Below are 57,671 nucleotides of genomic sequence, written 5' to 3' on the forward strand. Positions count from 1 at the left end.
AGAACAAACGTAAGGCAGGCCTTAAAGCCGGCTTGAATTATAGACTCTTGCGGCCTGGTCCCGCCAAAATAGGAATGTGCTAAGGAGTTGTGAAGACATCCCCAGGATACATAGGGTTCTCCTGTTGTTTTAACATCCCCTTCTTCCCAGCGGTTAACATAATCAATCCATGAAGTTGGAACGGTATGCGGATCTACTCCACATAAGCGAAAATAAAACAAAATCAAGGAGAAACAGGTATCTGGAGAGAGATCCTCCAAGATATATGTCCAGCTTTCAGGAGAATCTCCCATTGTTTCTCGCCATTCTGCCGCCAATCGCTCATCAACATGGTAAACCAATTCACTGACGGAACGATACTTCGTTTTTTTCTGATTCAAACTAATTCTGCTAGCAGCAGACAAAGAATCACCTAGCCCAATCATGACAACTTGCTCATCACTCTGCACAAAATTAGCGTCATACTTTATTTTAAAATGTTCGTCCTGTATATGTTTCAATAACTGTTCTACAGCTATAGACAATTGCATTCGTATACCCTCCGCGCATAGTAAACTAGACTTTTTCCTTATTGTCCAGTGACCGCCAGATAGACCGTTTCCTGATAATAAAAAGAGTCGTTCAGGAACTGCATTTCCAGCTCTTCAAGCGCTTCCTTCATCCAGCTGTACTCTTCCTGAAACTGTACGTTATCAGGTTGTTGACGCAATCTTTTCTCGAAGTTGTTTATCCGATAGGAGAAACTGCTTTGGTAAAGCGACATCCGTTCATCCATCGACTTATTTACGGTATCTTTGACATCGTAGAGAAGATTGATCTGACGGAATCCAGCTTTCCAAAGCTGATTATATAGTTTTCGCCCATTTGACCGATCGGATGCACCCTCTACTTCCTGCGTCATAATCAATATATTTTCCACCAAATCTTGTTCGTCCGGATAGGCCAGCTTTGAGCCGTCGTCCGATCCCCTAAGAACGATATAACCCCCTGGCCGAAGCAGCTTCCGAAGTTTGAATAGCGCTTTAACGGGATTGGACAAGTGATGCAGGGTAAGCGCGGAAAATATAAAATCAAACTGTTTTTGGCCATAGCTGTTCAATTGCTCAATCAGACATTTTTCAAAATCATCGCTTTCGACATCCGCCTGCATGAACGTATAGTTGTCACCATAACCCGCCTCATTCGCTTGTCGGACCTTGTCGCCGTTGCGGTCGACACCGAAGACATGGCTGAATACAGGATAGGCGCTAAACCGGTCAAACGTTATTTCTCCTCCAGCACAACCCAGATCTAGAGCCACAAGAGACTCCTTCCGTTCTAGGCGTTCCAACGCCTGCGTAAATCCCTTCTGATCGATCTCTCTATAATTTCCGCCTTGAACGATTAAACGCTCACTTTCTTTGCCATCACTAGGGCAATATTGAGATTGCCCATGCAAGGACTTCTTGATTTTTGGAAGCTTTAGAAGCGGACTCTCTTTCTCTTGTGTATGCAGGCCAGATTTATTCATATCAGAGTTATGTATTTGGTTCTCTTTTTTGAAGGACTGATTAATCGAATAACCTAAATCCGCAAAACCAAGAATGGCCAACAAATTTCTCAAATATTCATAAACAAGATTGGCTTCGCCGCGGCTGCACGCTGCTCCATGGTGTGTAATCCGATTCCGAAGGTTTACAATTTCCGAAAAATTAAGTGATTGAATAAGTCCCAAATCCATAGAGGTGTGTCTAGCCCACTTCTCCATGAGTTTGCTCTCCCGAAACAAACCAACCAACTCGCCAAGCCCGAAATCTTCTACTCCCTTCGTTCCCTTCCCTATCTTCTTTTCAACGTCTTGGAGCAATTCACGATCTTTATATGGCAGGGAAACAACAGCTTGCTGAAAAATTTTGCGAAATACGATCTCAAATACAGTGCAGCATTCTTTTACAGCTACGTCATAATCCCCTGATTGTAAAACACGTTGTATTAGGCCCAATTTGTCCTCTACCGCTATGGTTGATCGTGAGTCCGTTTTCATAGCTTCCTTTTTCCCCCTGATGACTAAATTAATCTTTTCTATTATAGCAATCATCTATTGCGATCGTCATCAATGGTATATAAGGGAGTCAACAGGAAAACTAGATCTTCGTAAGTTTTGTAATATTCTGTTGCATCGTATTCAAAAAGACTGGATATCATTAAATCCAGCTTCACTTAATTCAGAGATATATTTTTTTTAACGTTCCGTCTTCAACAGTCCCCTGTCTTCTTCCAAATCCTGTATGATATTGGATTTATCCTTTTCACTTACTTGCTGCGTCAGGAATATGCCGTTATTCACCAAGACTTTGGCTACTTCTTTTGCATAAAAAGGCGCTTGCCGACAAAGCTATTCCGTAATTGTCTTTACGGCAGCATCTAATACACGGATAACTTTATCGCACCAGATATCAAAATCCTTATCCTCGGTTTGATGCTCCGGGTGGGCTAATATGTATTCAATCGTTTGCTTGATACCTTGATCAAATCGAGTGGTTGCAACAAATTCGGGAACAAGTCTTTTCAGCTTTGAATTATCAAATACAACGGAATTAGCCTTATCTCCCAGCAATCCACCCCTGTAGTCCTCTTTGCTGCATGCATCCAAAAATGCGGATGAAACATGGACAGCATTGAGCTTCACGCCTAAAGCATCGGCAATTGCTTCATAGATTTGGTTCCAGGTAACGGTCTCATCTGAAGTAATATGAACGGACTCGCCAATCGCATGAATATTGCCCATTAAACCGATAAAGCCTTTAGCAAAATCACTATTGTGCGTCATAGTCCACAGGGAAGTACCGTCTCCATGAATGATCACGGGTTTGTTCTCCAGCATACGCTTAGCAACCTGCCAGGTTCCTTTGCTTCCATGTACGCCAAGCGGAATGGAACGTTCATCATAGGTATGGCTCGGTCTTATGATCGTAATTGGAAAACCACTGTCACGATACTGCTTCATTAAATAATCTTCACAGGCAATCTTGTTTCTGGAATATTCCCAATATGGATTTGATAAAGGAGTTCCCTCTGTAATTCTGTAATCTGACAAAGGCGTTTGGTAAGCAGAAGCAGAGCTGATGAAGATGAACTGTTTCGTTTTTCCCTTAAATAAGCGATAATCTCTTTCCAATTGGGCAGGTTCAAATGCAATAAAATCAGCAACGACATCAAACTCCAGGTTTTCAATAAGCTGAGACACTAGGTCTTCATCATGAATATCCGCTTTAATGATGTTTACGCCAGATGGCAAAGCCTCGTTTCTAGAGCCCCTATTAAGAAGATAAAGCTCCCATCCTTCCTCTGCCAGCTGCTTTGTGATTGCAGAGCTAATTGTTCCCGTTCCTCCAATAAATAGCGCTTTCATAAATCCACCTCCTGATTTTCTAAAAACCTTTAATAACCAAAAACGCAGATGCCGTTCTCAGACTCCGCGTTTTGCTATTACTATCCCATGCAGATTACTAATTTAATATACCATATAACGCATAAAACGGGCCAAAAAAAGAGCGTTTTCTCTTTCCATCCCCGTTTCGATTCCTACCATTTACTCTCCCCGCCATTTTACGATCGAACCCGCTTCTCAACCTTTTCACTTCATCTTTTAAAGAAATCTCTTGATTATACGCTCCGAAAACTAAATAATATGAAACAGGCGTTATGAACCGGTACTATATAGGATAATGTTTGGAGCTTTATCCTACGCAGCAGAAAGGTTGACATGAATATTATGGAATTATCTCAACGTATTACGAGGAAACAAGCAATTAAAGAACCGTTCCCCATCTCTATACTTTCTCTTACAGTTGGAGCCTTTGCGATTGGAATGACTGAATTTGTCATCATGGGCCTTCTGCCTAATGTCGCTGAGGACTTGCAGGTCAGCATCTCATCCGCAGGACAACTCATTACCATGTATGCCCTCGGTGTAGCGATCGGGGCTCCGATACTGACGGTCCTTACCCATCGAATCCCGCAAAAGAAACTGTTATGTCTGCTTATGATTTTATTTATTCTCGGTAACGTCATCTCGGTTTTCGCTCCAAGCTATGCCATTCTGATGGGAGCTCGCGTGATAACCGCATTGACTCACGGGACATTCTTTGGCGTTGGGGCTGTTATCGCCTCCAATCTTGTACCGCCGAACAAACGTGCCGGGGCCGTATCCATTATGATGGCTGGTCTAACCATTGCGAATATTATTGGTGTTCCTCTGGGGACATTTATCGGTCAAAACATGGGGTGGCGATCCTCGTTTGGCGCAATTGCGATCATGGGAATCGTGGCATTGATCGGCATACTTATCTTCATACCGCAAATCCGGCAAGACAAACCAGCGAGTATTGTTCAGCAGATTACCGCGCTTATCAAACCCAAGCTCCTTCTATACCTGCTCATCGGAGCGCTGGGCAACGCCGGTCTATTCGCCGTATTTACTTATATCACCCCACTGCTTGTGCAAGTCAGCGGTTTTGCCGAGCATAGCGTAACTTGGATTCTAGTTCTATTCGGCTGTGGGGTGACCCTCGGCAATATCGTCGGCGGAAAGCTTGCGGACTGGAAGCTGATGCCCTCTATACTGGGACTTTACTTCACAATATCTTTAATTCTTACTATCTTCACTTTTACTATTCATAGTCCAATTGCGGCGGTATTGACCATTTTCCTATGGGGAGCTGCCTCCTTCGCCGTCATGCCGGGACTGCAAGTACGAGTTATGAGCCTGGCACAGGCAGCGCCAGCGCTTGCCTCAACCTCCAGTCATTCCGCCGGTAATCTGGGAAATGCGGCTGGCGCTTTCATTGGGGGATGGGTCATCACTCACCTGGCCTTAACAGCCCTCCCTTGGGTCGGTGCCGTGCTAGTAGGACTAGCTCTAATTTTAGGAATGGCTTGCTATATCACAGAACGCAAGTCCGCTGTGGCGTAATCAACCCGCTTTCGTTGCTATATAACTAATTGTACTGGAGTTGTGAAATGACAATGACAATGAAAATCGAGATGATGAACAGATTCATCTCTTATGCGCAAGTTGAAACACAGTCCGATGAGAGCAGTGAAACCTGCCCCTCAACACCAGGACAGCTGGTGCTGGCCCGTATGCTCGCAGACGAGCTGAAAGCCATTGGCATGCAAGAAATTACCTTGGACTCGAACGGCTATGTTATGGCTACTCTTCCGGCCAATACGGACAAAGAGATCCCGACAATCGGCTTCCTAGCCCATATGGATACGGCCACCGATTTTACAGGCACTGGCGTGAAGCCTCAAATCATAGAAAAATATAACGGGCAAGACATCGTCTTGAATGAAGCGCAAAATATTATCCTGTCGCCGCGGGATTTTCCTGAACTAGCAAATTATAATGGCCATACATTGATCACGACAGACGGCACCACCTTGCTTGGTGCAGACGATAAAGCCGGCATTGCCGAGATCATGACGGCCATGAATTATCTAATTCGTCATCCAGAGCTGAAGCGCGGCAAAGTGCGGGTAGCCTTTACCCCGGATGAAGAAATCGGCAGAGGTCCGCATAGGTTTAACGTGACTGCCTTCGACGCTGTTTATGCCTATACCATGGATGGCGGCCCCCTTGGCGAGCTTCAGTACGAAAGCTTTAACGCAGCCGCTGCCCTCATTACGTGCAGGGGCAAAAACGTTCACCCCGGTACAGCCAAAGGCAAAATGGTCAACGCCGCTAAAATAGCCATGGAGCTGCACGGGAGGCTGCCTGCTGATGAAACGCCTGAGCGGAGCGAAGGCTACGAAGGCTTTTACCACCTGAACTCCATTCAAGGTGACGTCGAGCAAACACAGCTTCGTTATTTGATCCGCGATCACGACCGTAATCGGTTTAATGAAAGAAAATCCGAACTGGCTGCTATCGTAGAGGATTTGCAGTCGAAATACGGGGTTGGGCGAATTCAGCTTGAAATCAAAGACCAATACTTCAACATGAAAGAAAAAATCGAGCCTGTCAAAGAAGTGGTGGACATCGCCAGACAAGCAATGGAAAATCTCGGTATTCAACCCATCATCGAACCGATTCGCGGCGGTACAGACGGCTCTCAACTATCCTATATGGGATTGCCGACACCGAATATATTCACAGGCGGGGAAAATTATCACGGCCGGTTCGAGTATGTTTCGGCAGACAATATGGTGCAGGCTGTCAATACCATTATCGAAATCGTCAAGCTGTATGAGCAACGAGTATAAAGGACATACGTTATTTTACAAAACGAAAGACGCCAAGCTTCTGGCGTCTTTTTTTGCGTGCTTCCTTCTGCGAGCAGTGTCTAAGAAAAAAGCTGTGCCATTTGATAATAGAAAGGAATACCTAGCGTCAAATTGAAAGGGAAAGTGATTCCTAAGGAAAGACCCAGATAGATGGATGGATTTGCCTCCGGGACGGAAGAGCGAAGAGCCGCCGGAGCAGCAATATAAGAAGCGCTCCCGGCAAGGACTCCCATCAAGGTCATCCCTCCAAGTGACAAATCAGCAACGTGCCCTACCCATACGCCTAACATTCCAAATAACACAGGCATGAACAACCCTGCAAGAATTAGTTTCATGCCGTATTGACGAACAGTTCCAAGGCGTTGACCAGCAATTAGTCCCATATTCAAAAGGAAAAGTACTAAGATGCTGCTGTATAAATCAACAAACAACGGCTTTATCGTTGGCAGTGCCTCATGCCCGACAGACCAGCCAATGAGGAGGCTTCCCAATAAAAGTAATATGCTTTTGCCAAATAGGCTCTCTTTTATGACAGAAGGGTCAATCCCATTTGTTAATAAACGCCCTCCATTGATCCCGAAACTTCGGGAATAGGCAGGTGAAGTTCCTTTTCTCTGTTCTATCGTCTTAAGAAGAAGAAGGGATACAAGAATAGCCGGACTCTCCATGATCACCACCATCGCACCCATATAGCTCTCATAATCCGTCTGGACATGGTTCAAAAACGCAACCGCCGCCCCATAGGTCACAATACTGACAGAGCCGTAGCTCGCGGCTAGGCCGATGGAGTTTTTCAGGTCCAATCCTATCCACCGGCATATCACTAGCGTTATTATGGGAATGACCATGCCAAGAACTATAGCGCCGAGCAACGGTTTCACCATATGGGAAATCGGGTGCTCAGATAGCTCTATTCCTCCTTTAATTCCGATTGCAATCAATAAATAGATACTTAAAGCCTCGCTTAAGCCTGCTGGAAACTTCAAATCAGATTTGACAAACGAAGCGATAAGTCCCAAGACGAAAAATAATACAACTGGAGTAAACAAATTATAGATCATGATATCAAGCATGGAAAAAAACCCCTCTCTTCAAATAAAAAACCGGAAATATTCAGGGCCATCGCCTGATTATTCCCGGTTTATTTTCAACTGACCATCATGGTTTTTGAAAATCTGCCTAGTATGTTATGACTATCTTTTCTCTAGTGAGTCAGACAAAATAAAAACCATAATTCGTTCTCCCGTTTGAGTACTAATGTCCGTGTAAAAACTAACAACGGATTCTCCGGTTATCTGCTGAATGATCTCCCCAAGCTGTTCTCTTCCAGACTCGATAAGATCGGAGCGGATTTTTTTAATAGACAACAGCCCTTCTCGCGTCTTAGCCAGCGCTTGTTCAGCCGGGGTCAAAATCCCCTTCAGCAAAACAATAACCATATTCCGTATAATATCCGATTTAACCAATACGGATCCCCGACCGAAATAATCCTTCTCCCACTGGGTTAATGCCCTGCTCAACTGATTTTCCATTTCTCCCTTGGACATGCTTCCAGCCATCACTTCATTACCTCCCAAATAAAAAAATCGGCAATTTCCTCCTGGTAGTTAAGCCAAAAAGGAAATACCGATTTACTGTAATCTTAATCTTGAGCTATCTCACTTTTTCATCCTGCCCCATTCATGGCTCAGTATGCTAAAGTGGATTCGTTTCAGGAGATTATTTTTACGAATCGTACGATGTTATTATTTTATAATTATTATATTGGACTTTGGCATTTTGTCAACTGTTCGCTTTATTTTACCACGTTTACTCCATGCAGTCACTGTTGCGTTCTTTTATATACTCTCTCCGGCCTTCCAACGGTCCCATAGGAGATATCGGCAGCCATTTCTCCCTTTGCCACGAAATACTCCAAGTAGCGCCTTGCGGTCGTACGGCTAAAACCGGCCTTCTTCCCAAGCTCCTCCGCCGTCAGCACCTCCGGTGAGCCCTCAATGAAGGCAAGGATCTTTTCACTCGTTATTTTATCAATTCCTTTAGGAAGATATCTATCCTTGTCTCCACTGTCGCCCGATCCCCAAAGCAGCTGATCAATTCCTTCCTGATCCAACTGTTTATTCTCCCCTCCCAGCAGCAGCATCTTGTGATGATACTTTTGGTACGACCTCAACTTTTCTTGAAACCGTTCGAATACAACCGGCTTTATCATAAAGTCATACACGCCGCCGCGAATCGCTTCCCGTACCGTATCAAATTCCTTCGCCGCTGTAATAATAATGACGTCCGTTAACGGGTTTTTTTTCTGAATATGCTGCAGCAGGACAAGGCCATTCATATCAGGAAAATATAAATCGAGCAGCACGAGATCTGGCGCCAGGATGTCCAGGTGCTCATGCGCCTGCTGCTCGTCCGTTGCAATGCCTACCACTTCGAAGCCCTCGATCTTTTCTACAAAACGGCGGTTAATCTGTGCAATTCGAAAATCATCCTCTATAATGAGCACTCGTATCATGGCAATCTCCCTTTACCTTTGGAATCACGACCGTGAATACAGATCCACCCTCAGAACGGTTATGGAAGCTGATCGTTCCCCTTAGCTGTTGTACTACCTGTTTCACATTGGATAGACCAAAACCTCGATTCGACTCCTGCTTCGTAGAGAACCCAACATCAAAGAGGCGGCCCGCTGCCTCCTCTGGTATGCCGACGCCGTTATCATTGATTTCGATGGTTAAGTCATCCCCCGCATCGCTCAGCAGCACGGTAACCAGCTTCGATTGGACGTTTGAAGCAAGCACAGCCTCCAACGCATTATCAATTAAATTGCCGATGACGGTGACGAGTTGGTTGCGGCCCATATGATTCGGAATCGCTTGAAATGTACTCCTCTTATCGATTTCCAGATTTACCTTCAGTTCATTGGCGCGATTAAATTTACCGATTAAAATCCCTCCAATAATAGGATCCGGTATTTCGTGCAGCAGAAACTGAATCAGATTTTGATGTACGTCGGTTTCGTGAGTGATGAGGTCCATGGCCTCCTGATACGATTCCAGCTGGATGAGACCGTAAATCGTATAGAGCTTATTGGAGTACTCATGCGACTGCGCACGAAGCGCTTCGGTATAGCGTTTCACTTGCGTAAGCTCCTCCGTTAAGCGAAGCAGTTCGGATTTATTGCGAAAGCTGGATACCGCCCCGACAACCTGCTGCTGATGATCGAAAATCGGCAGACGGTTCACCACGACCATGCTGTCGTTAATGACCATTTCTTGATCCCTTTCAGCCTTTCCGGATTTGATTACATCAAGCAGCCGGGATTCCGGAATGACATCCCACACATGCTTTCCGGTAATCTCGATCCTCTCCAGCGGATCAATGAGCTTTAATGCCGTATGATTAGCAAGTGTAATGATTCCATCTGTATTAACAGCGATAATGCCTTCGTGAATGGTTTCCAGAATGGCTCTCTTCTCCTGGTACAGCAAGCCGATTTCCTTGGGCTCCAGGCCATGGATGGATCGTTTCACGCCATTGGCAATCGCGATCGCCCCGACGCAGCCAACCAAGAGCGCAATACCCGCAAAGAAGATCATCGCATTGCGATAGGCTTGTGCCGACTCTTGTATATCCTTGACTAAAATGCCCACAGATACAATGCCTATGATTTGATTTTGATCATCATAGATCGGCGTCTTCCCCCGCAGAGAGGGCCCCATAGAGCCCACAGCTTTCGAAACAATCGATTGACCGTTCAGAACAGGACCATTATCTCCCCCTACCATTTCCTTTCCGATTCGATCAGGTAATGGATGCGCATAACGAATGCCCTCCCGGTTGCCAATGACAATGTACTCGGCATCCGTCTCCATACGGATCTTTTCCACAATCGGTTGAATAGTCATTGAAGGGTCTTCATCGTCGAAGGCATCCTTTATCACATCCATTAAAGCTACCGTCTTCGCTATTTTAAGGGCAGAGGCACCCACATTTTTCTCCAAGGTGATCACCAGCATCCGCTCAAAGCTAAAGGTTAACGCGATAATAATGACAAATAACAGAGTGCCAATCAATAAAATAAGTCTCGTTTGTAATCGCATACAAATTCCTCCTTGCAACGAGTAGCTCGCCCGAATGCGGCATTTCCTTATTGTATGATACATATCTCCCTGAGCCTAGCCCCTTGTGTCGATAGTGGCCGTAAATTTTATGAACAAAATTAACATTATGATTGTATTTTGACTTATTTCGTTATTCTGTTCAACTCGTATCAGCGATGCTAGTATGAAGCATATAAATTAAGTAAGCGCTTTCAATATTACTGCAGGCTTACTTGATTGATTCCAAAGGAGGAATACTCAAATGGGGCAGATAACAAATCATTGGAAAACAATAGTAGCGGCAGCTTTTGTTGCGGTTAGTCTTACAGCATGCGGTACGGCATCGGATGGCGGGAGCTCGAAAGCGGATAATTATCCAGAGAAGCCCCTTATTATTACAGCCCCTTCCGGAGCCGGCGGCGGGTGGGATAAAACAGCAAGGTCCGTGACCAAGATATTGGGTGAAACAAAGCTCGTCGAACAAACGATGACGGTGGAAAATAAGCCGGGCGGCGGCGGCACCGTATTTCTGGCGGAATATGTGGCGAAAGACAACGATGACCCTTATAAGCTGTTTGTAAGCTCGCCTCCCATTCTCATTAACAATCTCAAAAAAGAAGGAAACAGTCCTTACGGATACAAGGATGTTACCCCTTTAGCGCAAATCACGAAGGATTTTGGCGCAATTGCAGTTTCCGCCGATTCCAAATACAACGATCTTCAGGCGCTAATCGACGATATTAAGGCTGATCCTACAAAGGTTACACTCGCGGGCGGCTCTGCACCGGGGTCCATGGACCATTTGATCAGCGTTCTGCCAGCCTTTAAATCAGGCATTGATCCGAAAACAATCAAATACTTGTCCTATGATGGCGGCGGAGAGGCCATTGCCGCTCTGCTCGGCAACAATGCCGATGCGATCGGCACCGACATTTCCTCGCTCGGCAGCTATTTGAAGGCCGGCAAGATCAAAATTCTCGCCGTTACGTCCAGCGAGAGAATGGACGGCGACTTTAAGGACGTTCCTACTTTAATGGAGCTTGGCCTCGATACTGAATTTACGATATGGCGCGGCGTATTTGGCCCGAAAGGCATGACGGAGGAGCAAATCTTATTTTGGGATGAAACGTTTAAGACTCTATCCGAGAATGAAACTTGGAAAAAAGAACTGACAGCGAATGATTGGGCAAGTGAATACAAAAACTCCGCCGATTTCAAAAAGTTTCTGGATGAGCAAGAAGCAGATGTTCAGGAGCTGTTAACGGCGCTCAGCATGCAAAAATAATCGAGTGGCCAAGGGAGGGAGAAGATCTTTCTCTCTTCCCTTTACTTTTTTACAGGAGGTGTACGACATTGAACAAGGTCTTCGACCGCTATGCCAGCATTGTTTTTTTGCTGTTAGGAATCGGATTCATGTGGCAGAGCACGAAAATCAGCTCCTCCGCCTATGGCAGCTCGGTAGGCCCTAATATTTTCCCCTTCGCCCTTGGCGCGCTGCTCGTTATTTTAAGCATACGATTGTTCTACGAGGTATTAAAGACAAAGGGTCAGAGCACGAGGGAAGAAAAGCTCGACTATAGAAGGTTTCTGATCATCTTTGCTGCGGCATTCTTATATGCGTTTTTCCTGGAAACGATCGGATATATCATTGGAACATTCCTATTCCTTTTCGTCAGCTTTCAAGTGCTGGAACGAGGAAAGTGGCTCAAATCGATTTTGATCTCCGCGCTTTTTGCCGCAGGCGTTTACGTCATCTTTGTCGTCATACTAGAAGGCTCCATGCCGGGCTTTCCAACCTGGTTATCGTGAGTATCGGAGGTGCTTGAATGGACACATTACAATTTCTAGCGAACGGCTTTGCTACAGCCTTTCAATGGCATAATCTGCTGTTCGCTTTCGTAGGCGTGCTAATCGGTACCGCTGTCGGGGTGCTTCCCGGCATCGGTCCTATGAGCGGTGTCGCTCTGCTTATCCCGATAACGGCATCGATGACCGGCGGGCTGCCGCCTGAAGCGGCGGCCACAAGCTCCATCATCTTGCTGGCCGGCGTTTATTACGGGGCGATGTATGGCGGATCAACGACCTCCATTCTTCTTAACACACCGGGAGAATCCTCATCGGTCGTGACTACCTTGGACGGCTATCAGATGGCCACGCAAGGTCGGGCCGGCGCCGCCTTATCGATCTCCGCGATCGGTTCCTTTGTGGCAGGTATATTCGCCGTTATCGCACTCATCGTTCTGGCTGAGCCCTTATCGAACGTTGCGATTAAATTTGGTCCTGCGGATTACTTTTCGTTAATGCTTCTTGGATTATGCGCCGTCAGCGGCCTGGCGGGCAAATCGATTACGAAGGCTTTGATTATGACAATAATGGGCTTGCTGCTTGCTACGATCGGCATGGATACCGTTTCGGGCGTCGCAAGGTTTACGTTCGGCGTTCCGCTGCTTTATTCCGGACTTGAGTTTTTGACCATTGCGGTCGGATTGTTTGCTTTGGGCGAGGTGTTCAAGACGATCCTGGAGAAGGACTACTCTGCGAGTGCAACCGCAAAGATTGGACGTATACTGCCGACCAAAAAGGACTTAAAGGACAGTGCCGGCCCAATAGCTCGCGGCTCGGTATTAGGCTTTTTTATCGGCATTCTGCCTGGCGCCGGTGCCACCTTGGCCTCGTTCTTCAGCTACATTTTGGAGAAAAAAATAAGTAAAAAACCCGAAACGTTCGGCAAAGGCAATATCGCCGGCGTAGCAGCTCCCGAGTCGGCGAATAACGGCGCGTCCGGCGGTGCTATGATCCCATTGCTTACATTAGGCATACCGGGTTCAGGTACAACCGCTATATTGATGGGCGCTTTGATCATGTATAACATTCAGCCGGGCCCTTTGTTATTCGAGGAGCATCCCCAAGTGGTTTGGGGGCTGATTGCCAGCATGCTGATCGGAAATCTCATTTTGCTCATTCTCAATATGCCGCTTGTGAAGGTATTCGCCAAAATCATTCAAACGCCGCCGAAGTACTTGATACCGATCATTATCGCGATTTCTATCTTTGGCGTCTATGCCGTACAGGCACAGGTTTTCGATCTGCTGCTGCTGCTTGGCTGCGGGGTTGCCGGGTTCCTTCTTGTACGGAATGATTACCCTTTAGCGCCCCTCGTGCTCGGTTTAGTTCTGGGGCCGATGATCGAAAATAATATGCGTAGAGCGTTAACGACTTCCAATGGTGATTTCATGATCTTCCTGCAAAAACCGCTGTCACTCGTTTTCTTAATTATTGCGGTGCTCTGGATTATGGTTCCCATCTTACTGAAAAAGAGAGGAAAACAGGTTGTAGTCAACGAGGAAGGTTAGCGAAGGAGCATGATGAATACAACTGCGGGAGGTAGCCATGGATAACAACAGACTCGGCGGAAAAAGCATTATTCTCAGACTCGAGATCAATACGCAGGAGGTTCATTTCGGTAAAGTCGCATCCTCCATATTCGAAGCCGGCGGCGATATCGTGGCCATCGACGTCATTCAGACCAGCCAGAATATGTCGGTCCGCGACATTACAATAACCGTAACCGACACGGTCGATATCGGTATTATTACCGAAATGATTAAGGGGCTGCACGGGGTTCGACTGGTCAATATTTCCGATAGAACCTTTCTCCTGCATCTAGGGGGGAAAATCGAAACCAAGCTTAAAACACCGATTCAGAACCGAGATGATCTGTCTCGTGTGTATACGCCTGATGTAGCGCGCGTATGCATGGCCATTCACGAAGAGCCAAGAAAAGCATTTACATTAACCATTAAGCGAAACACCGTTGCTGTCATCTCGGACGGAAGCGCCGTCTTAGGACTTGGCAATATAGGTCCCTATGCGGCAATGCCCGTTATGGAAGGGAAATCGATGTTATTCAAGCAGCTGGCAGACGTCGATTCCTTTCCGATCTGCCTGAATACACAGGATACCGAACAAATCATAACTGCGATCAAAGCGATTGCACCCGGCTTCGGAGGCATTAACCTGGAGGATATTTCTTCTCCCAGATGCTTTGAAATCGAGCAAAGGCTCCGCGAGGAATTAGATATTCCTGTATTCCATGATGATCAGCATGGCACGGCGGTTGTCTTGTATGCAGCTTTAATCAATGCCTTGAAAATCGTAAACAAATCCATTCATGAGATAAAAGTCGTTGTGTGCGGGATCGGGGCAGCCGGCATCGCCTGCAGTAAAATTTTATTATCGGCGGGGGTCAAAGACATCATAGGCGTGGATCGGCAAGGCGCCCTGGCTGCCGGAACCACATATGGCAATAGCATGTGGCAGTGGTATGCGGAGCATACGAATCCCAATCGCATTCAGGGTTCTTTACAAGAAGTGATTCAGGGTGCTGACGTATTCATCGGTCTTTCTTCGGGTGGACTGCTTAGCCGTGAAGATGTTATGGCGATGGCGGACAACCCCATCGTTTTTGCAATGGCTAATCCAACGCCGGAAATCAAGCCCGAGGAAGTCGAGGATATCGTCGCGGTCATCGCCACCGGCCGTTCAGATTATCCTAACCAGATTAATAATGTGTTGTGTTTCCCGGGCATATTCCGCGGCGCTTTGGATTGCAGAGCTACGACCATTAATGAGGAAATGAAGCTTGCGGCTGCCGAGGCGATTGCCTCTGCCATATCAGATGAAGAAAGAAGCCCGCATTATATTATTCCGAGCGTCTTCAATCAAAATGTCGTGAAAGCGATACGCGATCTCGTCATCAAAGCAGCCATAAAGACTGGTGTCGCTCGAAGAATACCTCGAGAATATAGATGACAGAATGAAATAACTAGACATGAACGGAGGTCATGGCATGGGTGCTGGAATTCGGGCAATCGTGGATATTAATCAAGTGGCAGCCAGTTATCAATCAAGCATCGTACTCCGCATCAGCGATACGAAATTCATCGACGTCAAAAGCATCCTTGGACTAAGCGTTACACTGTACCAAAACCATGAGTATAGACTTGAAATTCATGGTCCAGATGAGGAAGAAGCCAAAGCCGCCATGGCAGATGTTTTCAATAAACATCATCTCCATGTAAATGTGAATCGTTAAAGCTAACTTTTAAAACATATCCTCGTTGATGTCTGTATCAAATTGTTGATTCTATTCGAGTTTTCTCTACGAAGAGGCGAGTGGCTTCCCACTCGCCTCTTTATCTTATTTAAATGAGCCAAATAGTTCCCGAAGGTAATCTCTACGCCCATGCAATATGCGATGGATAATCACAGTTCCTTGAATTACCCGATAGAAAACTAGATATGGATTTATCACAATAAAACGGTAACCTCGTTGTACTAGTGAATATTCATCTTCTGACAAAACAGAACCCATTTCAGGGAAGTCCGCCAAACCCGAAATGTGAAGATCTAACTTTTGCAACAAGTTATCTGCAGCGGAAAAATCATCCTTAGATATATATGAGAATATTTCATCCATATCATCGACTGCTGCCGGAGAATATTTGACCTTACTCTTTGGCGGCATTTATTTTCCTTCGCATCCTTACCATTACTTGTTCATGTTCAAGTAATTGTTCTCCCTTAGCTACCTGCTTTTCTGCTACCAAAAGCTTAGATTGAAGCTTGATGCGAGCCTCCATCCGTCGATATGCCTCATGACTCATAACAACTAAATCAGCTTCCCCGTTCCTAGTTAGCACCACTGGCTCATCAAGTTCGTGGCAATATTTAGAAAATCCATTGTAGTCCTGTCGAATTGTAGTGGAGGGCTTAATATTCATTCATCTCAACCCTTTCTAAATGACATTATTCTGACTATATTATATCATTAAAATAACCGTTATCGCTACTCGCCGCTTTACCACTATTGTGATAAGGTTCATCTCTCCTCACTCACTGATAAAGCAGTTTGATCCAATCCATCGTTTTCTGCAAACCAGAAAACGATGTTTTTAATGCTCTTGAAGTCAGCTTCCATATGGGTTTCCTTAATCAATGAGCTCATTAATTAAAAAAATGGTTGGACCGGATGCAATTTGCACCCAGCCCAACCATTTTCGCTTTTTGTTTATTACGCTTTATTAGAAGAACCAAACTCACGCATTTTACCCGCAACTGTTGCTTTAATAGCGTCACGGCCTGGTGCCAAAAATTTACGTGGGTCGTATACTTCTGAATCAGAAGTCAAGATTTCACGAGCGATTTTTGTAAAAGCGATTTGGTTTTCTGTGTTTACGTTGATTTTTGCAGTTCCCAGCGAAATCGATTTCTTAATATCTGCAGTTGGGATTCCTGTACCACCATGCAATACCAATGGAAGTTTAATTGTTTGGCAAATTTCTTCCATCTCTTTGAAGCCTAGGTTTGGTTCGCCTTTGTAAGGACCGTGAACAGAGCCTAGTGCCGGAGCAAGGCAGTCAATACCTGTAAGTTCAACAAGCTGCTTACACTCTTGCGGATCTGCATAGATAACCCCATCAGCAATTACGTCATCCTCTTGTCCGCCAACTGTTCCGAGTTCAGCTTCAACGGAAACGCCGCGCTCGTGTGCGTATGCAACAACTTGTTGAGTTGTTTTCACGTTTTCTTCAAACGGCGAATGAGAAGCATCTATCATAACGGAAGTAAATCCAGCATCAATGGCTGCTTTACATTTTTCAAAGCTTGAACCATGGTCTAGGTGAATAGCAACCGGAACCGTGATTTTCATTTCTTCAATAAGAGATTTCACGATCGCAGTTACAACTGTGAAGCCTCCCATGTAACGAGCGGCACCTTCAGAAACGCCAAGAATAACAGGTGACTGTTCTTCTTGAGCAGCGCCCAGAATCGCTTGTGTCCACTCTAGGTTATTGATGTTGAATTGACCAACAGCGTAACCTTCTTTTAATCCTTTGTTCAACATTTCTTTCATTGAAACTAATGCCATGTTAATCCTCCTTCAAAATAATTGCATTTTAATGACTCGATCTTTCAATCATACCCAATTCATCTGCAGTTTAAAATGATGTTCATAAGCTGCAGTTATACTGGTACGAACGGAATAGGATTTTCCTCGTTCACGTTCATCTTATAAGTCTATATGTTATCACAAATTTCATTATAAGACACCTATTGTGGGGCTGATTACTTTATGTCACTTCTTAGATTATATCATATTCACAACCATTTTATGGCCTCTGCTTTTTTTGCTATTCTATTAGGAGCAAACTTGTCCATTCTTATTTCATAAGAATACAAAAGTACAAAACAAATATCCTCAAAATTATATTTTCGACGTGTGCATTCAATGTATCTATTCTCTTTCAACTATTAACTCAGAAAATCCGATCAATTTCTTGAATCTCTCCGCATTTTAGCTGATATCACTGTCTCAGAAGTCTTCAGAACTGCTCCCTGTTCGCTATTTGCTCTTGCGCTAGACGGATCATTTCCCGAACCATGGAACCGCCAATTTTGCCGCCGACATGGCCCACCGATTCCGTTGTCAGACTGCCATTGTCACCTGGCTGCAGAGGTACACCAAGCTCCTTAGCCACTTCGTATTTCACGTCGTCCGGCTGGTTCGGATCAACGGCATATCCTTCGCGCTTCATTACTCCTGCTTTGAAAGCCTGCATCCCCTCTTCCACCCCTGGCAACGCATACCTTCTCCTTCTTCTTGCCATTATGATGCACTCCCTTCGAAGTCTTTTTCCATAACATGCCCGGAAGCACAAAATTTCATCCCGCTTCCACTTCGCGCGGGTTACCCTTCAATTCGAATAAAAAGATACCGAGCGCAAAAACAGTGACCCATTATTTGTTTTGTGGAGCAGTTAATGTTTTTTCTTTTTCCATTATTGTCTGCTCATATCTTGCGATTTTGTCATTCATCCGTTCAAACACTTTCTTCATCTCTTCCATTTTATTGGAAAGTTGATTGCGCTGCTCAACTAGGAGCTTTTTTCGAGCATCCATCGTCTCATCACCCTGCTGAAACAACTCGACATACTTGATTAAAGTCTCGACTGGAAGGCCGACACCACGCATACATTTAATGTACTCTACCCACCTGCAGTCCTCTTCCGTATAATCCCTGATTCCGCTTTTATTGCGGTTCACGCGTGGGATAAGTCCAACTCGTTCATAATAGCGAAGTGTGTCCTGTGACAAATCATATTTTTCACTTACTTCTGCGATCAACACGCAAGCTTCACTTCCTAATTTCAGATCAAGAACGCCCAATAAAAGGGACAGGGCGTTCTTGTCGTATTTTATATCAAATCGCACCTATTACCCTATGAGGAACATAAGGCTCCTCCAGCAACGCCATTTCTTCAGGTGTTAACGTAATCGAAAGAGCAGCTACCGCATCTTCGAGATGAGACATTTTTGTAGCACCGATGATGGGAGCTGTTACTGGTTCTTTCTGCAGCAACCAGGCCATTGCGATATGAGCGCGGGGAACGCCACGCTTTTCTGCGACCGCTGCAGCGCGTACGCCGTACATGGACCGACTAAACAAGCTTCTTCATGCCTCCGATCGAGTTAGAACGCTTCCCCGTGAAAACGTGGGATGTGGCAGGTTATGGTAAGGTTCTCCGTATCACTCGATCAGCGAAATAAGAAGGGCACCCACATGGTGCCCTTTGTATCAGCTTATTCTGCAGGCTGGCAGCCATCGATTAAATGCTCTGCTCCCAGAAATAACAATTCGTTTTGCCCTCAATCTGGCCAGCCAATTCCTTTCATACACAGCAATCGCGTCCTCGCCCATTTAACTGCCTGATCCTAGTCGACATGCAGCTGCTTCGGTACTTTTTCCACGGCCTGTCTATACTCCTCCGTTACATACAATATTTTTGATTTTTTCATTAATTTATCATTGTTTGATTTCCATGTATGCTGTTTTTCGTCCCTTCGTACGCATACATAATTATATCGGTCTGTCACAAAAATTTTAAACTGTTCTTCCAGGCACTGTTTTATAAACAAAGAGTCTTCGCCGACATTGATCGGATGAAACTTCACATGTTTCCACAGCTTTTTCTTAAATACCAATGTTGATCCCTTTACTCCATTGTTTCTTTGAATAAACCTTTTTACTTTCCTATGAGCTAAATGAATGGCGAGAGTCTTTTTTTCTTCAAAGTACATGAAGACCGTTCTCTTGCAGGCCATATCCGCACCTTTGCGCTGCAAGGATCTTACTTGTTGTGCGAGATAATTGGGGGCATAGTAATCATCATCGTCATACTTTGCGATAATATTATACCGGCTTTTTTTAATTCCAAAATTTAAGCATTCCCCTAGAGTAAGGTGGGGCATTTTATAAACCGATACATCTTTAGAACGAGCGGCTCTTGCACGCCAATTGGCGATATCCATCTCTTCCTCGTTCAAGATAATGATGAGTTCCTTTTTCTTAATTGTTTGTTTATCATAATTTTCAAAAACATTCTCCATAAACTGTTCCCTAATCGAACAACATATAACAGAGACCATTCGAACCCTCCTTCCGGGAATCACTCATGCTGAACCGTTAAAATAAGGCGCGATCCCCAACAATTCCGAAACCGTCAAGAAACGAAAACCTTGCTTGCATAGAATTTCAATGCAATAAGGAAGGGCATCCACCGTTCCGGATAACGGACTCCAACCGTTATGTTGTAAAATGATAGAGCCCGTTTTAACACCTAAAAGAATATTAGCGGCGACTTGGGGGCCCAAAATGCCTGTCCAGTCACGGCTATCTATATCCCATAGAATGACTTTGTAGCCAAGGGCTTTGCATTGCTTCATCACTTGCTTATTCGTCTTACCGTAGGGGGGACGAAATAAGCGCGGCTTTTGGCCAATGATCTGATAAATGATATTTGAAGTATCCTCGATTTGTCTGTGAACTTCGGAAGGGGCGATTTCTGTTAAGTTGGGATGATTCCAGGTATGATTCGCTATTTCATGGCCTTCACGGACCATACGCTTTAACATTTCTTGATTACTATTGATGTGTTCACCGCAGCACATGAAAGTTGCCTTCACTTGATAATGGTGTAAAATATCTAATATACGTGGTGTGTATATCGTGTCCGGGCCATCGTCAAACGTGAAAGCCACAACCTTGTCCTTTCGCTTAGTGACTTTGGGTACTGCCTTTTTCCAGTTAGTTTCAGTCATGAACGCCTTCCTCCTCAAAGATACTGCATTATATTCCGCCAAATCGACGGATGCTATAAGAAACGCACCTTCGGTCCGCACAGGCAAGTTCCTTTATTACTGCATCTCGTCCCCCCAACCAGACAGGTCATCAAACGTTTGAATGAGTCCCGGGCAAAGACCGCTGTGCCGCAGCTCGTTTCGCTGCTGACGAGCAAGGGAGAGGGACGCCGCAGACGATGTGCCTCTTAGCTTCATCAGAATCTGATCCCGGTAATGCCCGTCTTTGAGCCACGCCGCCGTGTTCCTCAACATCTCGCACATCGCATCTAGGAGCGGGCGATAAGATTGCCCCTTCAGTTCAGTTAATAGGTAATATTCCTTTACCAGAACATGTTCCTGCAGCCGGCTTATCATCCCAAGTAAAAATACGGCATGCACACAGGTTTCGAAATTAGGATGTTTCTGTGTATAAAAGAAGTAATTTGAAAACATTTCGAGATAGTCATACAACACCGGATGCTCCTGGTGATAACAACCAACGCTAGAATCGGCGCGAAAAGACACGCCGAATCGATATAACCGGTAACCCAATTCCCAGTCCTCAAACCCCCACCCTTGAAAGCCCTCGTCAAATCCCCCAACTTCTTCTAAAAGTTCTCTCCGTACAGAAACATTACAGCTGATAAATGAGGTCCAAGGCAATTTGTATTCGTTTAGATCGGGTCCAAAATTGTGCAAGATTTCCGGAAAATACGGACGAGGAAAACAAAATTTTCGGTAAACGCCCTTCTTGATATCATTCCTCGTCAACAAACTCGCGGCGGCCTTGTTGGAGTATGACTTCTTTATCTCAGGTCCGAGGCGCTTGTAAAGCTTGCCGTCTTGTTTCAGCAATAAGCGAAGATTATGATGCACGTCGCTTGAAAAGTTCGGGTAATACACCGTATAGACGCCTTTCAAATGCATGGCGCCCGTCAAAACCAAGTCCTGGCGAGCTTTGTGATGTTCAACATGATTTTGGACAAAGTCCTGCTCTACAAGCATTTCAGCATCCAAAAAAATGATTACCTTTCCGCTCGCAACAGTCAGTCCCCTATTCCGGGTAAACGAACGGCCTTTCTGTGTTTCATTGCGCAAATAATGAAAAGGGAACGGGGGCTCATAGCGACCTAACGACTTCGAAGTGTGGTCTGTGGAAGCATCATCCACCACAATAACTTCCATCCGGGATCGATCGAAAGTTTGATTGTTTAAGGAGTAAAGCAGAAGCTTTATTTCCAAACATTTATTATAGGAGGGTATGACGATGCTAACTTCATAGCTCATAACGATTCACCGCTTTCGCGTACAGTTCTTCTACGAACGCAACGAATGAGGCATATTCGGGCTTGCTTCTCACTTGATCTACTTCTGCCCAGAAGCGTTCTTCATCCAACTTATCGAATTGCCCCGCCTCCTCTCCGATCCCGGGGAAGTTCACCTGTGAACATCTCCAAATTAACCCATTTAATTGACTGATAAACTTTGCGGTTACGATCCTCTCGGTAAGCAAGCGGTCCCGGTCAAACATAAAAGCGCTCTTCCTGTGCGTGTCTCCGATGTCAGGGAGGCACTCATATAGTGCCATTTCAGCGGCTTGGTGTTTTTTGACCATGCGCTGCATATTTGAAATCCTTTCAGCCTCCTGATTATGATTCCGATGGTGCTCCTGGTGATAATTTTTCAGAGTGGGATCGACGATAAATGAAAGACCTTCTTTCCACAAACGATAGCCAACATCTGTGTCCTCGCATCCGTAACCGATGAAGCGCTCGTCAAACCCATCGATTCGTAAAAGGTGCTCTTTCCTTACGGAAACGTTCATCACGACAAAGAATATCCAAACGAAGTAAAAGTCCCCTGTAGCGTAATGAGCGAAAAAATTTGAAATAAAAGTATCGTGATGGATCAGCGGGGATTTCCGGATGTTCTTAACTTCCTTTTTCAAGAGAAGATGAGAATAGCACTGCTCATCCAGTTTATCTTTTAAGGAGGCATACCTTTTCTTCAATTTAGCATCCCGTTGCACAAGTTTCTTTATCAAACTAAACGTTTGAGGGTCAAAGGTTGGATACAGGTGGGAATAAACGGACTGCCAGAAAGATCCGCAAACCACCGCGTGATCAGAGTTCTGGTGAAAACTCGCATGTCTTTCGATAAAATCCGATTCTGCAATCATGTCGCAGTCACTGAAGAGGATAACATCGCCCGAAGCCGCATGAATTCCTGTATTGCGGGCCCCAGCCCGGCCCTTATTGGGACGGTTATATATATATTTCACGGGAAAATTCCAGTCGTTGTTCTCGAACCATGCTTGAGTTCCGTCCCCGGATCCGTCATCGACAACGACAACTTCAAACAAATCCTTAGGATACGTTTGGTAACGGTACGATTCGAGTGCATTACGAAGTCTCTCTCTAGAATTGTAAGATGTCAGAATTACGCTTATTGTTGGTTTCATACGGTCTTCACCTCCAAATTTAATTTTTATTTTCCTCTCCTTTGCTCATCTCCCCAACGAAACGCATCAAATCATCCACCGTTCCCAAATCTTCATACTCCTCCCCAATGATGCAATGGACTTTCATTCCGTCCATCTTTGCACGCATAAATACGTCGCCGAGGACAAGCTCACCTTCCCCTTTGTATTCGGCTTGACACCGGGTTAAATATTTTTGAAAAGGGAGTCTCCAAATCGCCGCGCCCCAAGCGTACTCCGTCTCCGGCTTTACCTTTGGTTTATCTTGAATATCGATGACCTCTCCCACACCGTTTTCCTGTTGCTGAAAGTGAACCATACCCAGCTTCCACCAGGAGGCCACTGGAAATACGGCAAGGACCACCTGCAAATCACGATGCTTCAGCATCGCCTCTTTCATTTTGTTGAACAGGCTCACGGGCTGAAAATAGGTATCCGGCATCCCGAAAAAAATAAAGGTTTCTTCATCTCCCCACAGCCAGGGCGTAGCTTGGGCTAGAGCATCAACCATGCCTTTTGGCTCCGACTGATAAAGATAAGAAAATTGCATGTCAAACTGACTCCCGTTCTTGTAGTAGCGCGGAATATCCGTTTTTTGCGGGCTGACGATAAAATAAAGCTGATACACCCCAGCTTTTTTAAGAGCTTCAACTAAATAAAGAGAGATTGTACTCACCTTCCATGTATCGTTTATCTTTTGAAAGCCTGCGGGGTAAAGTTCTTTGGATAACGGCAAAGGTTGTAGCCGACTCCCGAGTCCAGCTGCGGGAATAATGCCTACGAATCTCATAATGCTCACCCCCTCCTTCTTATATCTAAAAATCTACTAAATTATAATATGTACACGAGACATATTGAGAACGGCTCTATTCCTATGCGGAAGAGCTAATTTGCAAAATGGATAAGCACCTATTACATAATTAATAAAATGGCATAGCTTACTATAGAAAAGTTTTTTTATTTGTGAATGATGGAGGGTGTACGATTGGACATACATTTTAGCATTATCATTCCAGCCTATAACAGAGCGCATCAATTGCTTCTAACGCTTGCTTCGTTTAATAATCAAATCAATTCCAAAGGGAGCTATGAGATCATCGTTGTGGATGACGGATCAACAGATGATACAAGAGAGATCGTACAGAGCTTTCCGGCAATCTACCCTTTGACATATACCCATACAGAAAGAAATACAGGCAGATCTTGTGCGAGGAATCGGGGAATTGCACTTGCGAAAGGCCAATACGTTATTTTTTGCGATTCGGATTTTTTTGTTATCCCCAAGTTCATCCAAATACTCCGTGAATATCATCTACGATATTCGAAATCTGTCATCTCAGGAATTCCCTATTCTTGGAATTCGGTATACACACATTATTACCCTGATTTCCCGCAAGGACAAAAAGTGGAAATGTATCAAACATTAAAACCTTACGGTTTATGGAACGACTCATTCTGGGGAGAAGAAAAGCACATTGTTTCTATTGTTCAGCCAGAGGATATCTACAATAATAATTTTGAGAAAATTAAACACATCCTTGCTCCATGGGCATTAAATCTGGATGCAAAAAAGGAAAAGCAACAAACTAAAGTAGCACCTTGGTTATTATTTGTTACACGATGTGTCTCTGTAGAAAAACAATATTTAGAGCGTGTAGGCGGGTATGATGAAAGCTTTTTGACATACGGCTTGGAGGATTGGGAATTAGGTTATCGTTTGCATCGGCTGGGGTTATCCTTTGTCAGTATCGATCAAACGGTAGGTTATCATCAAGAGCATCCAAGGGGTCGGTCGCAACTAGATGCAAATTGGGGCAATCTTCGTATTATCTATAACAAATTTGGGTTTTCGGAGCCAGAGCTCAATTTGTTTGCATTGGTTCCGCCATGGGTAAATCAGGGGGAATACACGAAAAATTTAAGAAAATGGAGGAAATATAAAAAGGACAATCGAGTCGATGAAGTGAAGAGATTGGAAAATAAATGGAAGAGGAAAGCCATCGATTTTTATGAAAATAAATAAAGCTTCAACCTCAGTTTTATTTGGCAGCTCATCGCGGGCAACACCACACTAACTACAGCAATTCGCTCTCTATCATTACAACGGCGAATTTAGAGAGCTGCCGTTAGTGAGAGAGAATAAGAACAAAGGAGGCCATCCTTAGCTGGACAGCCTCCTTTTACATTCCGACCCGATACTGGTCTTCTACATAAGATATTTCTTATTTTATTCGGATAATCGCGAATTTTTCTTGTTACTTATATATTCGCAAATATCAATGGTTCGTACTACCGCTTTATCAACTAACTCTTTGACCAGCCTACTGTTCGATATTAAATCCTTAACGCTATGGCTGTCGGAAGAAATTAGGAATGGGGTGCTTTTATCCGCGGAGAGCCGAATGACAGGCTGGTCAGGGGTATTGTAACGAACGTTCAATTCGAGAATCTTACCGGAAGCTGCAATGCGATCCGTAATTTCCTCCATGGGCAGTTCACTTTCTCGCACTCCAAACTCATTGAGCTCCGATAGAGGGTGGGCGATAATATCGACACGCGGATTTGCAAGCAATTCATAGAACGCTTTGAGCCAGTTCTCAACAATTATTCCTTTCGGATAACGCTCTACATCCGATTTGGAAAAATATCCGTCTGACTTTGGGATTCGGTGAATTGAACCAAGAATAAGATCTACCAAAGAGTCAAAAGATGGATGGGCATCTATATCGCCACCCAGCGAAACGACCTTCGACTCGATGCCGGTAAAAAGCTGAATTCGGTGCTGATACTTCAGTTTTAATGATCGAAGATGTTCTGAGTATGCAGGAACCCAAGGGCTTGTTTTCCAAACATGGTCGGTAATAGCTATTGCTTCATATCCGATAGTGATTGCGGCTTCGATCATCTCATCAGGTGTATTCTTGCCGTCAGAGTAATTAGAGTGCATATGAAGATCCATGAACATCGTAGAAAATCTCCTCCCAATAACGCGTCATTCGAGTTCCCCATTTGATTTCAAGCTCGTCTTTACCTAGTGTCATACCAAGTGCGTGTTTGACGGCAAGTACCGGAAGGTTGATACCGGCTGCAGTACAATGGACAATCGTTCCCTGAATTCTCGGGTTGATCTCTACGATTTTAGGTTTACGATGCCGATCTCGGCGGACCTGCACGCCGATATTGCCATTCAATTGCAATTGCTCAACAACTGTAACGGCGTAATCGATAACATCCTGCTCCTTCACAATCATGCCTCTAGTTGTAATACCTCCTACGGTAGCTTCACGAAGCCTTGGAACTGCCACAACGACCTTTCCATTAGCTGCGAGAAGATCCACGCTATATTCTTCATAGGGCAAATATTCCATCACTAAAGTCTCAGGTATTTCATTATGACCCTGAAGGATTCGTACCAGTTCTTCCTCGCTGATATAAGCGGAATTGGGCTTTTCTCGAAAAAGACTATGAAATCTGTCTGTACCTTTATCGAGGATATGAAACCCACGGCTACCATCCGACACGACCGGTTTGAAGCATACAGGTTGAGAGGGGTAGTCAAGATCATAGATAACATGAACAAGATCTTCAGATGTGTTCACAATACGGAATTCAGGTACGTCAATTCCCATGCTCTGAAGCGTTTGATACAAGCGTCCTTTATGAATTACATTTTTTAGCGAATCTGGTGAGGATATTAAGATCCGAGTTCCAACTTTCGACAATGCCCTGTCAGCCTCCGACAGCTTGATTAATTCGTCTGTAACTAAAGAGAGTAACAGATCCACTTTTTCCTTGGCGCAAAGATGAAGTACAGACGGAATGAAAGATGCGTCCGATGCACGGGGGCCGATGACATGTTTATCAGTCATATGAAATCCTATAGCGAGCGGATTGCAATCCATGCCTATCAATTCAAAATCAATATCGGGACTTGAGCGGAGTGAACGAATAACACCGGAAGCAGCAGGAGACCCAGCCCCTGTTAGAAGAATGCGAAGAAACTGCTTTGCCATAGTATTATCACCAACCTCTATTTTCTCCTTTACAATACGATACTGTTGACGTTAACGCGCTGGACATGCGACTAAATTTATAAAGAATAGAGCGGTGCACAGGAATTTCTCTCTATCTTCTCATAACTTAAGTTAGCTCACTCTATAACTTTCTGAGGAGGTGTCAGTCATGGATGTATTTCTCTACTCTGGACAGCGTGCACTGGTATTGGCCCCTCATGCCGACGATGAGACACTTGGCTGTGCAGGCGTCATACAGAAATATATAAGTCACGGCAGTTCGGTACGAATCGTCATCGCTTCCTTAACGCTAAAAGATTCCAAACGTTATCGTAAGGAAGAAAGCAGCTACGGTACTTATAGTGGAATGAAAAGAATATCAGAGTTAAAGGAAGCAATGCAGCTGCTCGGAGTTTCGGATTTTCATATCCTTTACAAGGATCGTACTGGCAAGCAGCTTTATGATAGCCAGCTTGACCGTATCCCGCGGGCAGAGCTTGTTGCGAACCTTGAACGCCATATTGAGGATTTTCGTCCAACTGTACTATATATTCCTTCTATTACGAAACATCAAGACCACGAAGCTCTTCATCAAGCTGCAATAGCATCGACGCGACCATATTTCTGGAACGGTACTATCTTGGTTTATGAAACTGATGGGGAGCTTTCATTTCAGCCCAACCTCTATGTTTCGCTTTCGGAAGAGGAAATGAATCGCAAAATGAAAGTATTAGAAGCTTACCAAACCCAGATCGGTTCCATTCGTCACCCTGTTCATCCTGAAAGTCTATTGCATAAAGCGAAATTTCGCGGCAATCAAATTTTTAAAGAATTTGCTGAAGCATTTCAGATCATTCGAATGTACGGGTGAGTTTCATGCCCGATTATGAGGAGTGAAAATCATGACGATAGGGCAAAAGAGGACTCAAGCTCATACACCAGGGATTAGTGTGGTTACTTGCACGAGCAAGCCAAGTTTCTTGCGAGTAATGTTGAATAACTACGAACGACAACGATGGGGGAATAAGGAATGGATTGTTGTAGTGAACAACGACAAGGCCGATCTCAGTCGATATCAACAATTGGCAGCCCGACTTAAACATGTCCGGGTTTATCGGCTTCCCTCCAGATACACATTGGGGTCTTGTTTGAACTTTGCATCCGCACTTGCGAAACATTCCTATATCGCCAAAATGGACGACGATGAGTATTATGCGCCTAATTATCTTACAGATATGATGCGGGCGTTTAGAAAATCGGGGGCGGACGTTGTAGGTAAACGGGCTTATTTTATTCATTTAAGCGGGAAAAGCTTGCTCATTCAACGCTTTTTCACGCAGAACCGATTTGTTTCTATACTTGCAGGCGGCACTTTGGTTTACAAGAAGAGCGTCTGGAAACGAGTAAAGTTCTCCAACCACTCATTGGGGGAGGACGTGACTTTTTGCCGTGCCTGCCGAAGGAAAGGTTATAAGTTATACGCCGGGAATTTTTACAATTTTTGTGCTCTGAGGCGGAAGCAGTCAAACAGTCATACGTGGAAAAAGACTGATCAAGAGTTTCTATCCCATCCCCAAACCCGTATTATCGCTCGTGGCAACAATTACAAGAAATACGTCGTGCGATCATAGGAAGGAGCCCGTTATGAATATGCATGATAGCCAGCCTGCCGGGATCTCGATCATTACTTGTACGAATCGTCCAATGTTCTTCAAGACATTATTGAACAACTTCAAAAGGCAACGCTATAAAATCAAGGAGCTTATCGTCATATTAAACAAAAGCAGCATGAATCTAGCGGAGTATCGCCGGAAGGTTGCTTCGTTTCACAATATAAAGGTTTTTAAGGTGCCGGAAAAGCATACTTTGGGCAGCTGCTTAAATTATGCAATTGCTAGAGCCAAGTACCCGATTATAGCTAAGTTTGATGACGATGATTATTACTCGCCAAATTATTTAATGGAGCAGATAGGTGCAATGCAGCGAACAGGCGCCGGAATCGTAGGGAAAGCAGCCCATTTGAAATATTTTGAAGGAAAACGCCTTCTTGTTATTGTATCACCCTCTTATAAAAATAAATTTGTGAAATATGTGGCTGGGGGAACCCTCCTATTCAAGAAAAAAATACACAAACATGTGCGTTTTTCCTTACTGACTCTGGGGGAAGATATCGACTTTATGCGAAGAAGCAGAACAAAGGGATATAAAATATTCGCCACTTCGCCTTACAATTTCGTGGGCATTCGAAGGCAAGATAAAAAGAGTCATACATGGAAAATAAGCGACAATAACTTAATGAAAGGAAGCGTGTTTGTTGCAAGAACGACTCACTACCGCAAATCGGCGGATCGACCGGTCAAAAGAACCGTGAGTTGATGATCTTGGTGTACCATACCAAAATTGTTTCAAGTGAAACTTATTCAAATTGTTAAAACACCATTGAGTCAAAAACATTTTATAATAATCATTCAGGAATAAAAAAGTAGTAGACCGGGATTCCTTTTGTAAAAGAAGGCCGGTCTACTACTTTTTTAACTGAACAATTGTCTTTTCTAGTATTACACAAGAGTGTTGATATTTGTGATCTTTTAGCAGAAATTTAAATGCTTATAGCCCCAAGATTAAATGTTTAGAGGCAGTGAATTTATCTTCAGTAAATAATTCAGAACCTGGAGAGTCTGAGATTATCAACTTTATACCTACAGAAACTAAAGGTTATATTTTTTTCTCAAAAACCCGTCAAAGAATAATATTGCCTCTTATCAGCTCAGCATTAAGACCAACGAAATGTTTCGTCCGTTCTATTTTCCGTTCTTACCGGTATTCATGACTTCAAATTCGCTGCTCTTGAGCTTGTCAAGGTTAGGGGGATTGGAACTACCTTCAGAATTTACTTTCCCGTGAATCGTTCTGTCTTCCGTCTCCTTCCTTGTTCTTAAGTGCTCCGCGGCTGTCGAAAATACCATACATCGAATGTATGATTCTCACTCTCCAATTCCATAATAGAAGCATACATGCAAATTCAAGGCATGTCATAACAGGAGGGCGATTATGAAGGCTGTAACTTTCAATGGCATGAAGAACATGCAAGTGACGCAGGTCGCGGATCCGACGATTCAGAAAAAAGACGGGATTATCGTCAGGATCACCTCGACCGCCATATGCGGTTCCGATCTCCATATATACCAGGGGGCGATTCAAGCCCAAACCGGATACGTGGTCGGACATGAACCGATGGGCATCGTCGAAGACGTGGGCCCTGAGGTCACAAAAGTCAAAAAAGGAGACCGGGTCGTGCTCCCGTTCAATATCTCATGTGGCAGCTGTCATTACTGCCAGCATGAAATGGAGAGCCAATGCGACAACTCCAACTCCAATCCCCAAGTGGATACGGGAGCTTACTTTGGGTTTACCGAACGTTACGGCAATTATTGGGGCGGACAAGCCGAATTGCTTTACGTGCCGTACGGCAATTTCATGCCGTTCGTTATTCCGGAGTCATGCGAATTGGAAGATGAGAAGCTCCTGTTCCTGTCCGACGTGCTGCCGACGGCCTATTGGAGCGTGGACAACGGCGGCGTGAAGCAAGGGGATACGGTGGTGGTGCTCGGCTGCGGCCCCGTCGGCTTGATGGCGCAAAAATTCGCCTGGATGAAAGGGGCCAAACGGGTCATCGCGATCGACAATCTCCCGTACCGGCTGAATCATGCCAAAAAAATGAATAACGTTGAAATCTTCAACTTTGAAGATTTCAACGACATGGGGCTGCATATAAAAGAAATAACGAGCGGGGGTGCGGATGTCGTCATCGATTGCGTCGGAATGGACGGCAAGAAAACGCCATTGGAGGAGGAAGAGCAGAAGGCCAAGCTGGTTGGCGGAACGCTCAGCCCGATCAACATCGCGATGAATGCGGTGCGGAAATTCGGCACGATTCAGATTACGGGGGTATACGGTTCTAAATACAACCAGTTCATGTTCGGAAACATTTGGGAACGAAACGTGAAGCTGACCATGGGACAGGCGCCCGTGATTCATTACATGCCGATGCTGTATCAAAAAATTATGGCAGGCGAGTTCGATCCTACTGAGATCATCACGCATAAAGTGCCGCTCGATCAGGCGCATAACGCGTACAACACCTTTTACAACCATGCGGACGAATGCATTAAATTCGTCCTGAAGCCTTAAATGATGGCATGAGAAGAGGGGCTGTTCCATGGGGTATTGTACCCTGAGGGACAGCCCCATGTGTTTAGCCGATTTTCCGTCAATATTGGCGGGACCCCGTTTCGTTATAGGGCTAAAACCGCCAGGTTTACAGCAAGCTCCCGAAAGACCCGATCCGCGCCTTCGGATAGGTTTCGAAAGCCCGCACCGCCGCTTTCGCAACCTCAATGTCATTTGCGACCGTACTGCCGCTTGCGCCGACCGCCCCGACGATTCTCCCTTCGAACGACAACGGAATCCCCCCTCCGAACACAACCACGCGTCCGTGGTTGGTCGTATTGATCCCGTACAGCTCCCCGCTCGGGACCGCCAACGGAGCAAGGCTCTCCGTGGGCATTTTTAGCGCGACCGCCGTCCATGCCTTATTATAGGCGATGTCGACACTGGCCAGCCAGGCATGGTCCATCCGATGGGAAGCAACGAAATTCCCGCCATCGTCTACGATGGCGATCACTTCCGCGATCCCGAGCTCCCTTGCCCGGAGTTCCGCTGCGTGAATCAACACTTTGGCGACTTCCAGAGTGATTTTCAACATCTGCATCCTCTCCCTCTCGACTGATTCGATACATGATATGTACGAATCATACGCTTTAGGTATGCATTCGATCCCGACATCATAGGCATTCGTACATCCATGTTTGATTAACCATTTGTTGAGAATATTTTCTTGTGCCTGTTTTGGGCTTGCTCATCCCTTATTCTTCACAAAAGTTTCTTTTTGGTAACCTGGGCACAAAAAAGTGCATGCTTGACAAGGATAATTGAGAGGAGTAAGCTGGGCGAGGTCTTTAACAAATCGTTTTTAAAATAAAGGAGGCAGCACAAGATGATTCAACATAAAGTTGGGTGCGGGAAGCCTTCTGAACGACAGAGGGCTTATTTCCATCGCATCGGGTGTCGGCTTCTCGGGGGATGACCAAAACATGCCCTTTTTTTTGGCTAAATTGTAACTAAAATTGTAACAGTTTTTATACGTGATTGTTGCATTGGCTTAATACAGATAAGAGAGGAAATAATATGGAAACTACACATCCAAGACAAAAAAGGTTCCCTATGGCGTTGATTGCTTTAATGATCAGCGCACTCGCTATAGGTACGGCGGAATTTGTAATTATGGGCATTTTGGAGAATGTTGCCACAGATTTGAAGGTTTCTATCAGTGCTGCAGGACTGCTTGTAACCGGCTATGCTCTAGGTGTTGCCATCGGCGGTCCGATCATTACGGTTATGACCGGTAAAGTGGATCGAAAAATATTGTTGCTTGGATTGATGTTCATCTTTGTAATAGGAAATATTCTTTGCGCTTTGGCATCAAATTATACGATTCTGATGATTGCACGAGTGATTTCTTCTCTTGCTCACGGTACTTTCTTTGGGGTAGGCGCCATTATGGCCACCCGAATCGTTTCGCCGGAAAAAAAGGCAAGTGCCATTGCTATGATGTTCTCCGGTCTTACCATCGCTAACATCTTGGGAGTTCCCATCGGAACATTTATAGGCCAGCGTTTCGGTTGGCAGGCAACGTTCGGCATTGTTACGCTAATTGGGATCATCGCCATGATTGGTTTGATGTTCTTGCTTCCCAAAGTCACGGTTGCTGAGCCTTCCACTGTACGGAAAGAAATTCGTGTGCTTAGAGACAAACAGGTGCTGCTGACGCTGCTTATGACGGTTTTGGGATACGGTGGCGTCTTTACGGCATTTACTTATATTGCCCCGATATTGACAAGCATCACCGGATTTAATCCGGCGGCGATCACCCCGATTCTTCTTCTTTTTGGAGTAGGAACTATGATTGGCAATACGATAGGAGGCAAATTATCGGATTGGAAGCTCATGCCTTCTCTTGCTGCTATCCTCGCGGTATTAGCTGCGATAATGGCCGTGTTCACGATAAGCGCGAATAACAAAACGGCGGCAGTAATCACCGTATTTATATGGGGGGTCGCTGCCTTCGCAAGTATCCCTGCTTTCCAAATGCGGGTTCTCGATAAAGCAAAAAGCGCACCCAATTTGGCCTCTTCATTGAATATCAGTTCGTTTAACCTTGCTAATGCAGGCGGCGCTTACCTTGGCGGTCTTGTGATCGATAGCAGCTGGGGGCTCTCCTCCATTTCGTTAGTAGCGGCGTCGGTGACAGCCTTTGGTCTTATAGTCACATTAATCAGCTGGTATACAGACGTCTCTGTTAAGGAACAGCCAGGAACCGTAGAGCAACCATAACAAAAGTACCATGGATCAACTTTGTCTTCCAATGGATTTAGAAGAAGACATTCCTCAAAATCACCTCGTTCGCGTCGTGAATGAATCCGTCACATAATTGTTTATAATCAAATGGAGAGCACTCTAACAATTTGAATGAGGTGAAGGAATGGTAAAAGCATTAGAAAATGTACATGTTGTCATTACCGGTGCCTCCGACGGCTTAGGTTATGCCATGGCAGAAGCCCTTCTTGATAAAGGGGCAAAAGTAGCAGTAGCATCCCGTCCAGGGTCAAAATTAACTGAAGCCGTAAAAAAACTTAAAGAAAAGGGATATACTACTGTTTTTGAGCTTCCACTGGATGTAAGATCAGAGGGATCGGTAGAAGATGCGGTGAAATGGGTAAAAACTGAATGGGGTAAAATTGATATCCTTGTAAACAATGCGGGCATCGGGATGCGAACGGTTAACCCGCGTTTTCTGACGGAGCCGCAGCCCTTTTACAAGGTGACGCCGGTAGGCTTCCGCGATCTTATCGAAACCAATCTCACCGGTTATTTTCTAGTAGCGCGAGGATTTACCCCACTCATGATCGAACAAGGAAAAGGACGAATCATCAACATTTCCATGAATCATGAGACCATGAAAAGAAAGGGTTTTGTTCCGTACGGTCCGTCGCGCGCCGCAACAGAATCGCTGTCGGCAATCATGGCGGAGGATCTGAAGGAATCTGGAATTTCGGTCAACATGTTGCTTCCGGGCGGAGCAACGGCGACGGGAATGATTCCAGATGATCTGCGCAGCGAGATCGAGGCGAAATTCCGGCTGATTCAGCCGGAGGTTATGGCGGAGCCTATTGTCTTTTTGGCTTCACCGGAAGCGGAGGGCATCACGGGTGAACGCATTGTGGCTTCCGAATTTGAAAGTTGGTTAAAGGAAAAAAGTAAATAATAGGAGAGGCGTGTGATTCTACAGTTGGCACTTGGTAACACCTTCTCTGGTATTTCCAAATAGAAAATGAATTATTGTCCTGACGGGGAACGTTAGTTCAGTAAAGACAGCGGCGGTCTAGGACTTTATTTTTCACGTCCTGGTCCGCCACTGTTTCGTTATTATGGTCAGTCTAATACTTAGCGGTGTATTGGGTTGGAACGGAACCTTTGATAACGTTTTTTACACCAACAATAGGACAAAAAGCTTTTTCTTGAAAATCCAGGCTAAAAACAAACCCGTCTCCGAGCTCCATCCTCTCCATCTACGATGGATTCATGGTTACACGCTTTGCTTCCTATGAACAGGTGTTTAAACAAAATTCTCTAGAACAACCTTGCCAATCGTCCTATTGCTCTCCAATAACTTATGGGCTTGGCGAAGATGCTCTGCTGAGATCGGTCCAAGTACTTCGGCGAGCGTTGTCTTCAATTTTTGATGATCCACAGCATCAGCTATCAGATTGAGCAGTAAGTGTTGCTCGATCATATCATCCGTTTCATAAAGCGAGCGCGTAAACATAAACTCCCACACGAAGGTGGCGCTTTTTTGCTTAAGCAATTTGAGGTTGAGCGGAGAGGTAGGATCATCAATTGCGCAAACGACTCCTTGGGGAGAAACGGCTTCGCTGATGCCGGCCCAGTGTTTTTCCAAAGCATTCAGGCAGAAAATATACGGAACGCTTGAAAACCCAATTGCTTCAAGCTGCGGAAGGAGCGGGTCATGGTGATTAATGGTATAGTCGGCGCCCATTGATTTAACCCAATCGACGGTTTCCGGCCGGGAAGCAGTCCCAATTACAATGAGCCCCGCTTGTTTTGCAAGCTGGATGGCAATGGACCCTACACCCCCAGCTGCCCCAATGATCAGCAAGGATTTTCCTTCGTTGGCGCCCGATTCTTGAGGAATCGACATTCGGGTAAATAATGCTTCCCAAGCTGTGATAGAGGTTAAAGGAAGAGCTGCCGCTTCCGCGAAATTCAAGGAAGTTGGCTTGCGCCCTACAATCCGTTCATCAACCAGATGGTATTCACTGTTTCCGCCTTGTCGTGCAATGCTGCCCGCATAAAAAACTTCATCCCCCGGACGGAACAACGAGCAGTCCGGTCCCGCCTCTTCAACAATTCCTGCAACATCCCAACCTAAAATTTTAGGAACTTCTTCAACTCTGTCTTTAGGCGCACGTACCTTAGTGTCAACCGGATTGACCGATATGGCGATAACTTTGACCAAAATGTCACGCCCCGTCGCTCTTGGTTTGTCCACAACTACATCTACTAAGCTTTCTGGATTTTCAATTGGAAGGTATCGGGTTAGTCCTACCGCCTTCATTGTAGCCATAATAAACCACATCCTTTCCTTACTAGTATACCCTTTGTAAGGTAATGATTAAAATACTGTTAGCCGTGCCGCCGGCGGTTACAAAAAACGAACAACGCCGATGAAAATGGATTAAGCGCAAATTGTTCCTGAACCATAGCGGCTAATCCGTCAATGGATTTGCGCATGTCCGTTGCGCAATACGATAAAGTTACACGCTCTGTAGTTAGAACATTCATTAGTCTCTATCTCCTATCTTTAAGTAGTAAATAAATAAAGTAAGGTGTACCTAAACCAGCTACAATGATACCAACTGGTATTTCAATAGGTTGAACAATCGTTCTTCCTACTGTATCGGAAATCAGCACTAACATACCACCAATTAGTGCAGTCCCAGGTAGCATCCATTTATGATTTACACCAAGTAGTTGTCTACTCAAATGAGGAGCAACAAGACCTACAAAGCCAATATTTCCACCTACAGCAACACTAGTTGATGTTAGAGCTACGGCATAAACCATTAATATGAACCTTTCAAAGTTAATTCTAACACCCATTTCTTTTGTTAATGTATCTCCTAGTGTAAAAACATTTAATATTCTACTCTTATAAATAACTAATGGAACTAAAAGTAAGATCCAAAACCCCGCAACTTTAACATAGTCCCAATTTGTTCCCCAAACACTACCAGATAGCCATATTTTCACAAACTCATACGTATATGCGTTCATTCTATATGTTAAAAACAACATTAATGCACTAATTCCGCTCCCAACCGCAACACCCACAAGTACTAGGCGATTAGGGGAAAGGTTACCTTTTTTATAACTAATTAAAAAAACAAGGATGGCAGCAAAACTAGCACCAATAAATGCAACTGAAGGTAGAGCCCAGAGAGGAGCAAAATGTACTTTTTCATAAAAATAGGCAATGTATACAACAATAGCTAAGCCTGCGCCTGCATTAATTCCTAAGATCCCCGGATCGGCTAGGCCATTTTGTGAAACACCTTGCATGATAGCACCAGCTAATGCCAACCCAATTCCAATCAGTAACGCCAGTACCATCCGCGGCAATCTTATATTAAATAGAACAATAGCACTATCATCTGTACCATAACCAACTAAAGTAGAAAGTACAAGTTTTGGAGTTAGTGGATAAAGTCCAGTGTTTAAACTTACTAAAAAAGATACGAGTATTAATAAAAATAAGATAGCGAGCGTACCAACCGACTTACGTCGTTTTTGCTCTAATTTTCGTTCGAATTCTGCTATCATATGCTTATCTTCCCTTCTTTTCTAGCTAAATATAAAAAGAACGGGACGCCAATGAGAGAGGTTATAACCCCAGCAGGTGTTTCGTAAGGTGGGTTGACCATACGAGACAATGCATCAGCTGTAAGCATAAAGCAAGCTCCTAATAGTGCAGAACTCGGGACAACCCATCTGTAATCTATACCGACAAAAAAGCGAGTTAAATGAGGAATAATTAAACCAATAAAGCCAATTGGTCCTGAGATTGCAACTGCAGCTCCAGTTAAAATAAATACTGTAATAGCACAAAATGCCTTTATTCTTTTTACTTTAGATCCTAAATTTGCAGCTGTTTCATCACCTAATGCCAGCATAGTTAAATTACGAGATAAAATAATCGCAAGTACTAATCCAGCTATTGCCCACGGTAATAATAATAGCACTTCACTCCATTTTACACCTGCGACCCCTGCAGAATACCAATATAGTACGCTCTGTTGAATACCCAAATATAGTTCTATTCCTTTTCCGAATGCACCTAAAAATGCCCCTGTGGCTGCACCAACAAGGGCTAGTTTTACATGAGAAACATGCCCTGTTAAAGAAACACTAGTAATGGTCCCTACGAAATAAACGAATACAGTCGTAATAGCTGCTCCTAATAAAGAAAACAATATGAAATGGGAGTAAGATAAAGATGGAAAAAATGCGAATGCAACAATAATTGCAAAGCTAGAACCAGCAGATACTCCAAGTGTTCCTGGTGAAGCTAAAGGATTTCTAGTCATTGCTTGCATAATTGTTCCAGCTGCAGCGAAGCAAGCTCCTATTAAAGCAGCAGCTACAGCACGCGGTAAGCGCATTTCTATGATAGTATAATGCTGTACATCTGTTGGATTATAGGCTGTAATTGATTGGAAAATAGTTTGTAAGCCGATATTAGCCGCACCTACTGTAATTGATAAAATAGTACCAACCACTATAAATAAAAGAGTTAAAAAGATGACGGAAAATTTTTTCCGCATCATCTTTTTAACTACTACAGGTTGCATAGTATTTTCGTAAGCTTTATTGTTAATCACGACCAAGTAACTCACTCTCAATTTGATCTAATAGTAGATTGTGCATAATAAGTCCATGACCTGCTTTTCCTGCCTTAATGTCATCAAACACATAGATATTTTCATTTTGAACAGCACTTAAGTTACTCCACAATGGGTTGTTAATTAGCTCTTCATATTTTTCTTTACTTTTTTCTCTTACCTCAAACAATATGATATGATCAGGATTTATTTCTGGTAATTTTTCCATTGCTATTGGTAATTCTAGTTCATTTTCATTAAGGGATGAAGGATAAGTCATTCCTAGCTCATCATATATCAGTGTCCCTACATGAATGTTCTTTCCTAGTACTCGATATTCCTTGTCTGTTACTTTTAAAAGAAGAATAGATTCACCTTTGAACTCTTTCTCTAAATCTTGCTTTACTTCTTCTACTCGATTATCAAACTGGGCTAACTTTTCATTAGCTAAATCCGTCTTCCCAAGAGCATCGGCTACAAACATAAATGTTGTTCTCCAGTCACCTTCCATATCTGACTGAGGTAGAACGATAGTAGGGGCTATTTTGTTTAAAGCATCAAATGGTTTAACGTGATTTTTCTCTTCTCCAAACATTACTTCTGGCTTTAACATAAGAATTTTTTCTAAGTTTGGTGAAGGTGGCTGACCAATATTTTCAGTTCCATTTAATAATTCAGCCATATAAGGCTCAAAGTCTCCTTCTCCACGAACTACTGTTCCTATTGGTTGAACACCTAATGATAAAACATGGTCTGCAAAATGCGGGGTCAACGTCACTACTTTTGTAGCATTTTTCGGTATACTAGCTGTACCCATAAAGTGTTTTACTTCTATGTATTCGTTTTCCGTCTCAGTACTTGCTAATTCCGTTTCTACATTTTGTTCCTCCTCCTTTACTTCTTCAACAGGTTTACTAGCTGTGTTACCACAAGCCGTCAAAGAAAAAGTAAGGAATAAAAATAAACATAAATTAAATAATAAAGATTTTTTCACTTATAAACACTCCTACCTAAGATTTGATAACTACCTGTTTTTGAATATAGTTGATAATGATTATCAATGTCAAGATCTTTTTTAAAAAAATTTTTACAGCTGCAAAATAACAACGTCAATTTAATCTTTTTGTCTTTTGGATCCGAAACGTAGATATCAGTTCTGGTGTCATCCGGGAAAATGCATATTCGGAGTTATCCGGTGAATCTAAATGGCGAGTTTCAATTTCAATGTGTTCAATCTTTTTAATTTTTCGCCTTACTAAGAGAGCTGTCAAGTGCCTCACTTGACAAAAGCTTTTGAACACATGTATAAATATTGTATAATGTTTGTATAGGTAATTGCTTTTTTGTATAAGCTTTCGCTGATTCAAGAAAGGAGAGGCATTTGAATCGGCGGAACAACCCATCCCCGCGGCGATACCCCCATCATTGTATTGTTCGGGCAGCGGGTGGCAGAGCGGATTATTCGGGTAAGCCAAGCAAGAAAATTTGAAGCGAGGCGGCCTTTCGATTGTCATCGGTGCAGCCTCCTTGGCAAGCTGCAAGCTTGTGCATTGATAAAACTTCTTATTGTATTTTTGTAGAGGTAGCTTTGTATAAACCATGTTTCGGAGGGGGGGAAATAAAAATTTATGTACAGTATTAAAAAAGTATCTGAGCTACTTGACATTCCAGCCGTCACCATCAGAGCATGGGAAAATCGTTACCACGCCGTCACCCCCATGCGAACAGAGGGCGGTCACCGGCTATATAGCGAAGCTGATATTGAAACGTTGAAATGGATCAAACATCAAACTGAAGGAAAAAACATGAAAATCAGTGAAGTCGTTCGCTTGCTCCAGCAGAAGAAGCCGGCTTCCCGGGCCATCGATCACACAAAGCAACCTCTTCACCACCGAGAAGATTTAATCGACAGGCTGTATCAAAGTTTTATTCATATCAATGGCGAGCAAGCGAATGAAATCATCGACTTCGCCTTTTCACTTCAAAACTTCGAGGAAGTCTTTCACAGCATATTGGCACCTGTCTTATACCGAATCGGGGAGCAGTGGGAGGTCGGCTCGGTTACGGTCGCTCAGGAGCATTTCGCGTCTCAGCTGGTGCTTCAACGCTTTCATCAGTTTTTTCGGGTCTTACCTGTTCACTACCGGTACTCAAGGGCACTGGCATTTTGTCCGGAAGGGGAACACCACCAGATAGGACTCATGCTCTTCGGCTTATTCTTACGGAATAAAGGAGTCGACGTGATTTACTTGGGTCCTAATACACCGTATGCGGGACTCGCTGAATTAATTGAATTGAAAAGCGTCTCCAATGTCGCGGTTTCGATCTCCCACTCCAAGTATATTCCGGAGCTGGAGCAATGGGTAAACGAGTGTTTAGAGCGATTCCCCGACATTAATTTCATCCTTGGCGGGAACGGCCTGCAGCCGTGTCCGAGATCTCTTCAGCCCTTTGTGCTCGATGCCGAACATCAGGCTTGGGAGGTGTGGTTTCAAACCACTATGAGATAAAAAGGAAGATATGCAGCAATACTCTACATTGAGGATTTGTATAACGTTGTCTAATATCAATATATCGAATATATAAGAGGGTTATGAAGACCAACCTTTACTTGGATGCTTGGGATAGTCGCAGCTAGCAGCGTAACCGAATGACTATTTTGTTAGTTGGTTTTTTTATTTTTAAATAAAACATCTTAATTTGAAAGGTCGATAAGAAAAGATGACTATCCATAAAAACAAGCTAATGTTTTTGTTATCCTTAGGCACAATTGTACTTAGTCTTATTGTCCACTTACTGCACAGAGAGTTCAATCTTATTGGACATACAATGATGATGGAAGGTATATCAGCAGGCCATGTTGTAACCCAACAGTTCCCCTTGGCTCTAAACATTATATTTGTTACTCCAATTGCTTTATTAGGAATTGCTTATTTCATTTATCGTAAACAAGCCGATCATTCACTTATTCCTCTTCTTAATACGATATCTTTAACCTTCTCCAGCATATCTATAATTGCAGGTGGAGGAGGAATGGTTGAGTTCCACTTCTCTATTTTCATGGTCGCGGCTCTTATTGCTTATTACGAAGATATTAAGCTCATTGCAACAATGACTGTTATTTTTGCATTACAGCACATCTTAGGATTTTTCCTTATGTCTGAACTGGTTTTTGGGGTGTCCAATTACCCTTTTGCCATGTTGATAGCTCACGCATTTTTCTTAATTCTGACATCCTTTGCTATAAGCCTCCAAATTATCTCTAAGAAAAAAATCACATCAGCATTAGAAGCCGAGAAAGCAATAAAGCAAGCGGAAATTGCAAACCTTCTTATAACGGTCAAAAACCTCTCCAAAGAATTAGAACAAACTTCTATAGTCGTTTCAGCAGAATCCGAACAACATATCGTCGCAAATAATGAAATGATGGTTTCCTTCAAGGAAGTTTCCAGCGGTCTTGATGCCCAGAGCGAGTCACTTAGCAGCATGGAAACAAGTCTGCAAAAGATTAACCACATGATTAATGATAACTCTCAAGCCTTTTCTGAACTTGACAATAAAGCTTCTACAACAGAAAAAATAATGAAAAGCAATCAAGATAATTTTGATGCCTTGTTCGGGCAAGTTCAGATTGTATCAAATGTAATAAATAGAGCAACGAGCACCATGCAGTCTTTAAACGAATCTTCTCATTTAGTGGACAATATTATAACTACTATTCAAGAAGTATCCAACCAAACCAATTTATTGGCGTTAAACGCTTCGATTGAGGCGGCACGGGCTGGAGAATATGGCAGAGGGTTTGCGGTCGTTGCAGGAGAAATCCGGAAATTAGCAGAAAGTAGTCATAGGGCAACAGAAGAAATCAGGGATATTTTAAGAAATATCCAGAATGTAAGTAAGGAAACCGTATCTCAAATTGAAGTTGGAAGGCAATCGTCAAACCATACGGTTCATCTTGCGGAATCATCTCTATCCAGCTTTCAGGAAATTAAACAAGCTATTAATATAATGATTCAAATTATAGCGTCTCTTAACGAATCAGTTAAACAGATTGAATTCCAATCACAAGAAATCTCTAATGAAATGACAAACATTTCGGCAGTTACCGAAGAAAGCGTGGCTTCGATGCAAGAGCTATACAGCATTACTGAGACCCAAATGAATGCATCTAATCACGTTAATAGAGAGTTACTTCGCCTGAAAGACCTCTCGATGACTTTACAAAATAAATTTGCTCTGTAATCAATACCCCGATAAGGCACGGTAATGAACGGCTCCCCATACACCTAATCGGACCAGTGGGCGGAGGTGATGAGCTGGAAACCGCCGCTGCATCATTAAAGAGACTGCCGCGGCAGTTCCTATTTAAAACTAATGGCTCCGCAGATGAATAGATCATCTTGCGGAGCCAATTGATGTTGAAGGGTATATTATGATGTTCGGCCAGCCAATACCGGTGATAACCCCACTTTTCCGCGTGCTGCGCAAGATCGAGAGAATTGCGAAACGACTCGGCAGGGCTTCCGCCTTTAACGATCGGAGAGAGATCAAGCACGGAGAACGCGATCGCCCCATGCGAAGAGAATACTTTCGTGTTCAATTTCAATCTATCTAAAACAGCTGCGGTAGCCAAAAATAGCAGAAGTATCTCATTAAAATCGTTCGGCAAATCCATGAAGTGAATCACTAAAATTAATGCTGTCATTGGAAATAGGAGCAGTAGATCTATGTTCGATTTTCGCCTGCATTTCTTTTGAACACATAATATAGGCCCGAGTCACTAGACTCATTTAGAGTGTAGACTTTCCACAAATTTCTGATTCCCCAGCAAACCTCTGAATATCCCCCTCTTTTGTTGTGCCAGTTGCGAGAAAACACCGGTTTGCGCAACTACTCCACGATCCAGTACAATAACCTGATCCGCATTTCTAATGGTTGACAATCGATGTGCAATTACAATAATTGTAATTTTTCCCTTAAGCTTATCAAGCGCCTCTTGAATCGTTGCTTCATTTTCTGTATCCAACGAGCTCGTTGCTTCATCCAGTATAAGGATGGAAGGTTTCCGGACAATCGCCCTAGCAAGAACAAGCCTCTGGCGTTCTCCACCCGAAAGTCTGATACCCCGGTCTCCAATGACGGTATCCAAGCCTTCAGGAAGCCTGCTTACAAACTCTAAGGATGCTGAAAATTCCAAAGCCTCCCAAAGCTCCGATTCCGTTGCATCCGGCTTAACCAAAAGCAAATTTTCTCTAATGCTGGAATGAAACATGAACGGCTCTTGTGGAACATAGCTGATGGATTTCCTTATAGAAGTATAATGATAACTCGAAAGCGGTACATCGTCGATCAAAGTCTGTCCCCGTTCGGGCACGATCAATCCCATCAATATATCTACAAGCGTGCTCTTCCCCGCTCCCGAACGCCCGACAATAGCTGTCATTCCATTCGCCGGAATATAGATACTAATATCTTGGAGCGAATAAGTAGATTGCTCAGTATTATATCGGAAGTATACATTACGGCATTCGATTCCCCGCACAATCCTAATGGGTTCAACTTCCTGATTGGTTTCTATTTCTTCTCCCGCTTCCTTACATTTATCATGAAAACAGATTAGTGACGTGAAAGTCGGAATGATCGAAGATATCTTCTCAATATTGGACTGTATTCCCGTAACCCTGGGCCATAAACGAGCGAAAATAACGATAATTAATAAAAAATATCCCGGCTGCGAGTGAAACATTTCAATAGATAAAAAAATAAAAGCGGAGATGAGTACCGCAGACATAATTTTATAGAAGGCTTGTGATGAGGTGTACAGCCTCATATATTCGATTTGTTCCTGCATCATACTGTTTGTGATCAGACCAAACCACTTTAAGCGGCTTTCCTCTAAGTTGTTGCTCTTAATATCCTTTATACCATTCATCTGCTCTGTGATTCCCGCGAGATAGCTTTGCGCCAGCTCAGAGGTCTCAGAGCCAAGCACGCGGGCTTTTCGAATAAATTTTCGGGCATATACAGCAAGAACGAGGCCTGACGATATGATAAAAAGGGTCATATTCGGCGAAATCCAGAAAGCAATCCCGATCTGAACGATGGTAGAAATGGAGGACGATAAGAATTCGAATAATAGATTGATGCCCACGCTTATTCGCGCAATTTCGGAGGTGAGCACATTAACATGGTCCGATTTTCTGGACTTAATGTAAAAATTCCAGTCCGCCTTCAATAAAGCTGTATAAGTTTCTAGCCGTAACTGCCGAATGAACCCGGTTTGAATACGAATATTACGGATTGATAAATTGCGTTGCAGCAACGTTTGTCCGACTACAAGCATGATATAGACGATAAAAATCACGGTGAGATTCATACTTAAGGAAAGCCCTTCAAGCCTAGCTAACCCTTCCGTTATAATCGAATTTCCCTCACTGAAATTGATAAGGCCGCTTATCTTAAGCAAGGGAATAAGTGCAAGGAGCCCTACTCCTTCAAGAAATCCTACAAGGACCATTGCTATCAGATTGAAGTATAGAATTCTTCCGGCATAAGAATGGAGCTTTCCTATAAAGTAAAGGATTGATTTCATTGGAGTGTCCCTCTCTGCTTAAAATAACCCTTCAGCTTTCTCCATGCACACAAAAGGGGGCGTAAAGGAAAATATAAAAAATGGATTTTTTCCGGCAACGGAAGTGTTTTATGGTCAATCGGGTAAGGATAGAGAAAACTTAAAATAAAAAGGGCTTTTTGCGGTGCGGACTTCAGGGAGAACAAATACTGTTTGTGATATCTTGACACTCGTTGGGGCAGAGGTTCGTTATGTAGATTGATCATTTCCTTTAAATAGAACAATGCTTCCTCTGCTAGTTTTAATGACCTGTGACCTCTTGTAAATCTCGTTACAGGCGTCGGCAATGAGGTGCCTAGTAGTTTTGAAGTCAAAATAAGGGCCTGCCCCACAACATTGGTAAAGCCGGATGCATGAACACGATTGGCGCATTGACGCCAATCCACATCTTGTTTTGTCATTCGATCAATATCAATCAGCCACCTCAGACGAGACCAACCGTGCCGCGCACCGTGGCACACGAGAAACAAAAATAAATCTTCATTCCCTAAAAAATATATAGGGGAGCTGTGCTGGGAGCTTTTTTGTTTGCGTTCCCATAATTCATCAAAAGCCGGCTCCTTCGTCGGTCCGGGATGTAACCTCCAATGAAGCTCAATCTTGTATTTCAATTCCGGATGAAAATAGGTGACATGGTGATGTCTCCACTTCCAATCCCCTAGAATGGTTTGAATATAATTATCTTTTGAATACCCGATGCTTTCTAAAAGCCTTTCCCCCTTTTGAAGGTCTTCTATTGGGATTAACAAATCCAGGTCGCTCGAAGTTCGAAGCGACAGATCGCCGTAAAGCAGGGAAGCGAGCACCGGGCCTTTCAAACATAGTGAGCGGATTTGGTGTTCTTTAAATAAAACATTAATGCGTTCCAATTCCCCCGCTAATGCCAGCATTTGAACAGCATTTCTTTGGTAGTGCTCCTGAAGCCTCCCGATCAAGGAAGTTGGTATCCATTTTCCGTCTATGCTCTTCAATTTTGTATAAAGCAGCGAAGTGACACGGTGGTGCCTTGCAAGCTGAAAAACCTGCTCCCAATCAACTGTAGAAAACCAGCGGCAGTCTTCAGCTGCTTTTCCGTCATGTCCCTGCTTCAGAATATGGAGTAATAGCTGCATTTCGTTTGGGAACGTATTCCAATTATTAGGATGGGAGACATACGAAGCGAACATCGCTGCCACCGAGAAGTTTTCCATCACTTCCGATCCAGTGATATAATAAGGACCGCTTCGCAGCCAGGCGTGGGCAATCATTTCTCCGTTGTCGTCTTTGGCAGTGCCCAGATACAACGTACTCTGGATGTTTCGCCTCTTGAGCATTTTCATAGCAGCCATAGCTCTAACCAAACATTTACTTTCCCAAAATGTATGACGGCTTATCAGATCAATGACCTCGGTGACTTGGTTCAAGGCAGGCATAACTCCCCGTTCCTCAGCGGATGACGTGTCATGCATTAGAGTGCCTAAATGGGGAGCCACCTTGGCGAAGGGTAACGCTATGGCTAAGCGGGAAATTCCTAAATAAAAAAAAGCTTCTGCATATAGAAGCTTTTTCTCAGGTGCCAACAGAATCAGCTTCCAAATCATACTCCCTAATCTCATGCTTCACTCTTCTCCTACTTGAATTAAATTCTCCACTCTTAATTGTTCGAGGAAGGCTATCACCTGGTTTTGACATTCCTGTTCTTCGAGGCCATAGGCTAAAATAAAATGATTGACAATCGCAGCAACGGAGACCGGCTCCCTAGCCATATCCCAGATTTCCCCTCCCGATTTTCCCAAATTATAGTACTTCCCATTCTGGATGTTCATCATCACCCGATCGCCGTCCATATTGCTTTCAAGGTTTCCTCTCCCTTGCAGCACCCAATGCTCTAATGAAATATTCTCATTCATGATCATTTATGTCGCCCCTTTTAATCGCTTCAGTATGTAAGACACTAGTTCATGTGCCGTGAACCGGCTGATAGGCCGCAACAGATGATAAACATCGATTTTATCCGATACAGCGGAGTTTATATGAAAATGCCAATCCATAAGGCCTAAAGGCGAAAGCAGAAAGTTCCGGTAGGTATGATCAAATAGCATCTGAAGCCGCTCGAATTTAGGTACCAATTGACATTCGATTTCCGAATTCTCTGTCTTCTGAAGTACAAAGATACCGGCGAGAGGAAGCGGTTCGGAAGAAAACTGTGACCGTACAGGAACCGAGTATTTTTTTTCCCGATCAAAGACGGGGCGATACTTATCCGTTTCCATACCGAATGCTTGAAGACTTTCCTGCCACAGCTTCTGCTGTGCATATGCTGGTGTGACTGCCAGGGCATTCCCTTCGGTGAGGGATACGGCAATTACGTCATCACTTACCAGAGAGTAGCCCCGTTGCAGGAAAGCTGATGCCAATGTGGATTTACCCGCCCCGGAATCCCCAATCACCGCATATACCTGTCTATCGATCACGATTGCACTTCCGTGCAGAGGGAGTACCTTTCTCTGCATTAAGAGTACACCCATACATGTACCGAGCAGGTACAGACGAATTTTTCCTTCATCCGCTCCTGTCTTGGGAGAAATCGTTATCGAAGTACCACACTCGATTAAGAACGTGACTGTATCCTCAATGTGAAACATAACAAAGGTATCCTTCACTACGAACCGTTCATTGGGAACCGCCAGTCGGGACCATAGGTCCGTTAAATCGCCCATTACAATCTCGACGTCCGGTGTAGCTTGCTCTATGCTTTCCGACAGCTCCGGCAGCGGGCAGCTACTTGCAATTTTAAGTCCAAAGGCTTCATATACGACCTTCTTTTTCACAGCTATCATGTTGAATTACCTCCGAATGAGTGTTGTACGCCTCTACTTCTGGTCTAACGAAGTGTTAGAGGCGTACAACTGCCATTAAATCATTGCTTAAGAGTCTAGGTCATCCCCACCCGTCACGCCATCATGATTCTTCGAGGATTTTCCATGCATTGTCATTCTGATGTTTAATTCTTTCAGTTCTGGTTTTACCCACTCTTTTTCGAGCTTCTGGTCCATATGTTCACCTCCTTTCAAGTGCTTTGTTTTATAAATCTATTGACTATAAGACTTCTTATCAACAAGCTGAATTCTTCACTGTACACAAGCTCCGGCTTGGGTTCACCTTTAATTTTTTCTATAGCTGCCAGCACCATTTTCATATTTATTAATTCATTCATGGTTGAATCCCTGCTCATCTGCTGTAACTCATCAATAAAAGCGTTCCATGATACAGCCATCCGGTGAACGCCGTCCGCCCCTTGAATCCCGCGAACTCGCTGGTTTAATCTGACCTGATCAGGTAAGAGTTCCTTGGTTGCTCTCCGGATCAGGGACCGGTCCATTCCCGACTGAACATATTGGTCCTCTGGAATCGACAGACAAAACCGGATGACGCGAAGATCATTTGTAGGATCCCGATCCCACAGGCCGTAGCGTAGGGATAACTTTGTCGTGTATGTGCCCGTAATATTCCAGTGAAATAGCTGTTCGAAATGTTTCCTTCGAAATTCGCTCCATGATATTGATTCTGTGTCGTTATAATCGATTGCACGAAGGTAATCGAAAACTCCGGTCCTCTTTGCAAAATCCGCATTAATCAACAATGATTGGGGGTTTCGTTCAATATCCTTAACTGGAAACAGGTTCCTTCGAACAGCCGCCCAAATTCTCGACTTAGGTACACCGGTATTTTGGCTGTAGAGAGATAATTCACGGTAAAACCGAATCCATCTAAGTCTCTTGAATAACGATGCTTGGTACTCCGGTGCATGCCCCCAAGAAATCGTAGCATTCCCTCTTTGCCCGGTTAGAAGGATACCCGCACCCTGACGATGGGCCGTTTCAAAGATCCCTTTAAGCCAATGACAGTTTGCGAAAAACTTATAAGGCATTTCCATTATGTCCAGCCAATCGTCGATCTCGGAGTAGGGGGTTCGCTCCTCAAAAGATAAGTAATGATCCGAAATGTTTCCAACGTGCCGTACAATGCTTTGAATATACGGCCTTTCATCCGCGATTCTGTTTTTTTTGGTCCAATCTTCAAAGCCGTCGACAGGCACATAGCTGTAGGTGTACAACGTTTTATTGGCCTTCTGCAGAACAGGCGCGGCAAATCCGATGATTGAACCGGAATCCAGTCCCCCGCTTAAATGTGCTCCAACTTCGCGATAAGTACGCAACCGCGCCGAAATGGCATTCCCAAATACTTCTTTAAAAGCTTCTTCATACTCCCCATTCGTTTTTAGCTTTAATTTCTTTTCATCGTCAGGCAGCGTGGAGTACCTGTTCAAACGAATGGAGCCGTTACTTACAATGATCGTATGGGAAGGTGGGAGTTGTCGGATATTAGTATAGACGGTGCTATGTACGTCAGCCGCATCCACCATGGACGAAATTGCTAGAAACTGCGCAAGCCACTGTTCATTTAACGATCGATCTATATCAGGCAATGTTAAAAGAGGTTTGATCGTTGTACTAAAACAAAAGCCGCCCCCATGTTGGTAGTAATACAAAGTTCGGGCTCCGGAGAAGTCCCTTGCTCCGAAAAGCCGCTTCCGATTTCCATCCCAGATCAAAAAACAGAAGTCGCCAACTAAATAGGCGGGCGTTTCATCCCCCCACATCTCGTAAGCAAGCAGGATCAGCTCACTGTCAGTCATTTTATTTCTTCTCGCATGATCTACGTTCAACCTCAAAAACAGTTCATGACGATTGTCGATAATAGCATCTGCCGTAATCGCCAACACTCTGGTTTCATCAAAGTAAGGCAGCCGCTCGCCAACCGATTCAGGAGTAATCCATTGCGCATGGCAGCCTAGAAATACTTCGCCGTTATGCCAGGTTCCTGTACTGTTGCATGGAAATCTCTGAAACTGCTCCATCAGTCTTATCCCCTGATCAACCATCCCAGGATCGGGAGCCATGCTATATATTCCGATTATCGCGCTCATCGTATCCGTCCTAGTCATTAAATTAATCGCCGCTGTTCTTATTAAAGAACAAACTATATAGACTGAATTAAAGAACTGCATTTTGAAATGCTATATAGATTGTTTTATCCCTCATCCATCACCAAATTACTCATGGTTTCTAAGTTGCTATATTCTTTTTCATTAAAATAGGTCAAAAATCGGCGTAATTCATCAGCTGCATGCTCTACCGTTCTAGAATACGACTGAATTACTTTCACGACGTGATCTATCGAAAAAGATGTTTTGTGGTAGCCCATCATTCCGATCAGATGCAACTTAATAAGTGAAAAATGCAATACCAGCAAGACATATTCCTCAAACATGTCCCGTTTGCTCGGAAACAGGTTCTTGAAAACGTAGTTCACCAAAAAATTCTCCAGTATGTATCCGTGCTGTAACATAAACGGAGCAAACAGACTTTGATTGAATTGACAATAAAGTTCCAAAGTCTCTTCCGTTAAAGATTCACCCGTAAATCGAATCCCATCTAGAGCTTCCAACAAGCATTGAAGATATCTTTGATCCTTAACACCTGCAAACAAACGCATATCAATTAATTTTCTAAGGATTTGAAGCCTCTTCCCTGAGGATCGCGGAAATTGTGGAAGACGGTGTACAATACTCCCGTCTTGGATATCACGTTCAAATGAAGAAATAAACAAAGGAATATTCTTCGGATCTTCCGTTTCGAGACGTTCTTTAAGATGTGAGAGGAACATCCCCAAGAAAAGTATTCTTTGATTCAAAGAAAAGGACCGGTTCTGCAATAGTTTAATCGTAAATGCACGTAGTTCCAGAAAGTGAAGTTGTTGCTTAAGCACTGTCTCCTCAGTTGTACTCATTGTCGTCATAACCAAATGCCGTTCGTCTTCCGACTCATCCAGTTTCTCAAACCGTATACCTTCTGGATTTAGCAATACTAAGCGGGCCGCTTCCGGGCAAGAAACTGTCGCCGACCTCTCATAAGCACCGTTTACTACATTGGAAACGCGGGGATATGTTACACAAAGGTTAGAAAGGTGCTCCTCCCCTTTTTGCGCATGAATGCTGCACAATCTATCTTGGTTGAGGAGAGGACAGTATGAATCTTTATTAAGCATAATTTCCGCGTAATTCTCTTGGCACCTTTTAGAGGTTAGTTTCTTTATATGTTGAAAAATCGTATGATCTTCTCCCTGAACATATGCTTCCTCATATTTCTTATACGTTTTCTTATCAATGGTAATCTGCCAACCCGAACAGCAGGTATCCTCGCAGGCAGATCCAAGGCAGGAGAATTGTTTCATGTAATGAGGACTAACCACTGTTCTACTCTGCATATGCGTTGTTACCCACCTCGATTTATTCGTTATTAATTACATTGTTGTTCTTTATAAAGAATTATATTTCAACAACCGTTTTTTGTAAAGCAATAATATCAATAGAAGTTGAAGTTGATAATTCGGGGTGGCTTTGTCTTATCTTTTCCTGCTGTATTTTATTGCTGCAATGGGTACTTGTGATGATAGGGGAAATGGGTTATCTGGCCGTGATTCCAGCATTCGCTTCTAGAGTAGGGGAAAATTCCATTATGCCTGCCTGGTGAACATATAATATTGGGTAATCGGTCAAATTCTTATGATTGGGGATTGGATGAAGCGTTGGGCGGTGTACGCGTAGAAGACATCATCGCATCATAAATTTGCGTCATTTGTGATACGGTTCTCCGTACCATCCATAAAGCGAAACTATTCCGAAAACAAAAAGAAACCGTCTCTTGGTAAATGGAATAGCCATTTACGAAAGAAACGGTTGTCTTTATATTACTTGATGACGACGTATTCCAAGTTAACCAGCTTGGCGTAGGTCACGATTTGGTCTGTCGTCAAGTTCAATGAAACAACGGTATGGTGGCCGCCGCCATTCTCGATCCAAGCCTTCACTCCGTCCTGGAAGTTCGGTTTCACAGTCCACAAGACGCGAGCGACGGGAAGGTTCGGAGCCGGAACCGTCGGCTCGAATGCGGAAACTTCATTGATCAGCAATTTATAATGAGAGCCGAAGTCCGCCATGGATACGACGACGCCTTCGCCGGCTTTGCCGTCGAATACGAGACGCGCCGGATCTTCGCGGTCGCCAATTCCAAGCGGCGAAACAATAATTTTCGGCTTGTTACTTGCCAAGGACGGATCGACCTCTAGCATATGAGATTGCAGGATAGCTTCTTGACCGGCCGCCATCTCGTACGTGTAATCCTCCATAAAGCCCGTGTTTTGATTGCGGCTCATTACCTTCAGCAAGCGGTCAAGCGCTGCAGTCTTCCAGTCGCCTTCGCCGGCAAAGCCGTAACCTTGCGCCATCAGACGTTGGACGGCAAGACCCGGAAGCTGTTTCATGCCATGCAAATCTTCGAAGTTCGTCGTAAAAGCGTTATAACCTTTTTCGTCCAAGAAACGTTTGAGGGCGATTTCATAGCTTGCTTGAATTCTGACGCTCGCTTCCCAAGCTTCCTTGCTGTTCGTGCCGTAATCGAATTCGTAAAGCTCCGCATATTGGGCCATCAGATCATCAATTTCCTGCTCCGTAACGGCATTTACGTATTGCACGAGGTCGCCGATGCCGTAGTAGTCCACAGTCCATCCGAATTGAATTTGAGCCTCGACCTTGTCGCCTTCCGTTACGCCAACATTGCGCATGTTGTCGCCAAAACGAGCGACTTTGATATTAAAGCTTTCGTTATAAGCAACTGCTACGTCCATCCAATCCGCAATCTGCTGCTGCACTTCCGAACGCTCCCAGTAGCCTACGACGATTTTATTTTGTTTCTTCAGACGGGCATTAATGAAGCCGTATTCGCGGTCGCCGTGAGCAGCCTGGTTCAGGTTCATGAAGTCCATGTCAATCGTTGCCCAAGGAATGCTTTCATTGAACTGGGTTGCCAAGTGAAGCAAAGGCTTTTGCAGCAATTTTGTACCGCGAATCCACATTTTTGCAGGTGAGAACGTATGCATCCACGTAATGATACCCGCCACCTCGTCGCGATAGTTGACCTCTTTCATGATGCTTGTAATTTTATCCGCACTGACAGCCAGATCCTGCAAGACAATCGGATAAGGGAGCACACCGCTGTTATTTAAGGCATCAGTCATCGTCTGCGCGTGAGCTTTTACTTCAGCCAGCGCTTCTTCCCCGTACAGATGCTGCGAACCTACGACAAACCAAAACTGTTTAGCTGCTGTTACTGACAATTTAATCATCCTCTTTTCTGTATTTAATAATGGGTAAGGCTATTATTTCTGCCCGTAGTAGGCATCTTTCCCGTGCTTCCGAAGATAGTGTTTATCCAGAATGCCTTGAGGCAGCTCTTTGGCAAAATGGTTCAATTGCCGCGCGTACAAATTCATTTTGCAAACTTCCTCCAGCACGACGCTGTTGACGACCGCCGACTTCACGTCTTTCCCCCAAGTGAAAGGTGCATGCCCCTGGAGCAGTACGGCCGGGATCGCCATAACATCCAATCCGCGCTTCTCGAACGTTTCGATAATAACGTGGCCCGTCTCCGCTTCGTACCCGCGGTCAACCTCCTCTTGGTTCAAGAACCGCGCGCAAGGTACGGCTCCATAGAAGGTATCCGCATGTGTCGTTCCCATGACGGGTACATCGAGTCCCGCTTGCGCCCAGATGGTTGCCCAGGTCGAGTGGGTATGTACGATGCCACCGATTTGCGGATATCGCTTATACAATACGGCGTGAGTCGCGGTATCGGAGGAAGGTCTCAGGTCGCCCTCGACCACCTTACCGTCGAGATCCAAAACTACCATGTCGCTCGGCTTCATTTTTTCATAGCTTACTCCGCTCGGTTTGATCACGAACAGGCCGCTTTCCCGGTCGATGGCGCTTGCGTTGCCCCAAGTGAATTTTACGAGGCCGTGCTTCGGCAAATCCAGATTCGCTTGATATACCTCTTCTTTCAATTGTTCTAACAACCTTAGTCCCTCCTGTTCTCTAGCAGATGGTCTACAGCCGCCTGTTCAATGGCAAGCCCTGCTTGGTATCGTTTGATGAATGCTTGGAATCCTACGACATCCGCATGATCAGGAGCAATCTCCTGCTCTTCCGCATCTTTAAAGACTTTCTGCTCAAGGAAGTCCTCTAGGCTCTCTTCTTGACCCTTGTTGATCATGTAAGATGCCAGAAGCGCCATGCCCCATGCCCCGCCTTCGCCGGCCGTCGACATGACCGAGATCGGTACGTTCAGCGCAGCGGCTAAAGTCTTTTGTCCAACGACAGGGGTCTTGAAGAGGCCGCCATGAGCCAAGATGCTGTCAATGGCCACCTGTTCGTTTTCAGTCAAAATGTCCATTCCGAGCCTCAATGCTCCGAAAGCAGCGAATAAGTGCGTTCGCATAAAATTAGCCAGATTAAAGTTGCTTTCAGGCGAGCGAACGAACAACGGCCTGCCTTTGTCGATTCCCGTAATATTTTCGCCCGAGAGATAACCGTAGCTAAGCAATCCGCCTCCATCCGGGTCGGCTTCCAATGCCTTATTCAACAGCACACTGAACAATTTGCCGGAATCTACGCCGTATCCCATGGCTTCGGAGAATTCACGGAACAAGCCCATCCAATCGTTGAGATCGCTGGAGCAGTTGTTGGCATGCACCATGCCGACCGGACTGCCATTCGGCGTCGTGACCATATCGATCTCTGGGTAAACCTTGGATAATTCCTTCTCCAATACAATCATCGCAAAAACGGAAGTGCCCACGGAGATGTTTCCCGTACGCTTCCTGACACTATTCGTCGCAACCATACCTGTGCCGGCATCGCCTTCCGGAGGACATAGCTGAATACCGGGTTGCAGATCTCCGGCCGGGTCAAGAATGGCGGCTCCCGCCGAAGTTAGTTCACCAGCCTGCTCGCCGGAGAGATTCACTTTGGGAAGAAGACCCTCAAGCTTCCATGGATAGCCTTTGGCCGCGATTAATTCATCGAATTGCTTAACCATCGTTGGATGGTAGTCATGGGTTGACTCATCTATAGGGAAGATGCCGGAAGCATCTCCAATTCCGATCACTTTATTGCCGGTCAGCAGCCAGTGGATATATCCGGCTAACGTCGTTACAAAATCAATGCGAGTCACATGTTCCTCTTGGTTTAATATCGCTTGATACAAATGGGCAATACTCCAGCGCTCGGGGATATTAAATTGGAACAAGTCCGTTAGTTCCCTTGCTGCCGCGCCGGTCGTTGCATTGCGCCAAGTCCGAAACGGAACTAGCAGCTCACCCGTACTGTCGAACGCCATATAGCCGTGCATCATAGCGGAAAACCCGATCGAACCGACGGTCCGGATGGTGACTCCGTAATTCCGTTCGACTTCCTGCTTCATTTCACGATAAGCGGTTTGGAGGCCTGTGATAATATCCTTCTGGTTGTATGTCCAATATCCGTCTTTCAACTGATTTTCCCACTCAAAGCTTCCCGATGCGATGGTCTCGAAACGACGATCGATCAACACCGCTTTGATCCGCGTAGATCCAAATTCGATACCTAGGGAAGTTTCTCCCTTAGTTATCGTTTCTTTCAAGTCTACTTGATTCATGGTCACATATATCCCCTCTCTGTTCGCGGTTTACATAGAAATTCGATCCCTATATTGGCTGCTTCCCGATCGAATCGGCCACTTGATGAGATATCCGGAAGGTTTCGACCGAAATAAAGCGGTTTCATTTACCGACAGTTTTAGTATATTTTCTGTACGTACATTTGTCAACAGATACTAATAGTTATACTAACATAAGGAGATGCACCGACTTTACTCGTCTGATTATGGTGCTTTCCTATTGATAACCATGGAATTTGTACTGTTAGAATTGAAAATAGTGCCATTTCATTTGCATTTCACGCAATTCATGCTAAAATATGTACGTATAACTTTTCGAACAACGATGAAAGAAGTGGATGGCATGAAGCCAAAATACCAGCTCATTATTGAAGATATCAAAAGTCATATTCTCTCCGGAACGTACAAAGCAAGCGAGAAAATCCCTTCTGAGTCCGCTTTGCAGGAGAGCTATAACGTTAGCCGGCAGACGGTTCGAAAAGCCATTCTGGAGTTATCGAACGAGGGGTTCCTGCGAAGTGAGAGGGGATCCGGCACGTACGTCAGCAGCCAATACCGGTCCAGAACGGGTGCCAAGGCCATAAATAAAACGATTGGTGTCATCACAACCTATATCTCAGATTACATCTTCCCCTCCATTATCCGCGGCATTGAAAGCCGATTAAATGAAGATAACTATTCCTTGCTGTTAGCCAGTACTAATAATGATATCTCCCAGGAAAAAAAGGCGTTGGAAATGATGCTGTCCTACGGCGTGGATGGACTGATTATAGAGCCTACCAGAAGCAATGTATACAACCCTAATATCGCCTACTACCTGTCTTTTAAGGAGCAGGAGGTTCCGTTCGCAATGATCAATGCCTATTATGAAGAATTGGAAGTCCCTTTCTTCTGTCTGGATGACGTGCAATCGAGCTATCTCGCAACCCGAGAGCTGATTGACAAAGGACATACTCACATCGGCATTATCGCGAAAATGGATGATTTGCAAGGCAAGCTTAGAATGAAGGGATTTATCAAGGCTCTTGGGGAAGCCAAATTGCGGTTCCAGCACGAGCATGTGCTTTCTTTCGATACGGAGACGAAGTCGGACCTGTCCGCTAACTTGGAAGTGTATCTGAACGATAATCGGGATGAATTGACGGCGCTTGTTTGTTACAACGACGAGGTAGGTTTGGAAGTGTTACATCTCTGCAGAAAACTGGGGATTTCGATTCCGGACGAGCTGTCCATTATTGGCCAGGACAATTCATATTTCGCCAAAAACGCGAATATCCAACTAACGACGCTGACGCACCCCCAAGAACAAATGGGACGCGACGCAGCGGACTGGGTCATTAAAAATTTGCAAGGCAAAAAGGACTTACCCATCAATACCTACTACCAGCCCGTATTAATTGAGGGTGAAACCGTGAAAGCGATTGAAGTGGAATAGCTGGGTTCTGAGTTATTACTTGTGGTATGTTCAACTAACCCGGTTGGATTTTTATTTTCATGACATGCACGATAAACCGACGATTCGATGCCAAGACGCTTTGCAAAGCCTGCCTTTTTGTCTACTTTTCTGTGATGTTGCGTCATTGATGATACGGTTCACCGTATCATCTATAGAGCGAAATTGAAGGCACCCGTGCTGGGTGCCTTCAGATTTGCGATATACAGTGCTAGTAACTCAAAAACAAAGGGGTTATCCCGGTTATATTGAAGCTATTCAAGAATCTCCCCCATGAGCAATACACTCGATATTTAAACATGAGAACTTGGCTGAAAAAAACTGCTAACCCCATACTGTTGATTTGTTCGACTAAAAGATACATCTTTTAATCGTAAAATTGTCTTATTATCATTTGGATTACTCTGAATAGTATACGTCCCCTCATCATTAATTCCCATTAGTCTTTGATTAAATGGGCAACTAAAGTATCCTATAAAACTATGATTGACGGTAAGAGAGTCTCGCTTCCAAACCTCTCCTACTTCCCAAACAGAAAGTTTTCTCGATGCAGAAAATAAATAAACAGTTCCGATATATATTGTTCCGGCCTCTGAGATAAGTAGGCAGTCTTTAATACATTGCGGTAACTTTGGACTACCAAAGATTTTATCAATCATCAACATCACCATCTTCTGGATCTCGTTTAGTATTTTCCTTTCTATGTGCTAATAGAATTAACACCCCTTGTTTTAACTCCTCAACCTCTTTAACTAAATCGTGAACTCCATTTCGTGATATATAGAGGTGACCCTTTCTCTCTTCAATGTTAAGGGCTACTGTCCTTCGAATAGGCTCATTACTCCTGTTATGTTCTACAACAGGGGT

The 57,671-nt window shown here is 44.3% G+C and carries 54 protein-coding genes and 3 pseudogenes (2 of these 57 cut by a window edge); 17 read left to right on the top strand and 40 right to left on the bottom strand.

What is annotated here, in order from left to right:
• The 3 genes from ACO9K6_RS11405 to ACO9K6_RS11415 form a co-directional block, all read right to left on the bottom strand.
• A protein-coding gene (locus ACO9K6_RS11405; protein WP_424767693.1) for a hypothetical protein crosses the window boundary here: on the bottom strand, positions 1-530 show its beginning. 1,459 nt of this gene lie to the left of the window's left edge; only the first 530 of its 1,989 coding nucleotides appear in the window; it begins with the start codon at positions 528-530; its stop codon lies beyond the left edge, outside the window.
• Positions 531-568: 38 nt separating this feature from the next.
• Positions 569-2,023, bottom strand: coding sequence for a class I SAM-dependent methyltransferase (locus tag ACO9K6_RS11410; RefSeq protein WP_424767694.1), 1,455 nt, complete (start codon positions 2,021-2,023; stop codon positions 569-571).
• Positions 2,024-2,374: 351 nt separating this feature from the next.
• Positions 2,375-3,391, bottom strand: a complete 1,017-nt coding sequence (locus ACO9K6_RS11415; RefSeq protein ID WP_424767695.1) for an SDR family oxidoreductase — start codon at positions 3,389-3,391, stop codon at positions 2,375-2,377.
• 363 nt (positions 3,392-3,754) lie between these two features.
• Here ACO9K6_RS11415 and ACO9K6_RS11420 point away from each other — a divergent pair, with 363 nt between their 5' ends.
• Together ACO9K6_RS11420 and pepT are read left to right on the top strand one after the other, a co-directional pair.
• Positions 3,755-4,954: an MFS transporter gene (locus ACO9K6_RS11420; RefSeq protein ID WP_424767696.1), complete on the top strand. Its 1,200-nt coding sequence runs from the start codon at positions 3,755-3,757 to the stop codon at positions 4,952-4,954.
• 59 nt (positions 4,955-5,013) lie between these two features.
• Positions 5,014-6,246, top strand: coding sequence for a peptidase T (gene pepT, locus ACO9K6_RS11425; protein WP_424767791.1), 1,233 nt, complete (start codon positions 5,014-5,016; stop codon positions 6,244-6,246).
• Positions 6,247-6,326: 80 nt separating this feature from the next.
• Here the strand turns inward: pepT and ACO9K6_RS11430 are convergent, their stop codons facing one another.
• The 4 genes from ACO9K6_RS11430 to ACO9K6_RS11445 form a co-directional block, all read right to left on the bottom strand.
• Positions 6,327-7,340 (bottom strand): sodium-dependent bicarbonate transport family permease, encoded by a 1,014-nt coding sequence (locus ACO9K6_RS11430; RefSeq protein WP_424767697.1) that lies wholly within the window; start codon positions 7,338-7,340, stop codon positions 6,327-6,329.
• A gap of 120 nt (positions 7,341-7,460) precedes the next feature.
• Positions 7,461-7,826, bottom strand: a complete 366-nt coding sequence (locus tag ACO9K6_RS11435) for a Na-translocating system protein MpsC family protein (RefSeq protein WP_424767698.1) — start codon at positions 7,824-7,826, stop codon at positions 7,461-7,463.
• 263 nt (positions 7,827-8,089) lie between these two features.
• Positions 8,090-8,782, bottom strand: coding sequence for a response regulator (locus tag ACO9K6_RS11440; RefSeq protein WP_424767699.1), 693 nt, complete (start codon positions 8,780-8,782; stop codon positions 8,090-8,092).
• A complete protein-coding gene (locus tag ACO9K6_RS11445) occupies positions 8,754-10,370 on the bottom strand; it encodes an ATP-binding protein (RefSeq protein WP_424767700.1) in 1,617 nt (538 codons plus the stop codon). Before ACO9K6_RS11445 ends, ACO9K6_RS11440 begins: the two co-directional genes overlap by 29 nt.
• A gap of 262 nt (positions 10,371-10,632) precedes the next feature.
• Here ACO9K6_RS11445 and ACO9K6_RS11450 point away from each other — a divergent pair, with 262 nt between their 5' ends.
• The 5 genes from ACO9K6_RS11450 (at position 10,633) to ACO9K6_RS11470 (ending at position 15,465) form a co-directional block, all read left to right on the top strand.
• Positions 10,633-11,655 (top strand): Bug family tripartite tricarboxylate transporter substrate binding protein, encoded by a 1,023-nt coding sequence (locus tag ACO9K6_RS11450; protein WP_424767701.1) that lies wholly within the window; start codon positions 10,633-10,635, stop codon positions 11,653-11,655.
• A 68-nt stretch (positions 11,656-11,723) separates the two neighbouring features.
• Positions 11,724-12,179 carry a tripartite tricarboxylate transporter TctB family protein gene (locus ACO9K6_RS11455; protein ID WP_424767702.1) on the top strand — a complete coding sequence of 152 codons (456 nt, stop codon included), beginning with the start codon at positions 11,724-11,726 and terminating at the stop codon, positions 12,177-12,179.
• 17 nt (positions 12,180-12,196) lie between these two features.
• Complete coding sequence (locus ACO9K6_RS11460) at positions 12,197-13,723, top strand: tripartite tricarboxylate transporter permease (RefSeq protein WP_424767703.1); 1,527 nt, start codon at positions 12,197-12,199, stop codon at positions 13,721-13,723.
• 37 nt (positions 13,724-13,760) lie between these two features.
• On the top strand, positions 13,761-15,182 hold the full coding sequence (locus ACO9K6_RS11465; RefSeq protein ID WP_424767704.1) for an NAD-dependent malic enzyme: 1,422 nt from the start codon (positions 13,761-13,763) through the stop codon (positions 15,180-15,182).
• A gap of 37 nt (positions 15,183-15,219) precedes the next feature.
• A complete protein-coding gene (locus ACO9K6_RS11470; protein ID WP_424767705.1) occupies positions 15,220-15,465 on the top strand; it encodes an HPr family phosphocarrier protein in 246 nt (81 codons plus the stop codon).
• Between the two features lie 105 nt (positions 15,466-15,570).
• Here ACO9K6_RS11470 and ACO9K6_RS11475 read toward each other — a convergent pair whose 3' ends face one another.
• From ACO9K6_RS11475 to ACO9K6_RS11525, 11 genes and pseudogenes are all read right to left on the bottom strand, one after another.
• Positions 15,571-15,897 carry a type II toxin-antitoxin system RelE/ParE family toxin gene (locus ACO9K6_RS11475; RefSeq protein WP_424767706.1) on the bottom strand — a complete coding sequence of 109 codons (327 nt, stop codon included), beginning with the start codon at positions 15,895-15,897 and terminating at the stop codon, positions 15,571-15,573.
• Entirely contained in the window at positions 15,881-16,153 is a 273-nt protein-coding gene (locus ACO9K6_RS11480; RefSeq protein WP_424767707.1) for a type II toxin-antitoxin system Phd/YefM family antitoxin, read from the bottom strand. The genes ACO9K6_RS11475 and ACO9K6_RS11480 overlap by 17 nt, the downstream gene beginning before the upstream one ends.
• Before the next feature lie 290 nt (positions 16,154-16,443).
• Positions 16,444-17,301: a class II fructose-bisphosphate aldolase gene (locus tag ACO9K6_RS11485; protein WP_424767708.1), complete on the bottom strand. Its 858-nt coding sequence runs from the start codon at positions 17,299-17,301 to the stop codon at positions 16,444-16,446.
• 454 nt (positions 17,302-17,755) lie between these two features.
• Positions 17,756-18,040 (bottom strand): alpha/beta-type small acid-soluble spore protein, encoded by a 285-nt coding sequence (locus ACO9K6_RS11490; protein ID WP_424767709.1) that lies wholly within the window; start codon positions 18,038-18,040, stop codon positions 17,756-17,758.
• Positions 18,041-18,170: 130 nt separating this feature from the next.
• Entirely contained in the window at positions 18,171-18,560 is a 390-nt protein-coding gene (locus tag ACO9K6_RS11495) for a MerR family transcriptional regulator (protein WP_424767710.1), read from the bottom strand.
• 73 nt (positions 18,561-18,633) lie between these two features.
• Positions 18,634-18,852, bottom strand: a pseudogene (locus ACO9K6_RS11500) (aldo/keto reductase); the annotation flags it as partial.
• 293 nt (positions 18,853-19,145) lie between these two features.
• Positions 19,146-19,859: a glycosyltransferase family 2 protein gene (locus ACO9K6_RS11505; RefSeq protein WP_424767711.1), complete on the bottom strand. Its 714-nt coding sequence runs from the start codon at positions 19,857-19,859 to the stop codon at positions 19,146-19,148.
• Positions 19,860-19,883: 24 nt separating this feature from the next.
• Positions 19,884-20,531 (bottom strand): polysaccharide deacetylase family protein, encoded by a 648-nt coding sequence (locus tag ACO9K6_RS11510; protein ID WP_424767712.1) that lies wholly within the window; start codon positions 20,529-20,531, stop codon positions 19,884-19,886.
• A 96-nt stretch (positions 20,532-20,627) separates the two neighbouring features.
• On the bottom strand, positions 20,628-21,839 hold the full coding sequence (locus ACO9K6_RS11515; protein WP_424767713.1) for a glycosyltransferase: 1,212 nt from the start codon (positions 21,837-21,839) through the stop codon (positions 20,628-20,630).
• A complete protein-coding gene (locus ACO9K6_RS11520) occupies positions 21,829-23,013 on the bottom strand; it encodes a glycosyltransferase family 2 protein (RefSeq protein ID WP_424767714.1) in 1,185 nt (394 codons plus the stop codon). The genes ACO9K6_RS11515 and ACO9K6_RS11520 overlap by 11 nt, the downstream gene beginning before the upstream one ends.
• Before the next feature lie 19 nt (positions 23,014-23,032).
• Complete coding sequence (locus ACO9K6_RS11525; RefSeq protein WP_424767715.1) at positions 23,033-23,821, bottom strand: sugar phosphate nucleotidyltransferase; 789 nt, start codon at positions 23,819-23,821, stop codon at positions 23,033-23,035.
• A 195-nt stretch (positions 23,822-24,016) separates the two neighbouring features.
• On the opposite strand from ACO9K6_RS11525, the gene ACO9K6_RS11530 reads away from it, so the two are divergent.
• Positions 24,017-25,054 (top strand): glycosyltransferase family 2 protein, encoded by a 1,038-nt coding sequence (locus ACO9K6_RS11530; protein WP_424767716.1) that lies wholly within the window; start codon positions 24,017-24,019, stop codon positions 25,052-25,054.
• 204 nt (positions 25,055-25,258) lie between these two features.
• Here the strand turns inward: ACO9K6_RS11530 and ACO9K6_RS11535 are convergent, their stop codons facing one another.
• Positions 25,259-25,996 (bottom strand): PHP domain-containing protein, encoded by a 738-nt coding sequence (locus tag ACO9K6_RS11535; RefSeq protein ID WP_424767717.1) that lies wholly within the window; start codon positions 25,994-25,996, stop codon positions 25,259-25,261.
• The gene (locus ACO9K6_RS11540; protein WP_424767718.1) at positions 25,968-27,044 is read right to left on the bottom strand and encodes an ATP-grasp domain-containing protein; all 1,077 of its coding nucleotides are present in this window, start codon (positions 27,042-27,044) and stop codon (positions 25,968-25,970) included. Before ACO9K6_RS11540 ends, ACO9K6_RS11535 begins: the two co-directional genes overlap by 29 nt.
• Positions 27,045-27,213: 169 nt before the next feature.
• On the opposite strand from ACO9K6_RS11540, the gene ACO9K6_RS11545 reads away from it, so the two are divergent.
• From ACO9K6_RS11545 to ACO9K6_RS11560, 4 genes are all read left to right on the top strand, one after another.
• A complete protein-coding gene (locus ACO9K6_RS11545; protein WP_424767719.1) occupies positions 27,214-27,915 on the top strand; it encodes a PIG-L deacetylase family protein in 702 nt (233 codons plus the stop codon).
• Positions 27,916-27,946: 31 nt separating this feature from the next.
• Complete coding sequence (locus ACO9K6_RS11550; RefSeq protein WP_424767720.1) at positions 27,947-28,675, top strand: glycosyltransferase family 2 protein; 729 nt, start codon at positions 27,947-27,949, stop codon at positions 28,673-28,675.
• 19 nt (positions 28,676-28,694) lie between these two features.
• The gene (locus ACO9K6_RS11555; RefSeq protein WP_424767792.1) at positions 28,695-29,420 is read left to right on the top strand and encodes a glycosyltransferase family 2 protein; all 726 of its coding nucleotides are present in this window, start codon (positions 28,695-28,697) and stop codon (positions 29,418-29,420) included.
• A 675-nt stretch (positions 29,421-30,095) separates the two neighbouring features.
• Entirely contained in the window at positions 30,096-31,235 is a 1,140-nt protein-coding gene (locus tag ACO9K6_RS11560) for a zinc-dependent alcohol dehydrogenase (protein ID WP_424767721.1), read from the top strand.
• A gap of 127 nt (positions 31,236-31,362) precedes the next feature.
• Here the strand turns inward: ACO9K6_RS11560 and ACO9K6_RS11565 are convergent, their stop codons facing one another.
• On the bottom strand, positions 31,363-31,809 hold the full coding sequence (locus ACO9K6_RS11565) for a GlcG/HbpS family heme-binding protein (RefSeq protein ID WP_424767722.1): 447 nt from the start codon (positions 31,807-31,809) through the stop codon (positions 31,363-31,365).
• 482 nt (positions 31,810-32,291) lie between these two features.
• On the opposite strand from ACO9K6_RS11565, the gene ACO9K6_RS11570 reads away from it, so the two are divergent.
• Complete coding sequence (locus ACO9K6_RS11570) at positions 32,292-33,497, top strand: MFS transporter (RefSeq protein ID WP_424767723.1); 1,206 nt, start codon at positions 32,292-32,294, stop codon at positions 33,495-33,497.
• Positions 33,498-33,645: 148 nt separating this feature from the next.
• On the top strand, positions 33,646-34,428 hold the full coding sequence (locus tag ACO9K6_RS11575) for an SDR family NAD(P)-dependent oxidoreductase (RefSeq protein ID WP_424767724.1): 783 nt from the start codon (positions 33,646-33,648) through the stop codon (positions 34,426-34,428).
• A 351-nt stretch (positions 34,429-34,779) separates the two neighbouring features.
• Here ACO9K6_RS11575 and ACO9K6_RS11580 read toward each other — a convergent pair whose 3' ends face one another.
• From ACO9K6_RS11580 to ACO9K6_RS11600, 5 genes are read right to left on the bottom strand one after another with little or no spacing between them, the layout of a single operon-like run.
• The gene (locus ACO9K6_RS11580; RefSeq protein ID WP_424767725.1) at positions 34,780-35,808 is read right to left on the bottom strand and encodes a zinc-binding alcohol dehydrogenase family protein; all 1,029 of its coding nucleotides are present in this window, start codon (positions 35,806-35,808) and stop codon (positions 34,780-34,782) included.
• A gap of 59 nt (positions 35,809-35,867) precedes the next feature.
• Entirely contained in the window at positions 35,868-36,026 is a 159-nt protein-coding gene (gene tnpB / locus ACO9K6_RS11585) for an IS66 family insertion sequence element accessory protein TnpB (protein WP_424767726.1), read from the bottom strand.
• Between the two features lie 6 nt (positions 36,027-36,032).
• Complete coding sequence (locus tag ACO9K6_RS11590) at positions 36,033-37,064, bottom strand: FecCD family ABC transporter permease (RefSeq protein ID WP_424767727.1); 1,032 nt, start codon at positions 37,062-37,064, stop codon at positions 36,033-36,035.
• Positions 37,061-38,122, bottom strand: a complete 1,062-nt coding sequence (locus tag ACO9K6_RS11595) for a FecCD family ABC transporter permease (protein ID WP_424767728.1) — start codon at positions 38,120-38,122, stop codon at positions 37,061-37,063. The genes ACO9K6_RS11590 and ACO9K6_RS11595 overlap by 4 nt, the downstream gene beginning before the upstream one ends.
• Positions 38,115-39,116, bottom strand: coding sequence for an ABC transporter substrate-binding protein (locus tag ACO9K6_RS11600; RefSeq protein ID WP_424767729.1), 1,002 nt, complete (start codon positions 39,114-39,116; stop codon positions 38,115-38,117). The genes ACO9K6_RS11595 and ACO9K6_RS11600 overlap by 8 nt, the downstream gene beginning before the upstream one ends.
• Before the next feature lie 634 nt (positions 39,117-39,750).
• On the opposite strand from ACO9K6_RS11600, the gene ACO9K6_RS11605 reads away from it, so the two are divergent.
• Together ACO9K6_RS11605 and ACO9K6_RS11610 are read left to right on the top strand one after the other, a co-directional pair.
• Complete coding sequence (locus ACO9K6_RS11605) at positions 39,751-40,632, top strand: MerR family transcriptional regulator (RefSeq protein ID WP_424767730.1); 882 nt, start codon at positions 39,751-39,753, stop codon at positions 40,630-40,632.
• A 211-nt stretch (positions 40,633-40,843) separates the two neighbouring features.
• A complete protein-coding gene (locus ACO9K6_RS11610; protein WP_424767731.1) occupies positions 40,844-42,367 on the top strand; it encodes a methyl-accepting chemotaxis protein in 1,524 nt (507 codons plus the stop codon).
• 181 nt (positions 42,368-42,548) lie between these two features.
• Here ACO9K6_RS11610 and ACO9K6_RS11615 read toward each other — a convergent pair.
• The 12 genes and pseudogenes from ACO9K6_RS11615 to ACO9K6_RS11670 all read right to left on the bottom strand — a co-directional run.
• Positions 42,549-42,731 (bottom strand): annotated as a pseudogene (locus tag ACO9K6_RS11615) (LLM class flavin-dependent oxidoreductase); the annotation flags it as partial.
• 180 nt (positions 42,732-42,911) lie between these two features.
• Positions 42,912-44,717, bottom strand: coding sequence for an ABC transporter ATP-binding protein (locus tag ACO9K6_RS11620; RefSeq protein ID WP_424767732.1), 1,806 nt, complete (start codon positions 44,715-44,717; stop codon positions 42,912-42,914).
• Positions 44,714-45,868: a nucleotidyltransferase domain-containing protein gene (locus ACO9K6_RS11625; protein ID WP_424767793.1), complete on the bottom strand. Its 1,155-nt coding sequence runs from the start codon at positions 45,866-45,868 to the stop codon at positions 44,714-44,716. Before ACO9K6_RS11625 ends, ACO9K6_RS11620 begins: the two co-directional genes overlap by 4 nt.
• Positions 45,869-46,351: pseudogene (locus ACO9K6_RS11630) on the bottom strand (lasso peptide biosynthesis B2 protein); the annotation flags it as partial.
• Between the two features lie 3 nt (positions 46,352-46,354).
• Positions 46,355-46,651, bottom strand: coding sequence for a lasso peptide biosynthesis PqqD family chaperone (locus ACO9K6_RS11635; protein ID WP_424767733.1), 297 nt, complete (start codon positions 46,649-46,651; stop codon positions 46,355-46,357).
• Entirely contained in the window at positions 46,652-47,575 is a 924-nt protein-coding gene (locus tag ACO9K6_RS11640) for an aldolase (protein ID WP_424767734.1), read from the bottom strand.
• Between the two features lie 87 nt (positions 47,576-47,662).
• Positions 47,663-47,791 (bottom strand): paeninodin family lasso peptide, encoded by a 129-nt coding sequence (locus ACO9K6_RS11645; RefSeq protein WP_424767735.1) that lies wholly within the window; start codon positions 47,789-47,791, stop codon positions 47,663-47,665.
• 14 nt (positions 47,792-47,805) lie between these two features.
• On the bottom strand, positions 47,806-49,725 hold the full coding sequence (locus ACO9K6_RS11650; RefSeq protein ID WP_424767736.1) for an asparagine synthase-related protein: 1,920 nt from the start codon (positions 49,723-49,725) through the stop codon (positions 47,806-47,808).
• Between the two features lie 104 nt (positions 49,726-49,829).
• Positions 49,830-51,065, bottom strand: coding sequence for a flagellin lysine-N-methylase (gene fliB, locus ACO9K6_RS11655; protein ID WP_424767737.1), 1,236 nt, complete (start codon positions 51,063-51,065; stop codon positions 49,830-49,832).
• Between the two features lie 483 nt (positions 51,066-51,548).
• Positions 51,549-52,973 (bottom strand): L-arabinose isomerase, encoded by a 1,425-nt coding sequence (araA, locus tag ACO9K6_RS11660; RefSeq protein WP_424767738.1) that lies wholly within the window; start codon positions 52,971-52,973, stop codon positions 51,549-51,551.
• A gap of 42 nt (positions 52,974-53,015) precedes the next feature.
• Positions 53,016-53,711, bottom strand: coding sequence for an L-ribulose-5-phosphate 4-epimerase (locus tag ACO9K6_RS11665; RefSeq protein ID WP_424767739.1), 696 nt, complete (start codon positions 53,709-53,711; stop codon positions 53,016-53,018).
• A gap of 2 nt (positions 53,712-53,713) precedes the next feature.
• The gene (locus ACO9K6_RS11670) at positions 53,714-55,330 is read right to left on the bottom strand and encodes a xylulokinase (RefSeq protein WP_424767740.1); all 1,617 of its coding nucleotides are present in this window, start codon (positions 55,328-55,330) and stop codon (positions 53,714-53,716) included.
• Positions 55,331-55,694: 364 nt separating this feature from the next.
• On the opposite strand from ACO9K6_RS11670, the gene ACO9K6_RS11675 reads away from it, so the two are divergent.
• Positions 55,695-56,786 carry a GntR family transcriptional regulator gene (locus ACO9K6_RS11675; RefSeq protein ID WP_424767741.1) on the top strand — a complete coding sequence of 364 codons (1,092 nt, stop codon included), beginning with the start codon at positions 55,695-55,697 and terminating at the stop codon, positions 56,784-56,786.
• 311 nt (positions 56,787-57,097) lie between these two features.
• Here ACO9K6_RS11675 and ACO9K6_RS11680 read toward each other — a convergent pair whose 3' ends face one another.
• Positions 57,098-57,463 (bottom strand): hypothetical protein, encoded by a 366-nt coding sequence (locus ACO9K6_RS11680; RefSeq protein ID WP_424767742.1) that lies wholly within the window; start codon positions 57,461-57,463, stop codon positions 57,098-57,100.
• Positions 57,456-57,671 carry the 3' portion of a hypothetical protein gene (locus tag ACO9K6_RS11685; RefSeq protein WP_424767743.1) on the bottom strand. Its footprint extends 111 nt past the window's final position, so 216 of the gene's 327 nt are visible here — the last part of the coding sequence; its start codon lies off the right edge, out of view; the stop codon is at positions 57,456-57,458. The genes ACO9K6_RS11680 and ACO9K6_RS11685 overlap by 8 nt, the downstream gene beginning before the upstream one ends.

The sequence above is a fragment of the Paenibacillus praedii genome (genome assembly GCF_049725345.1).
In the GTDB taxonomy this organism is placed as follows: Bacteria; Bacillota; Bacilli; order Paenibacillales; family Paenibacillaceae; genus Pristimantibacillus.

What these genes read in the sequence shown, in the direction of transcription:
- fliB (WP_424767737.1), bottom strand. Translation starts at nt 51,065, where the DNA reads ATGCAGAGTAGAACAGTGGTTAGTCCTCATTACATGAAACAATTCTCC.
- ACO9K6_RS11560 (WP_424767721.1), top strand. Translation starts at nt 30,096, where the DNA reads ATGAAGGCTGTAACTTTCAATGGCATGAAGAACATGCAAGTGACGCAG.
- ACO9K6_RS11535 (WP_424767717.1), bottom strand. Translation starts at nt 25,996, where the DNA reads ATGTTCATGGATCTTCATATGCACTCTAATTACTCTGACGGCAAGAAT.
- ACO9K6_RS11640 (WP_424767734.1), bottom strand. Translation starts at nt 47,575, where the DNA reads ATGATAGCTGTGAAAAAGAAGGTCGTATATGAAGCCTTTGGACTTAAA.
- ACO9K6_RS11555 (WP_424767792.1), top strand. Translation starts at nt 28,695, where the DNA reads ATGCATGATAGCCAGCCTGCCGGGATCTCGATCATTACTTGTACGAAT.
- ACO9K6_RS11550 (WP_424767720.1), top strand. Translation starts at nt 27,947, where the DNA reads ATGACGATAGGGCAAAAGAGGACTCAAGCTCATACACCAGGGATTAGT.
- ACO9K6_RS11475 (WP_424767706.1), bottom strand. Translation starts at nt 15,897, where the DNA reads ATGCCGCCAAAGAGTAAGGTCAAATATTCTCCGGCAGCAGTCGATGAT.
- ACO9K6_RS11480 (WP_424767707.1), bottom strand. Translation starts at nt 16,153, where the DNA reads ATGAATATTAAGCCCTCCACTACAATTCGACAGGACTACAATGGATTT.
- ACO9K6_RS11540 (WP_424767718.1), bottom strand. Translation starts at nt 27,044, where the DNA reads ATGGCAAAGCAGTTTCTTCGCATTCTTCTAACAGGGGCTGGGTCTCCT.
- ACO9K6_RS11520 (WP_424767714.1), bottom strand. Translation starts at nt 23,013, where the DNA reads ATGAAACCAACAATAAGCGTAATTCTGACATCTTACAATTCTAGAGAG.
- ACO9K6_RS11680 (WP_424767742.1), bottom strand. Translation starts at nt 57,463, where the DNA reads ATGATTGATAAAATCTTTGGTAGTCCAAAGTTACCGCAATGTATTAAA.
- ACO9K6_RS11670 (WP_424767740.1), bottom strand. Translation starts at nt 55,330, where the DNA reads ATGAATCAAGTAGACTTGAAAGAAACGATAACTAAGGGAGAAACTTCC.
- ACO9K6_RS11435 (WP_424767698.1), bottom strand. Translation starts at nt 7,826, where the DNA reads ATGGCTGGAAGCATGTCCAAGGGAGAAATGGAAAATCAGTTGAGCAGG.
- ACO9K6_RS11430 (WP_424767697.1), bottom strand. Translation starts at nt 7,340, where the DNA reads ATGCTTGATATCATGATCTATAATTTGTTTACTCCAGTTGTATTATTT.
- ACO9K6_RS11570 (WP_424767723.1), top strand. Translation starts at nt 32,292, where the DNA reads ATGGAAACTACACATCCAAGACAAAAAAGGTTCCCTATGGCGTTGATT.
- ACO9K6_RS11575 (WP_424767724.1), top strand. Translation starts at nt 33,646, where the DNA reads ATGGTAAAAGCATTAGAAAATGTACATGTTGTCATTACCGGTGCCTCC.
- tnpB (WP_424767726.1), bottom strand. Translation starts at nt 36,026, where the DNA reads ATGAATGTTCTAACTACAGAGCGTGTAACTTTATCGTATTGCGCAACG.
- ACO9K6_RS11505 (WP_424767711.1), bottom strand. Translation starts at nt 19,859, where the DNA reads ATGGTCTCTGTTATATGTTGTTCGATTAGGGAACAGTTTATGGAGAAT.
- ACO9K6_RS11485 (WP_424767708.1), bottom strand. Translation starts at nt 17,301, where the DNA reads ATGGCATTAGTTTCAATGAAAGAAATGTTGAACAAAGGATTAAAAGAA.
- ACO9K6_RS11420 (WP_424767696.1), top strand. Translation starts at nt 3,755, where the DNA reads ATGGAATTATCTCAACGTATTACGAGGAAACAAGCAATTAAAGAACCG.
- ACO9K6_RS11635 (WP_424767733.1), bottom strand. Translation starts at nt 46,651, where the DNA reads ATGATCATGAATGAGAATATTTCATTAGAGCATTGGGTGCTGCAAGGG.
- ACO9K6_RS11605 (WP_424767730.1), top strand. Translation starts at nt 39,751, where the DNA reads ATGTACAGTATTAAAAAAGTATCTGAGCTACTTGACATTCCAGCCGTC.
- ACO9K6_RS11565 (WP_424767722.1), bottom strand. Translation starts at nt 31,809, where the DNA reads ATGTTGAAAATCACTCTGGAAGTCGCCAAAGTGTTGATTCACGCAGCG.
- ACO9K6_RS11545 (WP_424767719.1), top strand. Translation starts at nt 27,214, where the DNA reads ATGGATGTATTTCTCTACTCTGGACAGCGTGCACTGGTATTGGCCCCT.
- ACO9K6_RS11580 (WP_424767725.1), bottom strand. Translation starts at nt 35,808, where the DNA reads ATGGCTACAATGAAGGCGGTAGGACTAACCCGATACCTTCCAATTGAA.
- ACO9K6_RS11510 (WP_424767712.1), bottom strand. Translation starts at nt 20,531, where the DNA reads ATGACTGAAACTAACTGGAAAAAGGCAGTACCCAAAGTCACTAAGCGA.
- ACO9K6_RS11620 (WP_424767732.1), bottom strand. Translation starts at nt 44,717, where the DNA reads ATGAAATCAATCCTTTACTTTATAGGAAAGCTCCATTCTTATGCCGGA.
- ACO9K6_RS11445 (WP_424767700.1), bottom strand. Translation starts at nt 10,370, where the DNA reads ATGCGATTACAAACGAGACTTATTTTATTGATTGGCACTCTGTTATTT.
- ACO9K6_RS11415 (WP_424767695.1), bottom strand. Translation starts at nt 3,391, where the DNA reads ATGAAAGCGCTATTTATTGGAGGAACGGGAACAATTAGCTCTGCAATC.
- ACO9K6_RS11645 (WP_424767735.1), bottom strand. Translation starts at nt 47,791, where the DNA reads ATGGACCAGAAGCTCGAAAAAGAGTGGGTAAAACCAGAACTGAAAGAA.
- ACO9K6_RS11470 (WP_424767705.1), top strand. Translation starts at nt 15,220, where the DNA reads ATGGGTGCTGGAATTCGGGCAATCGTGGATATTAATCAAGTGGCAGCC.
- ACO9K6_RS11675 (WP_424767741.1), top strand. Translation starts at nt 55,695, where the DNA reads ATGAAGCCAAAATACCAGCTCATTATTGAAGATATCAAAAGTCATATT.
- ACO9K6_RS11525 (WP_424767715.1), bottom strand. Translation starts at nt 23,821, where the DNA reads ATGAGATTCGTAGGCATTATTCCCGCAGCTGGACTCGGGAGTCGGCTA.
- ACO9K6_RS11650 (WP_424767736.1), bottom strand. Translation starts at nt 49,725, where the DNA reads ATGAGCGCGATAATCGGAATATATAGCATGGCTCCCGATCCTGGGATG.
- ACO9K6_RS11625 (WP_424767793.1), bottom strand. Translation starts at nt 45,868, where the DNA reads ATGCAGCTATTACTCCATATTCTGAAGCAGGGACATGACGGAAAAGCA.
- ACO9K6_RS11590 (WP_424767727.1), bottom strand. Translation starts at nt 37,064, where the DNA reads ATGATAGCAGAATTCGAACGAAAATTAGAGCAAAAACGACGTAAGTCG.
- ACO9K6_RS11440 (WP_424767699.1), bottom strand. Translation starts at nt 8,782, where the DNA reads ATGATACGAGTGCTCATTATAGAGGATGATTTTCGAATTGCACAGATT.
- ACO9K6_RS11450 (WP_424767701.1), top strand. Translation starts at nt 10,633, where the DNA reads ATGGGGCAGATAACAAATCATTGGAAAACAATAGTAGCGGCAGCTTTT.
- ACO9K6_RS11460 (WP_424767703.1), top strand. Translation starts at nt 12,197, where the DNA reads ATGGACACATTACAATTTCTAGCGAACGGCTTTGCTACAGCCTTTCAA.
- ACO9K6_RS11490 (WP_424767709.1), bottom strand. Translation starts at nt 18,040, where the DNA reads ATGGCAAGAAGAAGGAGAAGGTATGCGTTGCCAGGGGTGGAAGAGGGG.
- ACO9K6_RS11515 (WP_424767713.1), bottom strand. Translation starts at nt 21,839, where the DNA reads ATGAGCTATGAAGTTAGCATCGTCATACCCTCCTATAATAAATGTTTG.
- ACO9K6_RS11410 (WP_424767694.1), bottom strand. Translation starts at nt 2,023, where the DNA reads ATGAAAACGGACTCACGATCAACCATAGCGGTAGAGGACAAATTGGGC.
- pepT (WP_424767791.1), top strand. Translation starts at nt 5,014, where the DNA reads ATGAAAATCGAGATGATGAACAGATTCATCTCTTATGCGCAAGTTGAA.
- ACO9K6_RS11610 (WP_424767731.1), top strand. Translation starts at nt 40,844, where the DNA reads ATGACTATCCATAAAAACAAGCTAATGTTTTTGTTATCCTTAGGCACA.
- ACO9K6_RS11465 (WP_424767704.1), top strand. Translation starts at nt 13,761, where the DNA reads ATGGATAACAACAGACTCGGCGGAAAAAGCATTATTCTCAGACTCGAG.